General features: G+C 45.6%; 42 protein-coding genes (2 of these 42 only partly in view). 5 read left to right on the top strand and 37 right to left on the bottom strand.

Annotation, left to right across the window (positions count from 1 at the left end; all coding sequences use genetic code 11):
• From GJU87_RS14885 to GJU87_RS14795, 19 genes are all read right to left on the bottom strand, one after another.
• Positions 1–729, bottom strand: partial view of a glycoside hydrolase family 3 N-terminal domain-containing protein gene (locus tag GJU87_RS14885; RefSeq protein ID WP_153640219.1) — the 5' end (the start) only. It extends 1,593 nt beyond the left edge of the window; only the first 729 of its 2,322 coding nucleotides appear in the window; its start codon is at positions 727–729; its stop codon lies off the left edge, out of view.
• Between the two features lie 28 nt (positions 730–757).
• Positions 758–1,705 carry a sugar phosphate isomerase/epimerase gene (locus GJU87_RS14880; protein ID WP_153640218.1) on the bottom strand — a complete coding sequence of 316 codons (948 nt, stop codon included), beginning with the start codon at positions 1,703–1,705 and terminating at the stop codon, positions 758–760.
• A 213-nt stretch (positions 1,706–1,918) separates the two neighbouring features.
• On the bottom strand, positions 1,919–3,589 hold the full coding sequence (locus GJU87_RS14875; RefSeq protein WP_153640217.1) for a carboxylesterase/lipase family protein: 1,671 nt from the start codon (positions 3,587–3,589) through the stop codon (positions 1,919–1,921).
• A gap of 123 nt (positions 3,590–3,712) precedes the next feature.
• The gene (locus GJU87_RS14870; protein ID WP_194831546.1) at positions 3,713–5,866 is read right to left on the bottom strand and encodes a glycoside hydrolase family 3 C-terminal domain-containing protein; all 2,154 of its coding nucleotides are present in this window, start codon (positions 5,864–5,866) and stop codon (positions 3,713–3,715) included.
• A gap of 148 nt (positions 5,867–6,014) precedes the next feature.
• A complete protein-coding gene (locus GJU87_RS14865) occupies positions 6,015–7,688 on the bottom strand; it encodes a carboxylesterase/lipase family protein (RefSeq protein WP_153640215.1) in 1,674 nt (557 codons plus the stop codon).
• Between the two features lie 165 nt (positions 7,689–7,853).
• The gene (locus GJU87_RS14860) at positions 7,854–9,026 is read right to left on the bottom strand and encodes an esterase (RefSeq protein WP_153640214.1); all 1,173 of its coding nucleotides are present in this window, start codon (positions 9,024–9,026) and stop codon (positions 7,854–7,856) included.
• A gap of 365 nt (positions 9,027–9,391) precedes the next feature.
• Complete coding sequence (locus GJU87_RS14855) at positions 9,392–11,158, bottom strand: alpha-glucosidase (protein WP_228492007.1); 1,767 nt, start codon at positions 11,156–11,158, stop codon at positions 9,392–9,394.
• Positions 11,159–11,202: 44 nt separating this feature from the next.
• Entirely contained in the window at positions 11,203–13,257 is a 2,055-nt protein-coding gene (locus GJU87_RS14850) for a glycoside hydrolase family 65 protein (RefSeq protein ID WP_153640213.1), read from the bottom strand.
• A gap of 143 nt (positions 13,258–13,400) precedes the next feature.
• Entirely contained in the window at positions 13,401–14,945 is a 1,545-nt protein-coding gene (locus tag GJU87_RS14845) for a RagB/SusD family nutrient uptake outer membrane protein (RefSeq protein WP_153640212.1), read from the bottom strand.
• A gap of 18 nt (positions 14,946–14,963) precedes the next feature.
• The gene (locus tag GJU87_RS14840) at positions 14,964–18,218 is read right to left on the bottom strand and encodes a TonB-dependent receptor (protein ID WP_228492006.1); all 3,255 of its coding nucleotides are present in this window, start codon (positions 18,216–18,218) and stop codon (positions 14,964–14,966) included.
• Positions 18,219–18,364: 146 nt separating this feature from the next.
• Entirely contained in the window at positions 18,365–19,603 is a 1,239-nt protein-coding gene (locus GJU87_RS14835) for a FecR family protein (RefSeq protein ID WP_153640210.1), read from the bottom strand.
• A gap of 90 nt (positions 19,604–19,693) precedes the next feature.
• The gene (locus GJU87_RS14830) at positions 19,694–20,281 is read right to left on the bottom strand and encodes an RNA polymerase sigma factor (RefSeq protein WP_153640209.1); all 588 of its coding nucleotides are present in this window, start codon (positions 20,279–20,281) and stop codon (positions 19,694–19,696) included.
• A 192-nt stretch (positions 20,282–20,473) separates the two neighbouring features.
• Positions 20,474–21,235 (bottom strand): NYN domain-containing protein, encoded by a 762-nt coding sequence (locus GJU87_RS14825; RefSeq protein WP_106540297.1) that lies wholly within the window; start codon positions 21,233–21,235, stop codon positions 20,474–20,476.
• A gap of 43 nt (positions 21,236–21,278) precedes the next feature.
• Positions 21,279–21,854 (bottom strand): nitroreductase, encoded by a 576-nt coding sequence (locus GJU87_RS14820; protein ID WP_153640208.1) that lies wholly within the window; start codon positions 21,852–21,854, stop codon positions 21,279–21,281.
• 85 nt (positions 21,855–21,939) lie between these two features.
• The gene (locus tag GJU87_RS14815; RefSeq protein ID WP_153640207.1) at positions 21,940–23,250 is read right to left on the bottom strand and encodes an APC family permease; all 1,311 of its coding nucleotides are present in this window, start codon (positions 23,248–23,250) and stop codon (positions 21,940–21,942) included.
• A gap of 60 nt (positions 23,251–23,310) precedes the next feature.
• A complete protein-coding gene (locus GJU87_RS14810; protein WP_153640206.1) occupies positions 23,311–24,510 on the bottom strand; it encodes an MFS transporter in 1,200 nt (399 codons plus the stop codon).
• Positions 24,511–24,662: 152 nt separating this feature from the next.
• The gene (locus GJU87_RS14805) at positions 24,663–25,913 is read right to left on the bottom strand and encodes an ammonium transporter (RefSeq protein WP_153640205.1); all 1,251 of its coding nucleotides are present in this window, start codon (positions 25,911–25,913) and stop codon (positions 24,663–24,665) included.
• 32 nt (positions 25,914–25,945) lie between these two features.
• The gene (locus GJU87_RS14800; protein WP_153640204.1) at positions 25,946–26,302 is read right to left on the bottom strand and encodes a P-II family nitrogen regulator; all 357 of its coding nucleotides are present in this window, start codon (positions 26,300–26,302) and stop codon (positions 25,946–25,948) included.
• 29 nt (positions 26,303–26,331) lie between these two features.
• Entirely contained in the window at positions 26,332–26,994 is a 663-nt protein-coding gene (locus GJU87_RS14795) for a hypothetical protein (protein ID WP_153640203.1), read from the bottom strand.
• A gap of 536 nt (positions 26,995–27,530) precedes the next feature.
• Between GJU87_RS14795 and argH the strand changes: the two genes are divergently transcribed.
• The 3 genes from argH to GJU87_RS14780 all read left to right on the top strand — a co-directional run bounded on the left by argH (position 27,531) and on the right by GJU87_RS14780 (position 35,251).
• Entirely contained in the window at positions 27,531–28,865 is a 1,335-nt protein-coding gene (gene argH, locus GJU87_RS14790) for an argininosuccinate lyase (RefSeq protein WP_153640202.1), read from the top strand.
• Positions 28,866–29,254: 389 nt separating this feature from the next.
• Complete coding sequence (gltB, locus tag GJU87_RS14785) at positions 29,255–33,775, top strand: glutamate synthase large subunit (protein WP_194831545.1); 4,521 nt, start codon at positions 29,255–29,257, stop codon at positions 33,773–33,775.
• A gap of 57 nt (positions 33,776–33,832) precedes the next feature.
• Positions 33,833–35,251, top strand: coding sequence for a glutamate synthase subunit beta (locus GJU87_RS14780; protein WP_153640201.1), 1,419 nt, complete (start codon positions 33,833–33,835; stop codon positions 35,249–35,251).
• Between the two features lie 552 nt (positions 35,252–35,803).
• Here GJU87_RS14780 and GJU87_RS14775 read toward each other — a convergent pair.
• The 17 genes from GJU87_RS14775 to GJU87_RS14695 all read right to left on the bottom strand — a co-directional run bounded on the left by GJU87_RS14775 (position 35,804) and on the right by GJU87_RS14695 (position 53,281).
• Positions 35,804–36,697, bottom strand: coding sequence for an N-acetylmuramoyl-L-alanine amidase-like domain-containing protein (locus GJU87_RS14775; protein WP_194831544.1), 894 nt, complete (start codon positions 36,695–36,697; stop codon positions 35,804–35,806).
• Positions 36,698–36,906: 209 nt separating this feature from the next.
• The gene (gene hisIE / locus GJU87_RS14770) at positions 36,907–37,506 is read right to left on the bottom strand and encodes a bifunctional phosphoribosyl-AMP cyclohydrolase/phosphoribosyl-ATP diphosphatase HisIE (RefSeq protein ID WP_153640199.1); all 600 of its coding nucleotides are present in this window, start codon (positions 37,504–37,506) and stop codon (positions 36,907–36,909) included.
• A 50-nt stretch (positions 37,507–37,556) separates the two neighbouring features.
• Positions 37,557–38,309 carry an imidazole glycerol phosphate synthase subunit HisF gene (gene hisF / locus GJU87_RS14765; RefSeq protein ID WP_153640198.1) on the bottom strand — a complete coding sequence of 251 codons (753 nt, stop codon included), beginning with the start codon at positions 38,307–38,309 and terminating at the stop codon, positions 37,557–37,559.
• 3 nt (positions 38,310–38,312) lie between these two features.
• Entirely contained in the window at positions 38,313–39,044 is a 732-nt protein-coding gene (gene hisA, locus GJU87_RS14760; protein ID WP_153640197.1) for a 1-(5-phosphoribosyl)-5-[(5-phosphoribosylamino)methylideneamino]imidazole-4-carboxamide isomerase, read from the bottom strand.
• 12 nt (positions 39,045–39,056) lie between these two features.
• Positions 39,057–39,665, bottom strand: coding sequence for an imidazole glycerol phosphate synthase subunit HisH (gene hisH, locus GJU87_RS14755; RefSeq protein WP_153640196.1), 609 nt, complete (start codon positions 39,663–39,665; stop codon positions 39,057–39,059).
• Between the two features lie 32 nt (positions 39,666–39,697).
• Entirely contained in the window at positions 39,698–40,264 is a 567-nt protein-coding gene (locus GJU87_RS14750; protein WP_153640195.1) for a TlpA disulfide reductase family protein, read from the bottom strand.
• A 20-nt stretch (positions 40,265–40,284) separates the two neighbouring features.
• Positions 40,285–41,169 carry a formyltetrahydrofolate deformylase gene (purU, locus tag GJU87_RS14745; protein ID WP_228492005.1) on the bottom strand — a complete coding sequence of 295 codons (885 nt, stop codon included), beginning with the start codon at positions 41,167–41,169 and terminating at the stop codon, positions 40,285–40,287.
• A 502-nt stretch (positions 41,170–41,671) separates the two neighbouring features.
• Positions 41,672–42,790 (bottom strand): bifunctional histidinol-phosphatase/imidazoleglycerol-phosphate dehydratase HisB, encoded by a 1,119-nt coding sequence (gene hisB, locus GJU87_RS14740; protein WP_153640194.1) that lies wholly within the window; start codon positions 42,788–42,790, stop codon positions 41,672–41,674.
• A gap of 23 nt (positions 42,791–42,813) precedes the next feature.
• A complete protein-coding gene (gene hisC / locus GJU87_RS14735) occupies positions 42,814–43,851 on the bottom strand; it encodes a histidinol-phosphate transaminase (protein ID WP_153640193.1) in 1,038 nt (345 codons plus the stop codon).
• 3 nt (positions 43,852–43,854) lie between these two features.
• The gene (hisD, locus tag GJU87_RS14730; RefSeq protein WP_153640192.1) at positions 43,855–45,141 is read right to left on the bottom strand and encodes a histidinol dehydrogenase; all 1,287 of its coding nucleotides are present in this window, start codon (positions 45,139–45,141) and stop codon (positions 43,855–43,857) included.
• Between the two features lie 11 nt (positions 45,142–45,152).
• Complete coding sequence (gene hisG, locus GJU87_RS14725; RefSeq protein ID WP_153640191.1) at positions 45,153–46,019, bottom strand: ATP phosphoribosyltransferase; 867 nt, start codon at positions 46,017–46,019, stop codon at positions 45,153–45,155.
• Positions 46,020–46,294: 275 nt separating this feature from the next.
• Positions 46,295–47,446, bottom strand: a complete 1,152-nt coding sequence (gene dnaJ / locus GJU87_RS14720) for a molecular chaperone DnaJ (protein WP_153640190.1) — start codon at positions 47,444–47,446, stop codon at positions 46,295–46,297.
• Between the two features lie 36 nt (positions 47,447–47,482).
• The gene (locus GJU87_RS14715) at positions 47,483–48,121 is read right to left on the bottom strand and encodes a nucleotide exchange factor GrpE (protein ID WP_153640189.1); all 639 of its coding nucleotides are present in this window, start codon (positions 48,119–48,121) and stop codon (positions 47,483–47,485) included.
• 163 nt (positions 48,122–48,284) lie between these two features.
• Positions 48,285–48,836 (bottom strand): TlpA disulfide reductase family protein, encoded by a 552-nt coding sequence (locus GJU87_RS14710; RefSeq protein ID WP_228492004.1) that lies wholly within the window; start codon positions 48,834–48,836, stop codon positions 48,285–48,287.
• A gap of 39 nt (positions 48,837–48,875) precedes the next feature.
• Entirely contained in the window at positions 48,876–50,183 is a 1,308-nt protein-coding gene (gene murA, locus GJU87_RS14705) for a UDP-N-acetylglucosamine 1-carboxyvinyltransferase (protein ID WP_153640187.1), read from the bottom strand.
• A 12-nt stretch (positions 50,184–50,195) separates the two neighbouring features.
• Complete coding sequence (locus tag GJU87_RS14700; protein ID WP_153640186.1) at positions 50,196–50,807, bottom strand: DUF4290 domain-containing protein; 612 nt, start codon at positions 50,805–50,807, stop codon at positions 50,196–50,198.
• Between the two features lie 155 nt (positions 50,808–50,962).
• A complete protein-coding gene (locus GJU87_RS14695) occupies positions 50,963–53,281 on the bottom strand; it encodes an ATP-dependent helicase (protein ID WP_153640185.1) in 2,319 nt (772 codons plus the stop codon).
• Positions 53,282–53,449: 168 nt separating this feature from the next.
• Between GJU87_RS14695 and GJU87_RS14690 the strand changes: the two genes are divergently transcribed.
• Entirely contained in the window at positions 53,450–54,757 is a 1,308-nt protein-coding gene (locus tag GJU87_RS14690) for a gliding motility-associated C-terminal domain-containing protein (protein WP_153640184.1), read from the top strand.
• Positions 54,758–55,043: 286 nt separating this feature from the next.
• On the opposite strand, the gene GJU87_RS14685 is transcribed toward GJU87_RS14690, so the two are convergent.
• Positions 55,044–57,200, bottom strand: a complete 2,157-nt coding sequence (locus GJU87_RS14685) for a translation factor GTPase family protein (RefSeq protein ID WP_153640183.1) — start codon at positions 57,198–57,200, stop codon at positions 55,044–55,046.
• Positions 57,201–57,593: 393 nt separating this feature from the next.
• Between GJU87_RS14685 and GJU87_RS14680 the strand changes: the two genes are divergently transcribed.
• Positions 57,594–57,671 carry the 5' portion of a peptidase domain-containing ABC transporter gene (locus GJU87_RS14680; protein ID WP_153640182.1) on the top strand. It continues 2,112 nt past the right edge of the window, so the window shows 78 of its 2,190 coding nt (coding positions 1–78); the start codon lies at positions 57,594–57,596; the stop codon falls past the right edge of the window.

The raw sequence follows: 57,671 nt of genomic DNA, 5'->3' as shown, positions 1-57,671 counted from the left end.
TGCAATTCCCAGGGCCCGGTATTCCGCGGAAGCGATTTCACCGAACTGTTTCATCAAACCTGGGTCGAACGAAGCTGCAATGCCGACAGTTCCCGGCCACATGGAGATTTTTCCTCCGGCGCTCGCATTGTATTCGGCGTTTGAAACACTGGTATGACGCGGATCGGAACTGTTATTTATGGGAATTCCCATGCCAATACCTTCGACCAGCGCCTGGGCATTATTGTTCCATTGGGCTGCAACCCCCGGACTTTCCACGGTAGTAATAAGAACATGCCGCAGGTTATCTTCGGTTAGAAATTTTTTCTGTTCATCCGATAAATCGCTGGGGTTGGCACCACTTTCGTCGAATGATTTTCCGTTGTAAGTCGATGTGAAAAAGCCTCCCGGTCGTCCGGGAATGGCTTGATGAGCGCTATAAAGCATCAGCCCTGCGATTTGTTCTATTGACAATTTTCCCGCCAGATCTTTGGCCCGCTCGTCAACCGGAAGTCGCCAGTCTTCATATTTGTCGAGCTGACCGTTTTTATTGAGATCCTTGAAACCCAATCGATCGACAGTGAGTAGTTGAACGCCGGAACTGGGAGAATAACCAATGGTGGCTCCATCCTGATTATGGACGAGCACAAAATCACCTTTGTCTTCAGTGGTGTATTTTGGGCTACATCCTGAGATACCGATAGTGAGTACAAACAGGGAAAGCGAGACTATTTTCGTGAAAGATTTCATAATGTTAAAGTTGATTGCTTACGGGCTGTTAACTGTTTCTAACAAATGAAGCATTGGCCAGGTAGTCGAAGCATTGTTTTACTCCTTCAAACTGGGTGATTCCTTTTTTCACTTTCTCCAGTTCTACGTAATATGAATTCAAACCGTTTTCGTAAGCCTTGTTGAAGATATTTTCGAAGTTCATCATCCCCGACTGGCCCAGGACTTCCCGATCTTTGATATGTAATACCGGGAAACGGTCCGGATATTTTTCGAAATATTCCAACGGATCGTTTTGTCCCATTACGGTCCAGTATACATCCATCTCGAAGAACACCAAATCCGGATTGGTCCCGTTCAGCATCAGGTCATAAATGACGTCGCCGACCGGCATCCACCACGGAGCATTCTTCTTTTTGTCTTCTTCCGTAAGAATACGTTTGAACTCCATGTTGTGGTTGTGATAGCCCCATTTAATGCCGGCATCCTTGGCAATCTCACCTGCCTGGTTAAAAACGTCACAAACCAGAGCGGCATCGGCATGGGTTTCGATTTTGGGCATACCGGGTTGAACCAGCGTCGTAGCTCCCAGTTTGACGTGGTCTTCAACGGTTTTCTTCCAGTAATCGGCAATCTGATTGACGTTCCCTTTGTTGTATTCTCGGGTTGTTGGATTAACATGCGAACTACGGATTTCCAAACCGGCATCTTCCACAATCTTGCGGTACTCATCCATGCCATACTGTCCCATTTTTCTGTCGCGGTAGCCGGCCAGCTCAATGTAGCTGTAACCCATATCGGCTATTTTTTTCATTCCCTTAGGAACATCATCGGTCAGCTCTTTTCCCAGCGAATAGATCTGCAAGCCAACTTTCTTGGACGGGCCGGCCATTTTGTTCAGTGTTTTGGATGCGAATGCGGGAGCAGCACTTCCGCCCAACATTCCTCCAACGGTAATCAGCGAAAGCTTTTTTAGGAACTCGCGTTTTGTTGTCATAGTATTTTTAGTTTAGGTTAGTTGAAAAACAAGTTATTGTTGTGTTTGCAAATGGTGTTGGTTAGCAATTTACCATGCATTAAACATTAATGCGTCTAAGAGACGCAATAATAATGTAACATTCTGGAAAATAAAAGAAAAATGACCGGAAAATGCCTGAGTTTAACTGGAACTAATCAAAATGAAAAAGTGGCTTCCGGTCATTTTATATTGCTAGATTAGATTTCGGGCTTCCCGGTCCGGATCGTTTTTCACTTCGGAACGGTCGTTCAAAATCATGGTTTCGCCCTTTTCGACCGTATAGCGTGGCCATTCGGGCAGGCCTCCACCATTGGGATTTCCGGTTTTCATGAACTGAAGCAATGTTCCGGACATGTTATCCGACAACATTCTCGGGCGTTTTCCACCTCCGCTGTGCGTTAGCATGAGGTCGGTGTTCGCGAACCAGAACGAGATATCGAGACAATGGAAAGCCCGCATGCGGTTATCGAACAGTGGCGGTTGCCAACCAAACCAGGCTACGTAAACCGGCGATTTTTGATTGGCTTTGGCATTGGCCGTTTCAACAACGCCTTTTCGGTTACTGCTAATCATAATGGCCAATTCAACGGGTTTAGCATCCGGGAACGCTTTGGCATATGCAGCGTAAACTTCGGGCGCTTTATCACCCAATCCACCGCCAAAGCCGGCCCATTTCTTCAACATCTCGATGGCTTTATCAGCTGTCATTTTTTCCAGCTCCGGATTGGTCCGGCTCATGGCCCACTCATGAAACGTACTGCTAATAAGCATCGGCACATCCGAAGACAGGCCATTTGGTTCGTTGTAAAATTTCCCTTTCGGAATATTTCTTCCATCAGCTACAGGTGCGAAGCCGCCTCTGAATCCTCTGTTTTCACCCGTATCTTCCCTCATTTTTTGGAGGGCATTGTTGGCGAGAAGAATGTAATCCTTCCAGGGCATCTCCTGCAATTTGTCTATTTCGGAAGATGTCAGATTGGCTTCTTTCAAAACGTATTCTCCCAGTTTCCTGGAATAGTTTTGGTTCATTGCTTCGGTGGTCGAGCCACTCAGGGGAACTGCTTTGTGGAACGTACCTTTTGCATCGGGCATCGCCGTGAGAATACAAACTTTAGCACCTCCGCCGGATTGTCCCATGATCGTTACATTACGAGGATCTCCGCCAAAATTGGCGATGTTATTTTGTACCCATTTCAGTGCAGCGACCATATCGAGCGCCCCCACGTTACCCGAATCGGCATATTTTTCTCCGCCTACACCAGACAAATCAGAGAAACCGATGGGACCAAGGCGATGATTTATCGATACAAAAACAGTATCGCCTTTACGACTAAAATTTTCGCCGTCGTAGCCATCCTGCTCAATACCGTTACCGTTGGTATAGCCTCCTCCGTGTAACCAAACTAATACAGGTCTCTTCTTTTTATCGATGGCTGGTGTCCAGACATTCAACTTGAGGCAATCTTCACTCACATCATCGTAATTCCAGTGGTCGACAAACGAAGCATAAGCGTTCGCATACCGGCCATCCATGATTTGCGGAGCCGTATTTCCCCACCAAACGGCAGGCAGAATTTCTTTCCATGGTTCCGGTTTCTGCGGAGGCATAAAGCGGTTCTTTCCACCTGTATCGGCTCCGTACGGAATTCCACGAAATTGGTGTATTCCGCGAAGAATAAAGCCTCTAACCTTACCGTATTCTGTTTCTGCTATCGCGATATCGTCGCCAATGAAGAGTTGCTGGTCATCGTTGTTCACCGGAGGTTGTTCGGTTGCCATTCCTGAAAAAGGAAGAGACGCCAAGCTGGCACCGGCTGCTCCGGCACCTAATGTTTTGAAAAAACTACGTCGGTTTGTTTTCATGAACTGGTTAGTTTTAATGTTTTTCAGGTTCATTTTGTAAACCATTAATAATCAATACCACTTCTTCTAATACAATTAGGGTTCAGTATATGGTTGATTATTAATGGTCCGGAGTATATAGGTTTACATTAAGGCAATCTTTTTTTGAAGTTTAATATCGGACACATTGGCGCCAACCTGTAATTCGATATTACAAAGGTCGTCGGTCCAGGACTGTGTTGCTTCATTCCAATATTGAAGGCTTTTTACCGGAATATTCAGTTTAACTGTTTTACTTTCACCCGGTTTTAAAGTTACTCTCGAGAATGCTTTAAGTTCTTTATTCGGCCATTCGACGGATGGATTGATGCGATGGACATATGCCTGAGCAATTTCGTCGGCTGCTACCGGGCCGGTATTCTTCAGTTTGAATGAAACAGTGATAACATCATCCTTTCCGTAGGTATCCTTGTCGGTTTTCAAATCGGTGTAGTCAAAATTGGTATAGGTAAGACCGTAGCCAAAAGGATACATTACAGGAATATTCTTTGTGTCGAACCAGCGGTAACCGACCAGCGATTCTTCGGAATAGATGGCCGTATTCGGGTCATTTTTTAATTCTTTCTCCGATGCATCGTCTTTCGATTTCTCCACTTTCTCCGTTTGCGAAACCAGATCGGCAAAGACATCGGCACCTTTCTTTCCCTGCGGATAATTACCTAAGGCATAAGCCGGCGAATCTTCGAGCTTCATGGGAAGGGTGAATGGCAAACGACCACTCGGCGAAATATTTCCTACCAGTACATCGGCCAACGCATTTCCACCTTCGGTGCCGTTAAACCATGAAATAAGCAATGCTTTAGAAACGGGTTTTACAACATTGAGGTCGTTCGGTGCACCACTTGTAAGTATGGTAATAATATTGGGGTTTACCCTGACAATTGCCTGAATTAAATTATCCTGTCCTGACGGAAGTTTAATGTCTTTCCTGTCTCTTCCTTCACTTTCCACGGCCCTGTTGTCCCCACCGATGAATAACACAATATCAGCTTTTGATGCTACATCTACGGCTTCAGCGGCTAATTTTTTGGCTGTGATTTCTTTTTCGCGGGCTTCTTTTTCAAGTTCCTCAGGTGTTTTTTTCTTGAAAAAATCAGCGAAATTGAAAACAATCGGTTCGTATCCTTTTGCATAAACCAATTCGGCTTTATCTCCAATTTTGTTTTGCAGGCCCTCAAACGGTGTAACCTCATACAAGGTTTTAACACCTGCTCCCATTCCGCCAAGTCCCATGGTTTGTTTGGCGTTGGCTCCAATAACTGCAATTACAGGTTTTTTGCTAAGATCTAACGGAAGTGAACCGTCATTCTTCAACAATACAATTGATTTGCAGGCTACATCGTAAGCAATTTTCTGCTGTGCCGGTTGAGAAGTCATTTCCTGGTTGGCTTTTTCTTTCGGGATTGGCTTAATGGCCAGTCTGACCCTGAGTATTTCGCGAACACGCTGATCAATTATGTCCTCCGATACCAATCCTGCCTTTACAGAATCAAGCAGGGCTTTTCCAAGGTATTTTTGAGTGGGCATTTCAACATTGAGACCGTTGCTAATGGCATCAACAGTGCTGTGTGTACCGTTCCAGTCGGAAATCACCATGCCGGCGAAGCCCCATTGGTCACGTAAAATCTTATTCAGTAATATATCATTTTCGGCACACCACCAGCCGTTCACTTTGTTGTAAGCGGCCATAACGCCATATGCATCGGCCTCTTCAACTGCCGCTTTAAACGGAGGCAGGTAGATTTCGCGCATGGCACGTTCACCGACAATTACATTTACGGTTCCCCGGTTGTTTTCCTGGTTGTTCAGCGCATAGTGTTTTAGGCAGGTTGCTACGCCGTTATCCTGAACTCCTTCGGTATAACCAACCGATAGTCTTGAGCTTAAAAAAGGGTCTTCACTCAAATATTCATAAGTGCGCCCTCCGGTTGGGATACGTTGAATATTGATGGCCGGTCCAAGAATCATATCTTTTCCGCGCAAGCGTGCTTCCCTGGCCATTCCGGTACCATAAGCATAAGCTAGTTCCGGGCTCCAGGTCGCGGCCAACGCCGATCCGGTTGGGAAAAAAGTGGCTTTGTCCTTTTCACATCCTAAGGGCATCCAACCATCGGGCTGCATTTCTTCGCGGATACCAAACGGTCCGTCGGCATAAATCATGTCAGCTATTCCCAAACGCTCTACACCAGCCGAAACAAACATGTGCTTGGCATGCAGCATGTTTATTTTTTCTTCCAACGTCATTTGTTTGATAATGCCGTCAATCTGCTTATCGTATTTTAATAAAGCTGATTGATGAACGCTTTTGCCTAAACAATTTACCGACCATATTGCAATAAGGATTGCAACACATAAAACATTTTTGACATTCATTTTCATCATTATTTTAGTTTAGAATTTCTCTCCACATTTTAAGCACCGTTTTGTAGCGGTCGTTTATTACTGAACATTGGGTATCGATTCTCATGAGCGGGCGGGTGCTCAGATTATACGCAGGCCAGGCTGGTTGTTCTTTTGCTGAAGGGACACTCGTCCGGGCGAAGGAAGTCCACAGTTGGCACATGTTGTCCGAAGCTGCAAAGCGCTCAGGCCGATTGCCGGCCATACCGGAACTTCGGTGACCCGATTTATCCAGCACATTATTGATGTTGTGAAACTTAAAAGGAATGTCCATCGCGTGCATCGAGCCAAATTCATAATCCGTACCCGGAACCTTCAAGTCCGATTTGTACCCGAAGTTGTAGAGGTACGCAAGAGCACCTTCCTGTTGTGTTTTCCTTTCGGCGATGGTAATGGAACCCAATCCCATAACCAGGATGGAGCGAATGGCAATGAAAAGCTGGGTTGGTGTGGCTTTGGGGTAAGCTTTCCGGTAGGTGTCGACAACCAATCGCGCTTTATCTCCCAGAATAGACTCAATTCGTTGATGCAATTTTTCCTCCGTTAGTTGGAAGGCTTCTGTATCGCCTGAGAACATGGCAAAAAAGATAAATTCATCTTCGTTCCAACCGACCAACAACGGTTTTTCTTTCGAAAGGGAAGGGGCTACCGGATCAAACGGATGAGTAGGTAGGACCACTCCGTCCACCACCGGACCGAACCCACCTTTGCCGGCTGCACCAATGCCATGGAAACCGGCTATTTGAGAGAGGTCTCCCATCTTTCGCAGTTGCTCTTGCGCATCGAGAAGTACCGAAGGAGGAAGTTTTAAGAGTTTCCTCCAGTCGTTACGTGCTATTCCCAGTTGTTTCAGTAACAACTCGGTGGTTTCAGCTGCGACATCAGCTGTTTTCATCATTACACCCGGTCCGCTTTCGATGGAGGCTTTATGAAAATAGGGAGCCGCTTCGGGCATGGCATACAGGCAGGAAGTTTTCAATCCGCCACCTGATTCACCGAAGATCATGACATTGTTCGGATCGCCTCCAAACGCAGAAATATTCTCATTCACCCATTTCAGCGCGATAGCGATATCCTGAACACCGCGATTTCCTGAACCGGCGTATTCATCACCGGCAATTTCATCGAGATAAAGATATCCGAGTAAACCCAACCGGTGATTAGTGGCAACCACCACGACATCGTACATTCTGGCGAGGTTAGAACCATCCTGAGCCACACTTCCGGCGGAGCCGTGTGTATAACCCCCACCATGACTGTACACCATTACCGGCCGCTTTTTATTATCGTTGGCGGGAGTCCAGATATTGAGTGTCAGGCAATCCTCTGCAGGATTCGGTTCATCGATACCGTATGTTTGATTGGGACCCTGAATAGAAGGAGGTCCCAGTCGTTTAGCTTCTCTCACTCCGGTCCATGCTTTTAACGGGGCTGGCGTTAAAAAACGCCGTTCTCTGGAGACACTTCCTGCGTAAGGGACGCCTTTGAAAATATTTACGCCTTCCGTTCTGCTTCCGAGAAGTTTTCCAAAGGCAGTCTCCACTTTTATATCGGTAGAGGTGAATGGGAACGAAGCATAAATAAGGCGAGGTAAGGCCAGAGCCGGAAGAATTCCAAATGCTGTCCGACGGAAAAATTCTCTTCTGGTAAGGTCGTCCATCTTAAGTTCAGTTAGTTTGGGTTTAGGTGTCACTGGTAAATCAATGCTTCTTTGCCAGAATGCTGATCGATTTCAGCACAGGCAAAGAAGCATGGGTTGAGAGACTATATTGGTAAACTATAATTGCTTATGCTTTTCACAATAATGAGATTGCGAATTACGTGTTTAATTGAATAGTTTGGGAGCAAACTCCGAGAGATAAATGCGCCAGTTTTTCCAGATGTGGCCTCCATCGCTTTCGCGGTAGACGTACGGCATTCCCATTGCATCCAGTTTTTCTCTGTATTCCTTCACATATTTGTACAGGAAGTCTTCTTTCCCGATTCCAATCCAGTAGAGTTTATAGCCGTTTTCCATCTGTTTTTTCAGCGTGGCATCAAAATCGGCATAAACTTTAGACTGAACTTTCGGGTCAGGCATGATGGCCGGAGAGAAAAGTCCGATATAGTCGAAGGTGTTTGGATAATAACGGGAAATGTGTAGCGAATGAAAACCGCCCATAGAAAGTCCTGCAATAGCACGTCCGGCTTTGTTGGCCTGCACGCGGTAATTGCTTTCGACAAAATTGATAATGTCCTTGAAAGTTGCTTCGTATTGGCCGTCCATGGTGTGTGGCAACTGCATCGTTGGTTTGTAAAAGCCTTTAGGCGACTCGCCCGGAGCAGCTTGCTGGGCCACGTTCCCGTTAGGCATGACCACGAGCATCGGTTTGGCTTTTCCCTGGGCAATCAGGTTATCCATGATTTGGGCGGTTCTTCCCAGTGCAATCCAGGCTTCCTCATCGCCACCCATTCCATGAAGCAGGTATAAAACAGGGTATTTCTCTTTGCTATTTTCATAACCGGGAGGAGTGTAGATAGTCATCCGGCGAGTCATATTGTTTCCTGGCGAATCATACCAACATCTGGCTACCCTTCCGTGCGGGACATCATTGATTTTGTACAAATCGGCCTGACCGCCGTCAATCAGAAAAACATTGAATACCGATGCCACATCGCGAATCAGGTAAACATTATTTGGGTCGGTTGTTTTTACGCCGTCGATAACGACGTTGTAGCTATATAATTCAGGAGATAAAACATCCGTAGTGTATGTCCATATTCCGGCAGTGTCTTTGGTCATATCGGCCGAGCCCGGAATCCATCCCTGTCGGGGCATCCAGTCGCCTGATAATTTAACGTCTTTGGCATCGGGAGCCTGAATACGAAATGTAACGGTGTGGTCTTTATTGATTTCAGGAGATACGATGTTGGGGCCTCCCCACAACGCTTGTTGCGCCATGGATGAAAAACTCATCAGGAGCAAAGTAATCAGGAATAGAAAAAGTTGGTTTCTCATTTGTTTCATGATTAGGTTGAGTATTTATTTAGGAATTAGATTTATTTGATAAAGGGACAAATACAGGGGTGAGGACAATTATGTCCGGAGTGACGAAATCGGAGAGATCGCTTATCAAAAACTGATAATAAATGGTTTGGTTAGTCTCGTTAGTAATCATGTGTCTCAGATAATTTTCTGTTAGACTATGATATTCTCATTGTGTTTAATTAACACAATAAAAATATTTAAAAAAATTACTGCTGGATTATATCAATTTAAGTTAATTGAATTTTGGAATCATTATAAACAAAAAAGGGCTCCAAATGCAGGAGCCCTTGTGGTGGAAAACATGTCAGCTTTGGTGTCGAGGTAAAATCCTCAAATCAGAGTTGGTAAACTTTGGCTTCGTAAGGTCTCAACGATAATGGATTTTCATTTTCAGCTGTTCCCGAGTAGTTGCCAATTAGTTGTTTGGCATTCTTCATGTTTACCGGAAGATGAGCTTCTGCCTGATGATTGGTGAAGTTGAGCAGGATGAGCATTTTGCGACCGTTGAGTTCCCGGGTATATGCATACACGTTGGGATTGTCTTTATCGAGCAATTCATATTTCCCGTAAACCATTATGAGGTTGTTTTTCCGGAACTGAACCATTTTGCGGAAATAGTTGAGGGTAGAATTGGGATCTTTTTCTTCCACCGCTTCATTTACCGTTTTGTAATTTGGGTTTACTTTTATCCACGGTGTCCCGGAAGTAAAACCAGCATTGGCTGTGGTATCCCATTGAAAAGGTGTTCGGCCATTATCGCGCGCAATCATTTTCTCGTTATTCAGGAAGCGCTGCAAGTCACCACCGGTTTCCTTGATGTGCTCATAAATATGCAGGGTTTCGATGTCCCGGTAATCGCTGATGCTGTCGAATTTGATGTTGTCCATTCCCAGTTCATCACCAAAATAGTAGTAAGGAGTTCCGTGCATTGTCAACAGAAAAGTTGTCAGCATTTTTGAAGAGAGCTCGCGGTATTCCGGTGAATCATTTCCCCAGCGGGTAACCATTCTGGGCATATCGTGATTACCCAGGAAAATGGTGCCCCAGCCTCTTTCACCGTAAAAGCTATCCCATTTGGTGTAAATCTTTTTGAACTGTACCAGGCTGACTCCGTTGGAATCCAGGTCGCGGTACTCTCCACCTTTTAAACCAAGTCCCATGACTTCAAAGTTGTATAGCATGTTCAGCTCCTGACGCTTCGGATCGACGAAATTCATGGCTTCGTCGCTGGTGACGCCAGCACCTTCGGCTACCGTCATGATATCGTAGTGACTCAGGACTTTCTGGTTCATTTCATGCAAATACTGGTGCAGATGTGGTCCGTTAGCGTAGTAATGCAGGAAGTTACCGTGGTATTTTTTCGGAAGTGGAGGGAAGGTCGTATCCTTTGAAATAAACGGAATCACATCCATGCGGAAACCGTCGATGCCTTTGTCGAACCAATAGCGCATCATGCTGTAGATTTTCTTACGCACCTCAGGATTTTCCCAATTCAAATCGGGTTGTGAACGAGCAAAGTAGTGCAGATAATAAGCATTGGTAGTTGAATCGTATTTCCATGCATTGTTATCAACATCGAAATAGCTGTACCGTTTGGCTGGTTTGCCTTTCTCTGCCGGCCACCAGTGGTAGAAATTCCGGTAAGGATTGGTGCGCGAACTGCGTGATTGTTTGAACCATTCGTGTTCGCTACTGGTATGATTGACAACCAGGTCGAGTACGAGTTTCAGGCCACGACGGTGCATGCCGTTCAGCAGGCTGTCGAAATCGGCCATCGTCCCGAATTCTTTCATAATTTTCCGGTAATCGCTGATGTCGTATCCGTTGTCGTTGTTGGGAGAGGCATAGATTGGATTCAGCCAGATAACATCAACGCCCAGGCTTTTGATGTAATCAAGCTTCGAAATAATACCCTTCAGGTCGCCAACGCCATCTCCGTTACTATCCTTGAAACTTCGCGGATAAATCTGGTAAACGACCGCTTCTTTCCACCATTTGCGGTTTGGAATGGATTGGTCATCCTTTTTTGTGGGTGACTGGCATGCTGCCATGGCTGTTAAAATGGCCACCGTCAGCAGAGCAAAATATTTTCTGACTTTCATAACAAAAATGATTTAAATTAACATAAGAACAAGTGCTAGCTAAACTATTTGCGATGAACGATGGTAAAGGTTTTCTTCTCGGGACCAACACCTGTAATGGTCAGTTTTTTCCATTGTGCAGGCAGGCACGGAGTATTTTGGACAATGCCCTGACTGGTGATTTCCAATCCGGCAAAGCCGAAAATGACAGCCTGAAGCATTCCTCCGGCACCCGTAGCAAAATAGGGGTTGTCGCTGGTCGCTGATTCAGCCAGGGCGCCAAACGGAGGTCGCTTGTTGGGAACACAGGCCTTCTTGAACATCCGGAAAGCCTCTTTGGCATTTCCCAGGCGGGAATAGAGAATCGACACGATTGAATGTCCCATGGCCGGTCCCTCTTTGGCCATTTTCGGTTCGTAGTAAGCCAGGTCACGGCGAATGGCTGCTGTGTCGGTTTCAATCTGAAGCGGATAAGCGAGCAAATTGACATCGGCCTGTTTGATGATCTCCCCTTTGTAAGTTTTGTGTTCTTTGGTGACACCATCCGGGAAATAGTAAAAACGTAGGTTGGAAGCCACTTTTTCCCATTTGGGATTGGGCTTTTTGTTGAGCAACTCAGCCGCTTTCTCTGCATAATGCATCACTGTCTGGGCCGAGCCATTGGTAAAGGCGTTGTCATCCACGTTGGGCGCGAATTCATCTGCTCCCACCACGTTGTTGATAGAGTAGGAGCCATCAGAGTTTTTAACCGCACGACTGGCCCAGAAATCGGCTGTCGCTTTGATAACCGGGTAGCCGGTATCTTTTAGCCATTCTTTATTTCCGGTGACCCGGAAATAGTTCCAAAAGGCAATTCCCACATCAGCTGTGATGTGTTGCTCGAAAGCCCCGGTTAAAGCAAAAGTTGGTGTGGCCTCTTCTCCGGTATCATCCGATTCCCAGGGGAACATTGCGCCTTTGTATCCATAGTCAGATGCTTTTTGTTTGGCTTTGTCCAGACGAGCAGCCCGGTAGTTCAGGAGGGAACGGGCAATTCCCTGATTGAATACCAGTAACGGCGGATACATCCATATTTCGGTGTCCCAGAAAACGTGACCGTTGTAACCTTGCGATGAAAGTCCCATCGGTGATAAACTGAGATTGGAATCATCACGTGAAAAGGCATACAGATGGTAAAGAGCCAGGCGAATATCGCGTTGCGATTCCAAATCGCCTTCCACTTGAATATCTCCCTGCCAGAGTTGATGCCAGAGGCGGGTGTGCTGATCAATCACAGCCTGTTTATTGCCCCGCATGATATAAATGGCCATTCGTTCCGATTCACTTTGCGGATCACTGAAATCCTTCGAGGTGCAGACAGCTCCGGCCCAGGCAAAATTGAAATCTTCGTCACTTTTCACTTCTCTTGAAAAAGTAAGAACGTGCTCGTATGGAGATTCAACCGATTCTTTCAACTTCGGTTCTTCATTGTTGTTGAAAACGAATGTGGCTGTGGTGGCCAGTTTTTGTTTCCCGGTAGGACTTAAAGCCACCGTTTGTAGTAAAGGCATCCGGATTTCATTGTCCTGAGGTGTTTTAAAAACTTGTACCACATGATTATAATCCTTCGGACAAGTGATTTGTCCGGATACCGAGATTTTGATGTCTTTTTTCAGTGCCTGTACGTCGACGTCCATCATACCGGCGTATGGCATTCCGCGTAAAGCGTAAATGGTGTATGAAATGGTTGCTTTGTCCTTGAATTGAAAAGAGGTGGTCAGCTTTGCATCTTTCATATTCAGGACCTGTTTCCAATGAGAGATGTTTTTTGCAGTGACTGTATCGCCGTCAATCACCATCTTTAAGTTGGCAAAGTTGATTCCCAGCAATACCCGGCTGGTGATAAGGCGCTCCTTTTTGTTGTACATGTACTCGTCGAACACATTGTTCAGGACGATGGATTTTACGTTGAATGGTGCAGCAGATGGAACAAGTCCGATTCGGCCGTTGGCCAAGGATATGCCGACATAGTTGGAGGTATCGGTCGCTGTAATTTCCCAACCTTCCTGCTGTTCGTTTGATGCTCTAGATACATTGTTTCCGATTACCAGAATGAGAAGTGACAGAAGGACATATTTCATGATGGAAGTAAGATTTCTATGTGATGTTCGATCGATGATGTTTGGATGCTCACAGGATGCCTGTTGAGGCTCAGTTTAAAACAAGAGCTGCCCCATTCCGGGGCAGCATCTTTCTATTAATCCACTTATGAAATTGTCCCGGATTAATAACCAGGATTTTGAGTCAGATTTGGATTGATATCCACTTCCGATTGTGGAATTGGGTAGATTTCTTTCGATGCATCTGTTACAGGTTTTTCCTGCCATGCATCAGTGAATTTGCCAAAGCGGATCAGGTCCTGACGACGTAAGCCTTCCCAATACAGCTCGTAACCACGTTCTTTTAGAATGTCATCAAGCGTGAGTGATGTATACTGCGGTAAGGTTTTGCCCTGGGCGCTTCTTTTTGAACGGAGATAATTCACATCGGCCAAAGCTGAAGCTTCGTCACCCATTCTCAATTCTACTTCAGCTCTCATGAGATAGATGTCCGAGATACGCATGATCGGAACATCGTTTGGCGAAGAAAATTGATTCTGGGTATCCGGATTCGGAGCAAATTTTACCACCCGAATACCTGCGTTTTCAGGCGAACTTTGCAGGTTGATTTCCGGAACGAAGACCAACGGGTCACCATTACGCTGCTTTAAAGCAGTTCCGTCCAGTCCGTACTGTTGTCCAACCAAAAATCCCTGATTGAAACCGGTTTCACTTTTGATCCTGTCATCGTAAAAACGAGCATCATTTTGTTTATCCCAGGTATCGAAGAAAGTTGAAGTTGTAGATGGGCCGTTCCATGTACTGGTAATGTTGCCAAAGGTCTGGCTGTAGTGCAGGGTGAAGTTAACCCAAACACTACCACTTCCCATGTCAACATTGTCATCCATCGGGACGCGAAGAATGAATTCAGGATTCTCTGTAACATCCTTTTGGAACATGGTCCAGTAGTCATCTGCTACGGCATAATCCGGATTATTAATCAGTTGGTCGCAATAGTACTTGCAGCTATCCCATTTTGCCTCACCGGTATAAACTTCGTAGTTCAGATACACTTTGGCCAGAAGTGCCTCTGCCGCACCCTGGGTAACTCTGGCAGATCCAACGTCTGATTTGGTTTTCAGATTGGGCAATATTGCTTTCAGTTCCGAGACGATATAATTAACTGCTTGTTTACGGTTGAGTACTTCAGGAACAGCCGAAAAATCAAGGTCATCGGCCTGACGGAACGGAACTTGTCCGTAAAGGTCATTAATCAGGTACATATAGTAAGCACGCAAGAATCTTGCTTCATTGATATCCAGCTTCGTAGTCTCATCCTGAGGAAACTGACCGATGTAATAAATTGCCGTATTGGCACGGGAAACACCCTGGGTTAAAGCATTCCAAACATTACTAACACGGATATGATCAGGCGTCCAGGTTTGCAGGTGTAGTTGCTGCCACGCTCCGTTATCATACCAGTCGGAACCACGGGTAGGGACAATAACTTCGTCCGTTGACATTTCCTGAAGAGCCCAGTAGTCAAACCATTCGATTGTATGTCTTAAGCTTGCATATGGAGGATTGATTAATGCCTGGACGTTGGAAGGATCGTTTACCAGGTTGGTACCCAATTGTTCATCCAGCACGTTTTCCTGGAGGTTGGTACAGGCCATCGTTCCCAACAAGAAAAGCACTGCACTATATTTAATTAATTTAAGCTTTTTCATTTGTCTCATTTTTAAGCATTAAAACTTGAGGTTTACACCAAAGGTAAATGTACGTGGTTTCGGGTACTGGGTGTAATCGATTCCCAGAGAAGGTATTCCGTTTGACTGTGCATCCACGTTTACTTCCGGGTCGAAACCAGAGTAGTTGGTAAAAAGCGCCAGATTATTTCCGGTTACGTATACCCGTGCATTTCCTAACCAGCTGATCTTTTTGGTATCGAACGTATATCCCAATGTTACATTTGAAAATCTCAGGAATGATGCGTCCTCTATGAATCGAGAAGAGTATGCATTGGAGTTGGACGGACTTTCATTTGAGTTGAACACTTCCTGAGTTACGTTGTAGCCTTTGTCGAGTGAACCTTTGGTGAAAAGCGCGTTCGCGGTATTGTTGTAGACCTTGTTTCCATGTGATCCATACCAGAACATGCTAAAGTCAAATCCTTTATATTGAATCTTAGTGGTCATGCTGTAAGTGAAGTCGGGTAGCGCTGAGCCCAAGTATTCTTTTACCGGATTGCCGTCAGCATCGGTTTTATAGGTACTGATTCCGTTTGCATCGAATCCCTGGAATACCATACCGTAGAACGTTCCGATAGGCTCACCATTGGTAATAACCTGTACCAGTGTACCACTCAGTCCTTGTCCGCTGGCAACTCCTGTTGTTATTCTTTGAACCGGAAGGTTTTTTACCTCATTTTTAATGTAGGAGAAATTACCTCCTAATTCAAAGGAGAAATCTTTCTTCTGAACGAGCAGGCCATTCAATGAAAGCTCAATACCATCGTTTAAAATATTCAGATTGGGTACGTTCTGCCATTGTGTACCTGTTGCTGCAGGTTTCAAAGAGTTAAGCTCCAATAAAACATTATAGGTTTTCTTATGGAAATAATCGATAGAACCCGACAGGCGGTTGTCCCAGAAGCCAAAGTCGAGACCCAGGTCAGTCTGCTCGGTTGTTTCCCATTGGATGTCAGGATTCGGAGTCCTGATGAAAGTAATCCCGGGAGACAGTGCACCATTTATATACCCATTGGCGTCGGCAGTCGTACCGACAGCCATCAACGAAATTTTATCCGGAATTTCCTGGTTACCCGTGCGTCCCCAACCTAAGCGGAGCTTCAGGTTACTGATGGTTGTCGAATTACTCAGAAAATCTTCCTGTGAAATTCTCCACGCCAAAGCAGCAGAAGGGAAGAAACCATATTTTTTATTCTTACCGAATTTGGATGAACCGTCATAACGTCCGGTAAAGGTGAACAGGTATTTCTGTTTGTAGTTATAGTTTACCCTTCCAAAGAACGACTGAAGTTCCCGTTCGTAGGCTGACGAGGAAACATCGGCATTGGAGAAATCACCGTAGCCCAGGTTGTTGGTATACTTGATGTCTTCTACTTGAAAGCCGTTTACATTGGTATTGTGTCGGGTGGCTTTCACATATTGGTATTCCTGACCTAACAGGAAGTTGAAGGAATGATCATCGCCGATTTTCGTCAGGTAAGTCAAATAGTTATTGACCATCCGGTTATTGGCAGTGATGTTGTTAATGTCAGCTTCACCTTTATTCGACAGGTAAGTCAGCTTTTTATTCTGGTTAACCCGACGCTCGGCATTGGTGCGGTCGAAACCAACATTGATTTTGTATTTCAAATTCTTGATGATTTCGTATTCCGCAGACATGTTGGCCAGGATGCGATCGGTTTGTGTTCGGTCGTCAACCAGGTTGAGCATCGCTACCGGGTTACGTTGGTCGATGGAATGCTGATAGTAACTTCCGTCCTGATTGTAGATCGGATAAGTGGGATTCAGTTTTAGAGAAGTAAGAATCAAGTCACCCTCAAAACCACCTGTTTCCGAAATGGGAGCACGCATATCTTCGATGTGAGAAACAGTGAGGTTTCCATCCAGTTTCAGTTTCCCGTTGAAGGCTTTTTGCGATACTTTAATGCTACCGTTTATTTTCTTCATTCCGGTACCATTAACAATACCTTCCTGATCAAGATAACCGAATGACGAACGGTAGGTAAAGTTTTCGGTACCACCCCCATAGCTAAGGTTATGACTTTGTGTAATGGCCGTCGTGAAGATTTCATCCTGCCAGTCCGTACTTGCTCCCAAATCGAGCAGTTTACTGCCGTCAGCTTTGGTGTAGCTGCGGAATTGGCTGGCGCTTAGGATATCCATCTTTTGGCGGATTTGTGAAACTCCCATGTAGCCGTCATATGAAATGCTACCTTTTCCTTGTTTTCCTTTTTTGGTGGTGATGATGATAACACCATTGGCACCTCGTGCACCATAAATTGCGGTTGAGGACGCATCCTTCAGAATGTCGATTGATTCGATATCGTCAGGATTAAGGAAGCTGATAGGATTAAGTTTGGAACTTTGGTTGATACCGGCCGCTGTTCCACCGTCAGGAGTAATATTGGCATTGTCCAACGGTACGCCATCGACAACATACAAAGGTGTCTGACCTGAACGGATCGAGTTGGAACCACGGATACGTACCGTCATTCCGGTTCCCGGCTCACCACTGTTTTGGGTAATGTTCACACCGGAAACACGTCCCTGCATCATTTCGACCGGAGAAGTGGCCACACTTTTATTCATATTTTCCGCGGTTAAGCGGTCGGTTGCGCCTGTCAGGTCGCTTTTGCGCTGAACACCGTAACCAACAGCCACCACTTCACCCAGCTGAGTTGTTTCGGGCTTCAGGGTGATATTGAACGTAGTTAGTTCTCCAATCGGCACCACCTGTGTGGAATAGCCAATGAAAGAAAACGAAAGATTTTTAGCATCCGCCGGAATGTCGAGTGAAAATTTACCATCGATATCGGTTACGGTACCGGTTGTCGTACCCGGAATAACCACCGTTACTCCCGGTAGCGGTGTCCCGTCTTCATCGGTTACCGCACCCGAAATGGTTTTCTGCTGTTGACCGGAAGTTGAGACTTTCGGCATTTTGGGAGATTCTACCGGAGCTTTGACCACGATCTGGCGATCATAAATTTTATACGTATTTCCGGTATTCCTGAAAACCTGGTCGAGGACATCCTGAACAGATTCGTTCCTTGCACGAACGGAAACTGTCCGGTTCAAATCAACAGCATTTTCGTTGTAAATCAGGATAAAGTCACTGTTGTTTTCGATTTGGTCAAATACTTGTTTAACAGTGACCGATCGTAGGTTGAAGTTAAACATCACTTCCTGTGAGTAACTTGTTGCCGCGTAGGTTGAAAAAGCGGCGAAAACGAAGACAAATAATAGCTTCATTTTAAGCAAGAGATTAGATGTACCCCCGGATGAAGGATACAATTTCCTACAAATTTTTTTCATACATTTGGACTGTTAATGTGAAACTTATGTTACATTGATTTTCAGAAGGCTGGGAGTTGGCAGACTCCCGGCCTTCATTGTTTTCAATTTCTCGGATTTAATTCATTTATTCTTTGATTTACGATTACCTGATTGCCCGAAATCCGGTAGTCTATTGGAACAATATCTGACAAGGTTGTTAACACCTTTTTTAATGAATCTTTCAAATCAAGTTTACCGGCGATTAATTCCGACGACGGGAAGGGACGGCGGTATATAAACTGCACATTGTAATATCTTTCCAGCCGTTTGAATACATCGTCGATTCGTTGTCCTGAGAATTGGTACCACCCGTTTATCCACGTGATGTACTGGTCGGCATTGGGTTCCGAAACCACTTTGAAAACCTTTTCCGATTTATTGAACGACGCTTTGTGGTCAGGCTTCATCACAATCTCTTTGTTCAGCAGACCAAATCCACCGGCTTCTTTCAATTCAACTTCTCCATCCAGCAATACGGTTTCGATGTTTTTATCGGACTCGTAAGCAGAGATATTGAATCGGGTTCCAATGTCCTTGACAATGATTCCCTGGACACTCACCTCGAACGGCTGCTTGTCATTGTGTTTTACTTCAAAGTAGGCTTCCCCGGTTAAGTAAACAATGCGTTTTTTTCCTGTAAAGCGGGTAGGAAAAGCGAATTTACTCCCGGCATTCAGCCATACTTTGGTTCCGTCAGTCAGTTCGATATAACTATTTTTCCCGTAAGGAATTGTAACCTCATTCAATCCCTGGCCATTATTATGTGCGTCAAGTTGAGCCATATTGATGACACTGTCGTTATCGATCTTAATTGCGTCGTCTGTATTGTCGACCCGAATAGAAGATTTGTTTTTGCGAAGCGCAATGTGCTGTCCATTCGAAAGAACCAGTCGTGCATCATTGTTGCCCTGGGCTGCCGGATTCTGTGAAAACTGATAAGGGCCTTCGTTGTTCCGTATCACCCGGTATCCGACGCCCGCAATCAGCAGAGCGAAGACAACGATGGCAGCATATTTCAGATATCCTCCGAAACGAATAAACTGCTTGCGCCGATTTATCTTCTTGTCAAATTCCTGAATCTCGTTCCAAAGTTCATGTACCGTAGCGGATTGCGAACTTGTTCCGTTTTCGTGTAAAAAGAGGATGATTTTCCGGGCTGCCTGCGCTTTCTCCTCAAATTCCGGAAACAGATTGATAAACTCACTCCACTGTTTATTCTTTTTGCCGTGTAATATCCAGGCCCTGAAGTTTTTGTTATCAATCAGCTCCTCTGTCGTGTATTTTAGGTACTTAACTTTCAATTGCTGGTGTCTTTACAGTTATGCTTTTAAGTAGTAAAGACACGAGGGGGCAGTTTGTGGACAGAAAATTTTAGAAAAAATTAAAATAAATTAACATTGAATTGATTTTTGCAGGAAAAACAGCATGATATCGCTTGAGCTGATTACCTTCCTGAGTGCATTCAATGCTCTGAAAACCATTTTTCTCGCTGAATCATACCTGATAGACATGATGTCGCAAATTTCGGAATAGTCAAGTTCACAGGTAAAACGGTAAAAAAGAATTTCACGTTGCCTCGGAGAGAGTTCATTTAGTCCTCTTAAAAGTAACTGTTCATTTCGTTCCCTGTTTTCACGTTCAATTAGGTCTTCTTCGTACGAATAGACAGATGAAAATTCCGGCTCGTTTTTTTCTGTCTCTTGATGAATGTATTTCTGATCTTTTTGTAGTATCCTGATTAGCTTGTTTTTTAATGACTTGAGCAGATAGAACCGGATATTATCAGTATCACCCAAATTTTCTCTGCTCCTGATTAAATCAAAAAAAAGTTCCTGGATAGCATCCTTAATCAGATCGTCATCCTTGGTAAACTTTCTACCATAACGAAAGAGCAAATCAATGTGGTGATGATAAATATGGGAAAGAGCATAGTCTTTATTCGATTTGAAATCATTCCATATTTTCTGATCATCTGTCATTGAGAGAAATACATGGTTCGTAGGGGTAAATATATGACTTTTATTAATAAAACAATAAAAAACCGTGTATTCACCGTGTGCGAAAACAGTTCGTTAGATCACTGTATTTCAGCTTTATATTGCCTTGTGGTTATATGGAGAATAGATATTAAAAGTGGATTCGCTCTAGCATTTTAATCACTTTTACAAGTATTATTCCTTGTTTCGAACATAAATAAGGTTAGATTTTCCTCGCTGGCTGGCTCTTGGTTCAATTTCAAATTTATCAATCGAATCGATGAGAGGAGTCAGTTTGGGATATCCGAAATTTCGAGGGTCAAAGTTTGGCTGTTTTTTCAATAACAGCGTCCCTACGTCACCCATAAATGCCCAGCCATCTTCGTCTGCCGTGTCATTAATGGTTGATTCTATTAAGCGAATTACTTTTCCGGTAATTCTGTCAAACGTCTTTTTCCGTTTGGCCTTTCCTTTTGTGCCGGATGCTCCTTCGGTTTTGGAATCGGTATCCGAATCTTCCTGAAGGATTTCGATATAGATGAATTTATCGCAGGAGGCAATGAACGGATCGGGCGTTTTCTTCTCACCTAAACCGTACACTTTCATACCTGCTTCCCGCAGACGAGTTGCCAGCCTGGTGAAATCGCTGTCGCTGGAAACAAGAAAAAAACCATCTACTTTTTTGGAATAGAGAATGTCCATGGCATCGATGATCATTGCCGAGTCGGTGGCATTTTTTCCGGTTGTATAACTGTACTGCTGCACAGGTGTAATGGCATTCTCAAGCAGAACATTCTTCCAACTGTTGAGGTTGGGGCGGGTCCAGTCGCCATAAATTCTTTTGATGGTTGCATTACCATACTTGGCAATTTCGAGCATCATCTCTTTGACCATTTTGCCCGGAACGTTATCTCCGTCAATCAATATAGCCAGCTTTGTTTCTTCAGAAGAGGTCATACTTGTGGTTTTTGTTTGGATACTTTAAATACGGGTACGCGACTTATTCTTTCCAGGTAATCTTATCTTCAACAGGTTCTCTTCCATTGGCTGGGAATGGTCGGTTCGCGTAGCCTAGGAACAGAAATCCCATCGACTTCTGGTTGGGCTTCAAATCGAGACAGCTATCTAGTTGACTAATAAACGGAGGCGTTGCCCAGAAAGTACTCAATCCTGCAGCGGTAGCTGACAGCCAGATGTTTTGCACTGCCATGGAAACGGCAGCCATTTCCTCCCATTCGGGAAGGCGGTGTTCTTCATCGAGATTGGCTATAATAGCAACGGCTACTGATGCCTTCCGGAAGTGCAGCGCAAACTTGTTGACCTTGTCGCCAGGAATGTCGGCTCCGTTTTTTTGTGCTTCTTCCAGTTCGGTTTTCACTTCCGAAACAAATTTCTCTCTGCCTTCGCCACTGATGACAACAAACCTCCACGGTTCCGTTTTCTTTTGATTAGGGGCCCAGTTGCCATTTTCAAGCAGCTGTTTGATGAGCTCTTTCGGAACTTCCTTGTCGTTAAAAAAACGAGTCGGGTGTGTTCTTCTTTCTTTGATTAATTGGGTAATATCTTCCAGGTTCATTTTGATTTGTTTTTAGGGTATTCTTTCCATAAAACAGTCGAAACGGGCGGAGGTTTGACTTGTCTGAAATGCGAATCTATTTTCTTCAGTCTTTGGAATAAACCGATTCGGTTTTTTTCTTCTTCTCGGTAGCTTTGTAAATATACTCCATGGCAAACGAGGCCGCAATAATTCCCAGTGAAATTATCATTCCCCAGAAATTGTTCGTCAGTTGGTTCTTTAGCAGGAAGAGAAAAGCTACAGAGCACATCACAAAGCCGGCAATTGAAATGTACCGTTTGGAAGCGGTTTCTTTGTACAGTCGGACGTTGGCCAGGTTGACAATCGCAAAAATGATGAGAAAGCCTGCACTACCCGATGTGGAGATGCTTTCCAGGTCAAGCGTATTCGCAATAAGCAGTGTAAAAGCCGAAGTAAAAAGAAGTCCCACCGGCTGGTTCCAGAAATGCTTGGTGAACTCGTGTGGCAGTTCGTCGTCGATTCCCAGTTCGTAATTTACGCGGCTTCCGCCGAAAAGCGTTGAATTGATGGCCGTGAACGTAGAAATCATGGCTGCCAGCGTAATGATGGTAAAACCAATGTGTCCCAGCTCCGGTTTGGCGGCTTCGGCCAGTACATATTCCTGGGCTTTCTGAATCTTATCGAACGAAAGGGATGCTACGGTCACGAACGAAATCAGTACATAAAGCAAAATCACAATGGAGATGGCGATAAAATAGGAGCGTGGAATATTTTTTTTGGGGTTGACGATATCCGATGAGGCATTGGCAATCAGCTCAAAACCTTCGTAAGCCACGAAAATAACCATTCCGCCGCTGAACAATTTAACCGGACCGGTCCAGTTACTGAATTCAAACTGGGTAAGATGATTAGCATGAAACAAGCCATAACCGCCAATAATAATAAACAGCGTCAGAATAGTCATCTTAATGTATACTGCAACTGATTCTGCTTCGGCCACAACGCGAACACTGAGGTAATTCAATATGGTTGAGAAAATGATAATCCCCGAAATGAATAAGTGCTTGTTGAGCGTCGGGTCACTAACGACATGGAAAAGGTTTCCGGCGTAGCTGCCAAAAGCTGAGGAATACAGCGAAAGCATAATGATGTAGCTAATCCATAGCAGGTTGTTGGTGCCTCCGCTGAAGATGGTTTTGCCAAATGCCTGGTTAATAAAGTTGACAGTTCCTCCCTTGCTTGGATATTTCAGCGAAAGCTTAGAGTAGGCATATGCCGTTAATAAAGTAATAATTCCGGCCAGCATAAAAGCTACTGGCGTCCCTCCTTTACTCAATGAAATAGCCAGTCCAAGGACGGCAAAAATTCCGCCTCCGACCATTCCGCCAATTCCCATGGAGACGGCTTCTCCCAGTTTGATATCGTCTTTGCGCATGTGTTGAGATAATTATTTCTTCTGTTAGTAATAATACAAATCAGGTTGATGAAAGGTTCCTTAGGTGGTCACGTCTGTAGTTGTTTTTAGCTGAATGAAAAAAACAGCCAGCAATATCATTGTGAGGGCGACGCCGGCTCCCGCAATGAAGGCGATGGAAATTCCTCCCAGACCGTAGAAGAAACCGATGAAAATGGGACCAATTGTTTGTCCCAGACGCAACACCATACTATTGATTGACATAAAAGCGGCTCGTTCTTTCATCGGAGCAAAACCGACCAGAAGATTTTGAATTCCTGGAATCGCCACGCCGTGGCCCAGTCCGAAGGTGATGAGTGGAATGAAAAGTACAACCCATGAAGAAGCGAACGACATAATGGCCATCGTAACCAAGTAAAAGCTGAAGCTGAAAATCAGTTGGGTTCGGGGCTTCAACCAGCGATTGATATTTTTTAGTTGTGAGGAGGTGATGGCGGTGACAGCAGAGAAACCGGACATCATAAGGCCTATTTGCAGCGAGTTGGCATGTAGTCGGTTTTCAAGCAACAGCGGGAAATAGGAGAGATAAGCACCATAAAGGATAACGAAGATGAGGATGTTTATCACGAATAATCCCCACACATCGCGTTGGTTAATGTTATTCCACGCTCGTTTTAGGTAAGTTTTTAAATCGGGTTGTTCGTCCGGTTCAGGATTATTCAGGCGGGTTAAAGCCCAAATGGCAACTGGAACTGCAAGAATGGGCAGAATGAAAGGATATTGCCATCCGTACATGGCGAGCATACCGCCAACAGCCGGATAGGAAGCGGTTCCGATACTGAGCACGCTGGCATTGTATCCCATGGCAGCCGCCCGGCGTTGTCCCGAGAAAAAGTCGCCGATTAAGGTGATGTTCAGGCTTCCCAGTGATGCTGCTCCGATTCCCTGCAGGAGGCGGAAGACCAACAGAATATGAAACGAGCGGGTGAACATGCAGGCCAGTCCTGCCGCTCCGAAAATGAGCAGGGAGGGAATCAGGATGTTTTTGCGTCCCAGTCGGTCGCCTAAAATTCCTGCAACAGGTGTAAGTAATACTCCGGGCAAGGTAAAAGCGGTGATAAGATATCCGACTTCAACCGGCGTGATTTTGAAATAATGCATCACATCGGGGAAGGCCGGCGTGATACTGGCTACGCCCATTACAGCAATCAGGGTAATTGAAAAAATGATGTGAAGGTTGTGGTTTTTTAACAGAGGGACTTGCTGAGGATATTTTACCATTATGTTTGCTTTACAATTCAGGTTTCCTAAAGTTAGGGAAATCTGAAAAAGGAGCAAGCTGCGTAGAATTGGAAAAGCAAACGAAATGTAAGAACGCAAAAAGGGGAGTTGAATGAACAACTCCCCCTCGTCTTATAACTAACCTATGGCTGTTAGTTGTAAGCTGATTCTCCGTGTTCGTAAACATCCAGACCTTCCTCTTCGATCCGGCGGGAAACACGCAGGCCAATAGTTGATTTCAAAATCTTAAACAGGATAAAGCCAGTGCCAATCGCCCAGGCCATAACAGCCAGTACACCGATTGCCTGAACACCCAGGAGTTTTGCTCCACCGCCATAGAACAAACCTCCATTAGTAGAGAATAAACCAACCATCAAGGTTCCGGCGGCTCCACCCAATCCGTGAACCGATACTGCACCCACTGGGTCGTCTATACGCAGTTTCTGGTCGATAAATTCAACACCAAATACCAGGATGATTCCGGCAATAGCTCCAATGGCAATCGCACCACCGGGAGTAACCGTGTCACAACCGGCTGTAATGGCTACCAATCCTGCTAAAGCACCGTTCAGTGTCAGTGACAGCGACGGGAATTTATAACGTCCCCACGATACAAGCATGGAGCTTAAAGCACCCGCAGCAGCTGCCAGGTTAGTTGTAATAAATATTAATGAAATGGCATGAGAATTATCCGCTCCGGCAGCCGCAAGCTGCGAACCGGGATTAAAACCAAACCATCCAAACCACAAAATAAACACGCCAAGAGCGCCAAAGGTGAGGTTATGGCCCGGAATGGCCTTTGACTTGCCGTTGTATTTCCCGATACGGGGTCCAACCATGATGGCACCTACCAGACCTAACCAGGCACCTACAGAGTGAACTACGGTCGAGCCGGCAAAATCATGAAAGCCAAGTTCCGAAAGCCAACCTCCGCCCCAGACCCAATGGCCTGAAACTGGATAAATAAAAAGGGTTATAACGACACTGAAAATTAGGTACGAACTAAATTTAGTCCGTTCAGCAACGGCACCGGAAACAATTGTAGCCGCAGTAGCTGCAAATACGGTTTGGAAAAACAGGATGGCTAAATCCGGAACGTCATTCCCGTAACTTGCAGTGAAGAAGAGATTCGGTTTACCTATAAAACTGCCGATGTCGCTGCCAAACATCAGACTAAATCCAACCAGCCAAAATGCCAATGAACCGACACTGAAATCCATCAGGTTTTTCATCAGGATGTTGGCCGTATTTTTTGCCCGGGTAAAGCCAGCTTCCACCATTGCGAAGCCAGGCTGCATGAACATCACCAAAACGGCTGCTACAAGTACCCAGACGGTATCTAGTGAGGTTGCGTTGGAACTAACCGCCGACGCAATATCTGTTAATTTCGAAGTATCTTGCATAATTTAATATTTTGAATGTTTTGGTTTCTGATTTACTCCTCCAAACCTTTAATAAACAAGGCTTCATCACCTGACTCGCCGGTCCTGATACGGTAGGACTGCTGGATATCAACAACGAAGATTTTTCCGTCACCGATCTCGCCCGTCTGAGCTGTGTCCAAAATGGCTTTCACTGTTTTGTCCACGTTTTTGTCGCGCACTATGATAGATAGTTTGGTACGCTCAATAGAACTCGTGTCGTAAACCACTCCACGATAGACTCTTTCCTGGCGGGCTTGCCCGATACCCCGGACATCCCAGTACGAGAAGAAATCAATCCCTACTTCTTTGAGAGCTTCTTTCACCTCATCGAATTTTGTTTTTCGGATAATCGCTTCAATTTTTTTCATGTGTATGTGATTTTTTTCTTGATGATGGACTAGAGAGAAATACCTACGACGAAGAATATTTGATCTTTGTCGGGGTTGACAATAACACTACCGGTAACGGGCAGCGAGAATTTTTCGGTGATCGGAATTTCTTTTGTCGTCGAAAGGCCAATGTTGACTACATTGAAGTTGGTGTCGGTGGTGTAACTTTCATTTCCGGCTCCTACAAACAGATCTACCTTTTTGAAAGAATAGCCAGCTTCGAAGTACAGGTCGTTGTTTTGATTCAGGTAATAATATCCCGAAAGGGAGAAATTACCCAACGCTTGAGACGCACCAATTTCGTATGTGTGGTACGTGTTGCTGAAGTCAAAATAATTGCCGGTGCTTCCTGGTTCAACCGGGAAATAGTAGTTGGTAAACGTGAAGCTTAATCCTGAATCGAAAGCATAACTCATGTAGAGGTCAGCTTCGGTGCCGGCCGTGTTGGCACTCAGCGAGTAACTTCCCCAGGCGCCGATAGCAAAACCGCCAACCGAGTATTCAATGGTAGGCTGAACAACAGGTGAGTTACCAAAGTCAGTTCCCCTCCATACATAACGGTTGTAGAGGTCTGCTCCAACATTCCAGGAGCCTTTTGAATCCTGAGCCATGGTTACAGTTGCAGAGAGCAACAGTAAGGATGAGAAGAGTACAATAACAAGTTTTTTCATTTTGAGCAATTTTTAGGGTTAAACATGCATTTTAAGTTTTCTTCCTGAGTTGTCTTTTATTTTTGAATAGGTGCTAACATTATAGGGTATAAACAATAAAAACAATAAAAAATGAACTTTGACCCTGTATTGTAATGGGGTGACATCTTCAAAAGTATATTTAATTTTTATTTTCACCTCATAAAAATAGGGGGTGGTGTCGTCAATTAACAAAAATTTAAAAGATAATTCCAAATTGGTAGGTAAATAGGGGTATTAATGACAAAATGATTGCAAAATAAATTCTGTTTGGAGTAAATGTTAATTTATTGGTTGTTTGAATAGAATGAAGTCTGTTTTGGTAAGAGTAGTATTTTACGACAAGTGTGGTGGCTTTAGAGGGGGTATGATGAAATTTTATACATAATGACTAAATCAGAGGGGAATAATTAAGGGATTATCAAATTTTTCTTGTTTACGGCTCAATATGCAGTCATAAATAGTCCTTTGTGCAAACTTCAATTAACTTTGTTTGGCAAATCCTAATAATAAATATCATGAAACTCTGGGACAAGGGATATAAAGTAGATTCGCTAATCGAGAGATTTACAGTCGGTAAAGATGTGGAAATGGATTATTCGCTTGCTGAATTTGATGTGCTCGGTTCGTTGGCACATATTCATATGCTTGAATCTATTCATCTGCTTGAGAAAGATGAGCTCACGATTTTGACTAATGAACTAAGTAAAATATATAAGGAGATCAAAAACGGTGATTTCGTTATCGAAGATGGTGTCGAAGATGTGCATTCCCAGGTTGAGATGTTGTTGACTCAAAGGCTCGGTGATGTTGGGAAGAAGATCCACAGTGGTCGCTCCAGGAATGACCAGGTTCTTGTCGATTTGAAACTATTTACTCGTCATGAATTAAAAGTATTAGTAGAGAAGGTTGAGTCACTGTATCGCACGCTTGTTGCCCAAAGCGAAAAATACAAAGAGGTACTGATGCCCGGATATACACATCTTCAGGTGGCAATGCCTTCGTCGTTTGGTTTGTGGTTTGGCGCTTACGCGGAGAGTTTGATTGACGATCTGTTGCTGGTTCAGGCTGCATATCGGGTAGCCGACCAGAATCCGCTGGGATCGGCTGCGGGCTATGGTTCGTCCTTCCCGCTGAACCGGCAAATGACAACGGATCTTCTTGGATTCGACACCATGAATTACAACGTGGTATATGCGCAGATGGGGAGAGGCAAGACGGAAAAAGTGGTAGCCTTTGCGTTGTCGTCGGTGGCGGCTACGCTGGCAAAGCTGGCCATGGATGTATGTTTATATATGAGCCAGAATTTCAACTTTGTGTCGTTGCCGAAGGAGTTGACGACAGGTTCCAGTATTATGCCGCACAAGAAAAACCCGGATGTTTTCGAGCTGTTACGTTCGCACTGCAATAAGATACAGGCATTGCCGAATCAGATTACGATGATGGTGAATAACCTGCCCAGTGGTTATTTCAGGGATTTGCAGCTGGTGAAAGAGGTATTTATTCCGGCTTTCGCCGAGTTGAATGACTGTTTGGACATTGCCGGTTTTGCAATTGCCAACCTGGAGGTGAACCAGTCCATTTTGGATGATGAACGTTATAAATATATGTATAGCGTGGAAGAGGTAAACCGCCGGGTGCTTTCCGGAGTACCCTTCCGTGATGCCTACCGGGAAGTGGGAGAGGAAATAAACAGAGGTGAATTTCAGCCCGATATGGCGGTAAACCATACACATGAAGGAAGTATCGGAAATTTGTGCCTAAAGGAGATCGATCAAAAAATGGAAGAAGTACTGAAGGGCTTTTCTTTTGAGAGAGTCGAATTAGCCTTTCAGAAGCTGTTGGGGCAGTAATGATGATTGGTTTGAACAAATTGCTCTTAAAAAAGCCTTTTCGATAACGTAAAGGCTTTTTTTATGCACTTAATCCTTCATATTATAATAATATTGGGTGTTTCTATTAACGAAAACTTAATACGTTCGATTATGCGCTTAAAAATCACCCTGTTGCATCTTTGCAGTGGCGCTAACAACCCCCAATTCAGGGTATTCCGCACCCCCGGGTGTCATCTTCATTATTGGAATTATAAGATTTAAAAGCTATTTTTGCTTTCAGTCTAAAAAAATAGACTGTTTTTTACTTACAGTTTTCCACCTGGTAGCTTTTTTTTGTGAAAGATTTACGGAAGTATTAGTTGTCACTTCCTGACTTTCCTGAGTTTAGTCTATTAAAATTTTCAGATATGGTGCAGAAAAGATTTCCACAACCGCAGGGGATGTACGACCCTGCAAACGAGCACGATGCCTGTGGTATTGGGTTTGTTGCGCACATCAAAGGACAGCAGTCGCATGATATAGTAGAGCGAGGACTGACTGTTTTGCGGAACATGGACCACCGGGGTGCGACCAGCGCCGACAATCAAACCGGTGACGGGGCAGGCATATTGCTACAGATTCCGCACGACTTTTTCATCTCACAGAAAATAGATTTGCCTTCAGCAGGTCATTACGGAACAGGCCTTGTTTTTCTTCCGGTAGACGAAGAAGAGGCCGCCGTGTGTCAGGAGGTAATGAATCGTTATATCGAACTGGAAGGATTGCGTTTAATTGCATGGAGAGATGTTCCGGTTGACAGCTCTGTCGTAGGTGAGATTGCACGACGGACCGAACCCAACGTGAAACAGGTTTTCGTTACAGCTCACATGGAACAGGATGCGCTGGAGCGGAAGTTGTATTTGGTTCGAAAGCAGGCTGAGAGAGAGATTCGCGAATCTCATCTGAATGAGAAAGAATCGTTTTACCTGCCCAGTTTCTCAACGAAGGTAATTATCTATAAAGGTATGCTTACGCCCGATCAGTTGCGTAGCTACTATAAAGATTTAACTCATCCGGAGATGAAGAGTGCGATTGCGCTGGTTCATTCCCGTTTTAGTACCAATACTTTTCCAACCTGGGATCTGGCGCAGCCGTTTCGCATGGTGGCACACAACGGTGAAATTAATACGGTTAAAGGAAACCGCCTGTGGATGCATGCCCGCGAAGCGCTGCTTCAGTCCGATTTATTCGGCGATGAGTTGGAAAAACTCTTCCCGGTGGTCGAACCCGGAAAGTCAGACTCGTCTTCGTTTGACAACGTACTCGAGTTCCTGCACATGACAGGCCGCGACATGCCGCACTCATTGTGTATGATGATTCCGGAATCGTTCAATGAAAAGAACCCGATTCCGGAAAGCCTGAAAGCATTTTACGAATACAACTCCACCTTGATGGAGCCATGGGACGGACCCGCATCGATGGTTTTCTCCGATGGCCGTTATATCGGTGGAACACTCGATAGGAATGGTTTGCGTCCGTCACGTTACGTGATTACCAACAACGATTTGATTGTGATGGGATCGGAAGTCGGAGTGCAGACTTTTCCGGCAGATGAAATTAAAGAAAAAGGTCGTTTACGTCCGGGAAAACTGTTGCTGGTCGATACCAAATTAGGTATCCTGATTCCTGATAAGGAAGTAAAGGCCCAGCTTTCGCGCAGAAACCCTTATATCAACTGGCTGAAAGAAAATCGCCTGTTGATGGAAGACATTGTTGTAAAGCAGCGTGTTTCTTCGAACATGGGAGAGGACTTCCCGGCGTACGCGAAAGTATTTGGTTACTCGAAAGAAGACATCAACATGTTGTTGAAGCCGATGGCTGAAACCGGTGCCGAGCCCACCAGTTCCATGGGTAACGACACACCGATAGCGGTTTTCTCTGAAAAACCAAAGCGGTTCTTCAGTTACTTCCGTCAGATGTTTGCCCAGGTAACCAACCCGGCGATCGACCCCATCAGGGAAGGACTGGTGATGTCACTCACCAACTACATCGGTTCCCTTTCGGGGAATATGTTGGAAGAGAGCCCGGAGCACTGTAAGTTGATCAAATTCGACAGTCCGATTATCACCAACACCGATTTGGGGAAAATCAAGGATTTGAAGCACGAGGCATTCAATCATGCCACCATTCCCATGCTTTTCCCGGTGAAAGATGGTGTGGAAGGATTTAAGAAATCGTTCAATAATATGTTGGCTCAGGCCGAAAAGGCCGTTGACGACAAAAAGAACTTAATCATATTAACCGACCGCGGTATTTCTGCAGAACAGGCTCCGATTCCTTCGTTGCTTTGTGTTTCCGCGGTTCATCACCATCTCATCCAGAAGAAAAAGCGGATGCAGATTGGTATCATCGTCGAGTCAGCCGAACCACGCGAAGTAATGCACTTTGCGCTGTTACTGGGATTCGGTGCCAGCGTTGTGAATCCATATCTGGCTTTTGCCGCTTTGGATAAAAAAGTGCGTGAAGGCGAAATTACAATGGAATACAAAGATGCCCGGAAGAACTACATCAAGGCCATCGATAAAGGCCTGCTGAAGATTCTGTCGAAAATGGGTATTTCCACGTTACGTTCGTACCACGGCGCCCAGATTTTTGAAGCCATCGGCGTAAGCCAGGAACTGATTGAGAAATATTTCAAAGGAACAGCGTCGCGTATTAGCGGTATCGGTCTCGAAGAGATTTACCGTGAAACGATGATGTTCCATGCTCAGGCATTTGCTCCCAACGGTCAACATAAGTTTATGCTGAAGAATACCGGTGAATATCATTACCGGCAAGATGGTGAGCATCACGCCTGGAACCCGGAAACCATCGGGTTGTTGCAATGGGCAACCAAAACCAACGATTACGATGTGTACAAGAAGTTCAGCCAGCTGGTTGACAAGGAAAATCAGAAGCCGGCTTTCATTCGCGGTGCTTTGCAGTGGAAGAAGAATCCGATTCCGGTCGATGAGGTAGAGTCGGAAGAAAATATCATGAAGCGTTTCGTGACCGGAGCCATGTCTTACGGTTCCATTTCGAAAGAAGCACACGAAGCATTGGCAATTGCTATGAACGCCATTGGCGGACGAAGCAATACCGGTGAAGGAGGAGAAGATCCGGACCGGTTCGGCACTGACAGAAACTCCAAAATCAAGCAGATCGCATCGGGGCGTTTTGGCGTGACCAATAACTACCTGATGAATGCTCAGGAGATACAGATTAAAATTGCGCAGGGGGCAAAACCCGGAGAAGGTGGACAGCTTCCGGGATATAAGGTGAACAAAATCATCGCAAAAACCCGTAAATCGACACCGGGGATTACGCTGATTTCACCACCTCCGCACCACGATATTTATTCGATTGAGGACCTGGCACAGTTGATTTACGACCTGAAAAATGTAAATCCCGCCGCTAAAGTTTCTGTGAAGCTGGTTTCTGAAACCGGTGTAGGAACGGTAGCTGCTGGTGTAGCCAAGGGATTCTCCGATATCATTATTATTAGTGGAACCGAAGGAGGGACAGGAGCTTCTCCGGCCAGTTCGATCAAGCATGCCGGACTGCCGGCCGAACTCGGAATCTCGGAGGCACAGCAAACGTTGGTTATGAATAACCTGCGTGGTCGCGTTAAGCTGCAGACCGACGGGCAGCTGAAAAATGGTCGCGATGTCGTTATCATGGGACTGTTGGGAGCTGAGGAATTTGGTATCGCTACAGCGTCACTGATTGTGATGGGATGTGTGATGATGCGTAAGTGTCACCTGAATACCTGTCCGGCAGGAATTGCAACTCAGAATAAGAAGTTACGGAAGCGTTTCATTGGACGCTCAGAATATGTTATCAACTATTTCCAATTCATTGCCCGGGAAATTCGCGAATACATGGCCGAGATTGGTGTCCGCACCTTCGATGAACTCGTCGGGCGTGCCGATCTGCTGGAGTCGAATCCTGACGTGATGAACTGGAAGATGAAGACGGTTGACTTCTCGAAGTTGCTGTATGTACCGAAGGAAGCTGCTCAGTATCCGCTCCACAACGTTCAGCCCAACACCAAGAATCTGGACGATGTGATTGACCGGACCCTCATCCGTGAGGCTAATAAAGCCATTAAAAGCGGAGAAAAAGTTTGGATTGCGCATGATATCAACAATGTGATGCGGACTGTCGGAGCCATGCTTTCGGGTGAAGTTTCCAAGCGATACGGGGAAGAAGGTCTTCCGGAAGATACCATCAACTGTACTTTTAGAGGTTCGGCCGGCCAGAGTTTCGGTGCATTCCTGACCAAAGGTAGCACTTTCCGCCTGGAAGGCGATTCAAACGACTACCTCGGAAAAGGACTTTCCGGAGGTAAGATAACGGTTGTTCCGCCACAGGGAGCTAATTTCGTCCCGGAAGAAAACATTATTGTGGGTAACACAACGTTATATGGTGCAACCAGTGGCGAAGTGTATATCCGGGGAGTTGCCGGTGAGCGTTTCTGCGTTCGTAACTCCGGTGCGATAGCTGTTGTGGAAGGAACCGGAGACCATTGCTGCGAGTACATGACCGGCGGACGGACCGTCGTTCTGGGTACAACCGGACGGAACTTTGCAGCGGGTATGAGTGGGGGAATCGCCTACGTGCTTGATGAGAAGGGCGACTTCGATTACTACTGTAACAAAGGGTTGGTTGAACTGACACCTGTGGAGGACAGATCCGATATTCAGGAACTGCAGGAGATGATTAGTAACCACTTGCTGCATACACAGAGTTCCCTGGCCCAGCGAATTCTGACTAACTGGGATGAGTACCTTCCCAAATTTGTTAAGGTGATCCCATTCGAATATAAGAAAGTGCTTGAAGAGCTTAAGTTGAAGGAATTGAAGAAGAAACTTGAGTTGACGGAAGATGATCCGGCCCGACACGAATAGGCCGGAATAGAAGAGAGAGAAAGTAATTCAGCACGTTTAACAAAAAAAATCTTCATCATGGGAAATCCAAAAGGTTTTATCGAGATACCGAAAAAAGAGAGCGGGTACCGTCCCGTCAAGGAAAGAATATATGATTTTGGCGAGGTTGAACAGACCCTGAACGAAAAGGACCGGAAAGATCAGGCCTCCCGTTGTATGGATTGTGGCATTCCGTTTTGCCACTGGGCTTGCCCGGTAACCAGTAAAATTCCTGAGTGGCAGGATGCCATCTACCTGGGGAACTGGGAAGAGGCTTACGATATCCTCTCATCAACCAACAGCTTCCCCGAGTTTACCGGTCGCGTATGTCCGGCACCCTGCGAGAAATCGTGTGTGTTGGCCATTCATGAAGAATCGGTTACCATTCGGGAAAACGAGGCTTCGGTAGTAGAACAGGCGTTCGATCGCGGATATGTGCAGGCGCGTGTTCCGGAAGTACGTACCGGCAAGAAAGTAGCCGTGATTGGTTCTGGCCCGGCCGGTATGTCAGCTGCCGATGTGTTGAACCAGGCAGGTCATTCAGTGACGGTGTTTGAGCAGGACGATGCTATCGGAGGATTACTTCGTTATGGCATTCCCGATTTCAAGCTGAACAAGAACGTCATCGATCGGCGGTTGGAGCTTTTCGTTACCGAAGGAATCGACTTCAAAACCAACACAACAGTTGGTAAAGATATTACTCCGGAGCAGCTGTTGAAGGACTACGATGCCGTTTGTCTGGCAGTGGGAGCTATGCAGCCCCGCGATTTGGTTGTAGAGGGACGCGATTTGGAAGGTGTTCACTTTGCTATGGACTTTCTGAAGCAGCAGAATAAAGTCAATCGTGGCGAAGTATTCACTGAAGACGAACGCATTTCCGCGAAGGAAAAGAAAGTGCTCGTTATCGGAGGTGGTGATACCGGTTCCGACTGTGTGGGAACTTCCATTCGCCAAAAGGCTGAGTCGGTAACACAAATCGAGATATTGCCAAAGCCGCCTGAAAAACGTGCCGACACCAACCCGTGGCCTTACTGGCCGAATACACTTCGTACGTCGAGTTCGCACCTCGAAGGTTGCGAGCGGCGCTGGGCATTGGCCACCAAACGTTTGATTGGCAAAGACGGGAAGGTGACCGGAGCAGAAGTGGTGGAAGTAGTTTGGGAAAAAATCGACGGCCGTTTCCAGATGAAAGAAATTCCGGGTACGGAAGAATTGATTGAAGTCGATTTGGTGCTGCTTTCCATGGGATTTGTTTCCCCGGTACACGAAGGTTTGCTTGACGGATTGGGTGTTGAATATGACGAACGTGGTAACGTAAAAGCTGTGACCAACACGACAACAGTTGATAAGGTATTTGCTGCAGGAGATGTGGCACGCGGAGCGAGCCTGGTTGTTCACGCCATTCGTTCGGGCCGCGATGCTGCAGAGAAGATTCACGAATACCTGATGCAGGATTAAGCACCATAACGCAAAAAGAATATATGTGTTTTAATCAGATTTATTGATTGACTTGTTGAATTTTGAATTAGTAAAAAACGAGGCTGTCTCTTTTGAGGCGGCCTCAGTTTTTTTGTATGAAATAACTTGTTCTTAGGAAAGTCCGGGTCTCGTTTTAAACAGGTCCGTATCTTTTTGTAATAAAGTCCCGATCTTTTTCCAACCATGTCCGGACATTATTGAAAGAAAGTCCCGATCTGATGGAAAGAAGGTCCTTATCTTTTTTAAAAAAGTCCGGACTTTATTTAAAAAAATACGGACCTCCTAAAATTATGTCTTGATCTTTTCAAATAATGTCTTGACATTTTTGCAGAAATGCTTAGATCTTTTGTCAGAAATGTCTTGACGTTTTTGAAAAATATTTTGATGTATTAAAATAAAGTCTTGACGATTTTTTGGAATGTTCTGATGTTCTTGGTACCGATGGCTTGGGTGAGTGAAAAAAAGAAGAACGGTGGTCATCAAAAAATCCCGGAAGTTTTTCCCGGGATTTCCTGTTGCTTCTCAATATTGTCAATCTTTTGGCGACAGCGGCCTGACCACCATAATGCCCGAAGCACTTTTTCGGGGGGCCAGATAGTCGGCCAGCGGTGTCGGGTCGATGATTACTTTTTTGGCGAGTGAAGAGGCCTGCAAAAGATGTACTCTTCCGTTTTCTTTCACCATGATGCCTACGTGCGAGATGTCGAGCCCTTTGATATTTGTGGTAAGAGCGGCAATATCACCATCCTGAATTCCCGACTCAACCTCTTCCAAATCCTGTTTTTTTATCAGATAAAACGAATGGGCTGAAATTTCTTTTTCCCGTTCGGCCATTTGCGGAACCCACTCCGGGTGTTTCTTTAGTTGAGGATAAAGGTCGGCGTGCGTGCTCATAAAATTGAGATTAAGCGGGTCGGGTATGCCGCCAAGTTGGTAGGTTACATCTTCTACCAGTCCTTTTTTCTCATTATTGGCAATCCAATCGCTGAAGTAGTGCAACCGGCTGAGATAGCCGTCCAGTTTGCCATTCCGGTAACGAACATTTTCCAGTTCGCGTGTAAACTTTCTGAATGTCGGTTTTCCACTTTTGATGGTCCGGGCAATTGCCAGGCAGTTTTCCACGAAAGTGGTACAATCGAGTTCCCGCAGGTTGATAATCAACTCTTCTTTATCACGGTTATCCAGTGTGTGGGCAACATACGGCGTGCCCAGAAATTCTTTACCGACCATTACCATTAATTGTCCCATCGAGGAATCTTTTTGGGGCTCCAGGTCATGAAAAATCCGGTCGAGAATCACTTTATCCTGGTCAGAATAAATCACGTCCGATGTGGGATTCGTCGTGTCTTTAGGGGAAGCTGCTTTGGTAACAAAAGGAACTGCCAGCACGGCAATTAGCAGCAAATACTTAAGAGACCGTTTCATACGTATTGTTTTAGCTTGAGGATTTTCAGTAAACGAAAACATTCGTTGAAGTTAGTGAACATGGCGATGAAAACAACCACTCTTTTGCGATTTGATAAAATACGAATGATTATTTCCGGTTAACGGAAAACAAAATACCATGAAAATTAAACACTTTCATGGTATATACTGACGGCAAACGCCTGTTTTATTTGGAGCAGCAACCTTCGTTATTTATGCCGCTTTTTCAATTCCCGGGCGATGTCTTCCAGACGGTAGCCTTTATAGGTTAACAAGACAATCAGGTGATACATCAGGTCCGCTGATTCGTACAACAGACGTTCATCGTTGTTCGCCATGGCTTCAATCACCGTTTCAACGGCTTCTTCGCCCACTTTTTGCGAAATTTTTGCAGTTCCTCTCCGGAAGAGAGAAGTAGTGTACGAACCTTCGGGCATTTCCTCTTTTCGCTTGTCGATGAAATCCTGCAACTCTTTCAGGAACATGAAGTCGTCGCTGCGGTTCACTTCGCCCCAGCAAGTGTCGGTTCCGGTGTGACAAACCGGTCCGGCCGGATTCACTTTAATGAGCAATGTATCGTCGTCGCAATCGGACTGGATGGAAACCACATGCAAAAAATTGCCTGATTCTTCCCCTTTGGTCCACAGTCGGTTTTTAGTACGGCTGAAAAAAGTGACTTTGTTTTCGGCTACTGTTTTGTCGTAGGCCTCTTTATTCATGAATCCCAACATCAAAACTTTGTTGGTCAGGTTATCCTGTATTATCGCCGGTATCAATCCGTTTCCGGCTTTGTCAAAATCAAGTTTCATTTTGTTGTTCCTTATTTTCGAAGTACAATTAATTCATCTATTTCCCGGTTTTACCGGACGACAATCCCTTGTTGGCGCAGGTAGCTTTTCAGGTCCGGAATGGCAATTTCGCGGAAGTGAAAAATGCTGGCTGCCAGTCCGGCATCGGCTTTTCCTTTGGTAAACACATCGACGAAATGCTCCATATTGCCGGCACCCCCCGATGCAATGATCGGAATGGACAGACTTTCGGACAAGTGAGCCAGCTCCTCGTTAGCAAATCCGTTTTTCGTACCGTCGTGGTCCATCGAGGTAAAGAGAATCTCTCCGGCTCCACGGCTTTCGGCTTCTTTAGCCCAGCTAAAAAGCTCTTTGTCGGTTTCAATCCGGCCGCCGTTTACCGTTACCGCCCAATGGTCCGGTTTTTTCCTGGCGTCGATAGCAACAACAACGAACTGGCTTCCAAAGTTCCTGGCCAGGTCATCAATTAGCTGTGGATTTCGTACAGCTGAGGAATTGATGGAAATCTTGTCGGCACCTGCTGCCAGCAGTTTGTCGGCGTCTTCCAGTTCACTGATTCCACCACCTACCGTGAAGGGAATATTGATTTCGCGGGCAATCCGTTTCACCAGGTCGACAAAGGTCTTTCGCCCTTCGTGCGTTGCGGTGATGTCGAGGAAAACCAATTCGTCGGCACCCTGCTCGGCATACAAAGCACCCAGTTCAACCGGGTCGCCTACGTTGCGGATGTTGACAAAATTGACACCTTTAACGGTTTGTCCGTCTTTGATATCGAGGCATGGTATAATTCGTTTTGCAAGCATGCATTAGCTGTTTTTCGCATAATATTGCCCGATTTCCTTCAGCGAAATCCGGTTTTCATAAATCGCTTTCCCGGTGATGACGGCGGGAATTCCGGCTTCGTCTAAATCCAGAACATCCTGCATGGAGCTGATGCCTCCACTGGCAATCAGGTACAATTCCGGCATCCGGTTCAAAATATCGCGGTAAAGTTCCGTTGCGGGTCCGGAAAGCATGCCATCGCGGCTAATGTCTGTACTGATGACCTGAGTTACTCCTTTTTCCTGCCAAAGGGCGATGAAATCCAGAATATTGGCATCGGTGGTTTCCTGCCAGCCCGAGACTGCAATTTTCCGATCGTGCGCATCGGCACCCAGAATAATTCGTTCGTTGCCGTATTTTTCCAGCCACGACTGGAATAGGTCGGGCGACTTAATGGCAATGCTGCCACCGGTCACCATCGCGGCGCCTGACTCGAAAGCAATCCGCAAGTCTTCGTCCGATTTGAGCCCACCGCCGAAGTCAATGGTCAGCGATGTATTTGTGGCTATGCTCTCCAGTATTTGATGGTTGACAATGTGACTGGCTTTGGCGCCGTCGAGGTCAACGAGGTGAAGTCGTTTTAGCCCGGCATCTTCAAACGAACGCGCTACTTCAAGCGGATTTTCGTTATACACCTTCTTCTGTGCGTAATCGCCCTGGTTCAGGCGAACACATTTCCCATCGATAATATCGATTGCCGGAATAATTTCAATCATGGTACTATCTCCTTAGCGGGCTTTGAGGTTGATAAAATTTTCCAAAATCCTGGCACCAATTGGTCCGCTTTTCTCCGGGTGAAACTGGGTAGCGTAGAAATTGTCGCGCTGCAAAGCTGCACTGAAGGGTGTAATATAATTGCAGGTTGCCGCTGTATCGTCACCGGCGGCTGCATAATACGAATGGACAAAGTAGACATATTGATTCTCCAACGAAGCATCGAACAAGTCACTTTTTAAGTTACTGATGCTGTTCCATCCCATATGAGGAACTTTGGTGACATATTCTTGTCCGGGAGCTGGAATAAACTTTTTCACCTTTTCGGGAAAAATACCGAGACACTCCACATCGCCTTCCTCACTGTGCGAACACATGAGCTGAAGGCCGAGGCAGATGCCCAGTACAGGCTGTTTCAGGCTGGTGATGAGGCTATCCAGCTTATGTTCCCGTAAATAGGCCATGGTGGTCGACGCTTCGCCAACCCCGGGAAAAATAACCCGATCGGCTTTGCGGATGAAATCCGGGTCGGCCGTAATAGTTGCATTTACGCCCAAGCGCTTCAGCGCCAGCTCAACCGACATAATGTTTCCGGCATTGTATTTTATAATGGCTACTTCCATTTAAAGAGTATACGTTTTGTCAAATAACAGACTTATTGTTTTAGTAACGAGTCGATGACTTCTTTCATCTGATTAAATTCATCCATTTTGAAAAGGCGGGTCATGTAAGCGATTTTTCCATCTTTTCCAATGATGACATTCCGGGTGACACCCGCATCTTTGTCTGCGAATAATCCGAAAATATCAGCACCGGGATCCAGTCCTAAAGGATAGGTGATTTTCATGTCGGAAGCATACCTTTTGACAACATTCAGCGGTTCGTCTCTATCCACTCCGATAAGGATAAAATCGGGATTGTCTTTGTGCTTTTCCCAGATTTCCTTCTCAATGTGGGGCATTTCTCGGCGGCAAACACCGCACCAACTAGCTGTAAACTGGAGCATCACGACTTTGCCTTTCCAGTCGTTTGTGGAAACTTCGGTACCATCGGTCAGTTTCATCGAAAACTCAGGAACATTTTCTCCGGGTTGCAGAATATAGCCATAACTGGCGGGGACTTTCTGCTTTCGACTTTGGTTATTGGCCGATTGAGCACAGGCAGAGATGGCCATCAGCAGGAACAAAGATGTTAATCTGATTAAGTTGCCATAGTTTTTCATGATGTGGGAGGATTTTGATTTTAGTTGAAAACAACTGTTCGGTTATTGTAAACAAGAATTTTTCTTTCCAGATGTTTGTAGACAGCTTCACTCAGAATAATTTTTTCCAAATCACGTCCTTTTCTCATCAGGCTGTTTACTGTGTCGATGTGTGAAATACGCGCCACGTCCTGAGCTATTATTGGGCCTGCATCCAGTTCCGGGGTTACATAATGACTGGTCGCTCCAATAATTTTGACACCGCGGGCGTGGGCCGCGTGATACGGTTTCGCGCCTGCAAATGCAGGCAAAAACGAGTGGTGAATGTTGATGATTTTGTTGGGGTAGTGTTTGACAAATTCATCAGACAACACTTGCATATACCTGGCCAGCACAACAAAGTCAATGTCGTAATCTTTCAGTAGTTGCAACTCTCTCTGTTCCTGCTCGGCTTTATTTTCTTTCGTAATCGGAAGACATTCGAAATCAATTCCAAATCGTTGTGCAACCGGGGCCAGCTTTTCATGGTTGCTGATGATGAGTGGAATTTCAACGTCCCATTCACCGGCAGTATACCGGGCGAGGATATCGAACAAACAGTGAGAAAGCTTCGACACAAAAACAGCCATTCTCGGTGGTTTGTCCGAGAAGTGTAGCCAAAAAGTGATATCAAAACGGCCTGCTACCAGCGTTCCAAAGTATTCGGCAATCTTCTCACGGGGAATCACAAATCCGTCGAGTTCCCACTCAACCCGCATGTAGAATAACTTCTCCTGTCTGTCGACATGCTGATCGAGGTAGATAATATTACCCTTATTCCGATTTAGAAATTCGGTAACCGCAGCCAAAATGCCTTGCTGGTCAGGGCAATGGATGAGAAGAATTGCGGTGTTTTTCTCGGTGTGTATTGATTTGATACTTTCCACGAAAGCTAAGTTTGTTTTGTACCTATTAAAATAAAGAAAAACCAGGGGCAGGAAGAAATTTTAAGAGTTTTACATCCAAAATTTAACCCCAATTTAAAACGAAACGGGCACAGCAAAAGGCTTCCTGTCTTTCAGGAAGCTTTTGTAAAATGGTGGAAAAGGATATATTAAATGCGAATCTGAGTGTTTGTATCGTAAACAACCAGCTATTGTGGTGGTGTCAGAACCTTTTTTAGCATCCGAATGGTAGAACCGCCGGCTAGTTGGGCGGTAGCTACCATGAATGGATGTTTTTGTTACGGATTGTGTCGACGAGCTTATTACTTTCTGCGCGAAAGCGAACTCATTAACTCCGTTATCTTAACTGGTTTTGGTTCTGAGACCGAATTAAGTGATCCTTTTCCTTTTGAACAAATTTTTTTGATGAACGACCGTTTTTATGTGGTGAATGTACCTTTCTTTGGGATGAAGTATTTTTATGTTAATAGAAAAAAGCGAAAATCTAAAGCATCCCTTTTGTCGATGGCAATGAATTTTTCATCGGATCTTTTCGTATGGCCATCCGGATTGATTTGGCAAATGCTTTAAAAATTCCTTCTATTTTATGATGTTCATTTGTTCCTTCGGCTTTTATATTCAAATTGCACAGGGCAGCATCGGAAAATGATTTAAAAAAGTGGAAGAACATCTCTGTCGGAACATCACCAATCATCTCCCGCTTGAATTCAGCATCCCATACGAGCCACGACCGGCCACCAAAGTCAAGTGCAACCTGGGCAAGGCAATCGTCCATCGGAAGGCAAAAACCGTAACGTTCAATACCTCGTTTATCTCCCAGTGCTTGCCGGAAGGCATTTCCCAAAGCAATGCCGGTATCTTCGATGGTATGATGTTCGTCTACTTCGAGATCACCGTTCACATGTATTGTCAAATTGCAACCGGAATGGCGGGCAATCTGGTCGAGCATGTGGTCGAAAAATCCCAGCCCGGTTGAGATATTTCCTTTGCCGGAGCCGTCTAAGTTAACAGTAATGCTGATTTTCGTTTCGGCGGTTTCCCGTTCAATGGTAGCTGTTCGTTCGCCTGTTGCCAGGAACTGGAAAACTTTCTCCCAGCTATTGGTGGTCAATGCACAGTGAGCTTTCAACGCTTCATCATCGATTTCCTTTTCGGAGAAGAAAATCGCTTTAGCACCCAGATTCTTGGCGAGTTCTACATCGGTCAGCCGGTCTCCGATAACAAAAGAGCCGGGCAGATCATATTCTTCGCTGAAATATTTCTGCAGCAGGGCTGTTCCCGGCTTTCGTGTAGGCGCATTTTCTTCAGGGAAGGTCTTGTCGATATGAATTTCGTCGAATGTGATGCCTTCGTTTTCAAACGCCTTCAACATTTTATCATGAGCCGGATGGAATGTATCTTCCGGAAATGAATCGGTTCCCAGACCGTCCTGATTGGTGACCATCACCAATTCGAAATCGAGCAGGTTCCGGATACTGTACAGGTTGCGAAAAACGCCCGGTATGAATTCCAGCTTTTCCAGCGAATCCAACTGGTAATCCTCCGGTGGTTCAACTACCAGTGTTCCATCCCTGTCTATGAAGAGTACTTTTTTCTTTTTCATTTTCAGATGATATTGAAAGCTTTTCAAACTAACGCTTCCAGTGCTTCAATCAGTCGTTGGTTTTCCATTTCAGAACCTACGCTGATGCGCAGACTGCCTTCGCAAAGCGCCACTCCGGAGCGATCGCGCACAATGATTTTCTCTTCAACGAGGTAATCATAAATTCCGCGTGGATCGTGTGTTTTTATCAATAGAAAATTGGCGTCGCTGGGATAAACCTTCACCACAAACGGGAACTCCCGTAGCTTTTCAGCCAGCTTTTCCCTTTCGGAAACCAGGATTTTAACCCAATCCGATTTTTCTTTCTCCAGCTCAATCAGCTCGATCGCTTTCAACTGGGTCAGAATGTTGATGTTGTACGGATATTTAATGCGATTGAGTACGTCGATGATTTCCTGGCTGGCGAATGCCATTCCCAACCGGATACCTGCCATTCCCCAAGCTTTGGAGAAGGTTTGCAATACAACCAGGTTAGGATGTTCCGGCAACTCGGGAAGCAGCGATCTTTCCGGACAAAAATCAATGTACGCTTCGTCGACAATAACCAGCCCCGTGAAGTTATTCATGATTTCCAGCATAGCCTCTTTTCCCAGAGCATTCCCGGTGGGATTGTTGGGTGAGCAGAGGAAAACCATTTTAGTATTGGGTGTGACCGTGTCCAACACCGTCTTCGGTGAAAGCGTATAATCGGCATTCAGTGGCGCTTCGATAACTTTCACATCGTTTACATCGGCAGCCACGCGATACATGCCGTAAGTGGGAGCGATGGCAACAATATTGTCTTTCCCGGGAGTACAAAACGCCCGAATCAGCAAGTCGATGGGTTCGTCGCTTCCATTACCAAGGAAGATGTTTTCCGGCGGCACCTTTTTTACCGGTGCAATTTTGCTTTTCAGTTCCGTTTGCCGGGGATCGGGGTACCGGTTGTAAGGAGCATTGAACGGATTCTCGTTGGCATCGAGAAATACCGCTGCCTCGCCCGAGAATTCGTCGCGAGCGGATGAATATGGCTTTAATTTCCGGATGTTGTCCCGCAACAGATTTTGTATATCGAATGTCATTTTTTATGATTCACTGGAGTTGATACGCAAGGTTGCTGCATTCTTATGGGCATAAAGCAATTCCCCTTCGGCCATCGCTTCGATGATAGGTCCCAGCTGTTGGATGCCGTCTCTCGATATTTCCTGGAAAGTAATCTTCTTACAGAAACTTTCAAGGTTCAATCCGCTGAATGAGCGTGCCCATCCTTGTGTTGGGAGCGTGTGATTTGTCCCGGAAGCATAATCGCCGGCACTTTCGGGAGTGAAATTCCCCAGAAATACGGAACCGGCATTCGTTATCCGGTCAGCGTGGTTCGTGGTATTCCGGGTCGCAATGATTAAGTGTTCCGGTGCGTAGAAGTTGATTAGCTCAATCATCTGCTCTTCATCGTTCACCAAAATGGCCCGGCTATTTTCCAATGCTTTGCTGGCGATAGCCGCTCGTGGCAGTTCCGAAAGTTGCCGGTCGATGGCTTGCATGACCTTCGCGATAAGCGGTTCTTCGGTGGTAACCAGAACAACTTGGCTGTCCGGGCCGTGTTCAGCCTGTGATAGCAAATCGGCAGCAATGAATTCTGGTTCCGCTGACTCATCGGCCATTACAGCCAGTTCGGACGGACCTGCCGGCATATCGATGGCACAGTCGTTTACAGAGACAATCTGTTTGGCGGCCGTCACCCAGGAGTTTCCCGGTCCAAATATTTTGAAGACACGGGGAACCGTTTCTGTTCCGTATGCCATCGCACCGATAGCCTGTACACCGCCGATTTTATAAATTCTGGAAACCTCCACTAAACCGGCAGCGAACAGGATGGCCGGGTGAATTTCACCTTTTTCGTTGGGAGGTGTGCAAAGAACGATTTCCTTGCAGCCGGCAATCTGGGCCGGAATTCCGAGCATCAGAACAGTTGAGAACAGTGGCGCTGAGCCGCCGGGAATATAGAGTCCAACCTTGTCAATCGGTACAGATTTCTGCCAGCACTTCACGCCGGGTGCTGTTTCAATCATCCGCATAGGCGGCTTTTGTATCTCGTGGAAAGCGAGAATATTCTTTGCCGCTTTCTGAATGGCCTCTTTCAGTTCGGGCTCAATCAAATTTGCAGCCTTCTCCATTTCATCTTTGCTCACCCTGAATTCTTCCAGGTCGGCTCCGTCGAAACGTCTTGTATAATCACGAACAGCAGCATCACCTTTCTTTTTCACATTGTCAAGAATCATCCTGACCGTGCTGTTGATCGAAGAATAATTGTTAGCCGGGCGCGAGAGAATTTTGGGCCACGTATTAAAAAGAGGATAATTGTAAATCTGCATCGAACGAATTTTTATAATATCATTTTCTCAATAGGTACTACCAGGATGCCTTCCGCCCCGTTTTTCTTCAGGTTGCCGATGACCTCCCAAAACTCGTTGTCATCGATTACCGAGTGCAGTGAACTCCAGCCTTCAATAGCCAGGGGCATTACCGTTGGTGAAGTTGTTCCGGGCAGTACTTCAACAATCTTATCTATTTTGTGGTTCGGGGCATTTAGCAGGATATATTTTTTCCCTTTACCCATTTCCACCGACTCGATTCTGAAAATCAACTCATCGAGTATACCTTGTTTCTCTTTGGAAAGTTTTGGGTTAGCCACCAAAACAGCTTCGGATTTCATCACCGCTTCCACCTCTTTCAGGCGGTTGCTAACCAACGTACTTCCGGAACTGACAATGTCGAAAATGGCGTCGGCCAGGCCAATGCCGGGCGCTATTTCCACAGAACCCGTAATGACATGAATCTCAGCATCAATTTTCTTCTCAGCCAAAAAATCCTTGAGGATTTCCGGATAGGAAGTTGCAATTTTCTTTCCGTTGAACCATTCCGGACCTTCGTACTCGTTCACCTGTGACTGCGGAATTGCCAGTGAAAGGCGGCACTTACTGAACCCCAAATGTTTGATGACATCCACCTGCTGCTTCTTTTCAGCTACTTCGTTGAATCCGACAATTCCGATGTCAGCCACGCCGTCAGCAACTGACTGAGGGATATCATCATCCCGAAGGTACAAAACTTCCATGGGAAAATTTTTTGCTGCCGAGATGAGTCTTCTCTTGCCGGAAATCAGATCAATACCAGTTTCTTTAATCAGACCGACTGAGTCTTCGTTTAAGCGGCCTTTGGTCTGAATCGCGATGCGTAATGTTGAGTCCATGTCGATTTTTTAGATATAAAAAAAGGCTTACCTCATTCAAGGTAAGCCTGTTAATTTTAATGAATATTTTTTGACATTCCAATTAGGGCCTACCTTTTAGCAGGAGATGATGATGGCCGTAATGGAAAATTGCGTTGTTCATATTCTTATTGTTGCTGCAATGATACGTATTTTATAAAAACGGCACAACAGCAAACGAAAATATTGGAAGTATTTTAATGTTTAATTAATGCGAAAAAATAATGGCGGAGCATTAATCATAAACATTACTCTTATCAGAACATATCTTTTACCTTGTCAAAGAAATTCCGGTCCTCCGAAGCGGCATTTTTTGCACTGAAATTCTCCGATTCCTGGAGTTTTTCCAGTTGTTTCTTTTCGTCGTTGCTCAGTTTTTTCGGAACCCAAACGTGAATGCGAACCAGCAAATCGCCCTTGCCATAGCCGTTCAGATCGGGTAATCCTTTTCCGCGTAAGCGAAGTATTTTTTCCGGTTGTGTTCCGGCGTCAACTTTCACCTTCACCTTGTTATCAACCGTTGGTATTTCGGATGTTGTTCCCAAAGCCAAATCGGGGAATGACAGATACAAGTTGTAAATCAAATCATTTTCATCCCGAATCAGTTCCGGATGTTTCACTTCGTTGATAAGTACCAGCAAATCACCGGGAACACCACCACGACGAGCCGCGTTTCCTTTTCCGCTAACGGAAAGCTGCATGCCTTCAGCCACGCCTGCCGGTATTTTAATGTTAATAACCTCTTCACCTCTAACGATTCCCTCGCCGTGGCATTTATCACATTTATGCGTAATAATCTGACCTTCGCCACCACAAGTCGGGCAAGTGGAAGTGGTTTGCATTTGTCCGAGGAAGGTGTTGCTGATACGGGTCACCTGGCCTGAACCGTGACAGGTAGAGCATGTGCTGTAGCCATCGCTGCCCTTGGCCCCACTACCGTGACAACTGTCACAAGTGACGTATTTCTTGACCTTGATTTTTTTCTCTGTACCGTGTGCAATTTCTTTCAGTGTCAGGCTGGCTTTTACCCGTAGGTTGGAACCGCGGTTCGTGCGACGGTGTGTCCGTCCTCCACCGGATCCGAATCCGCCAAAACCGCCAAATCCACCACCAAAAATATCACCAAACATGGAGAAGATATCGTCCATGGACATGTCGTGGCCACTGAATCCGCCCTGACCACCGCCAAGTCCGGAGTGTCCAAATTGGTCATATCTCTGACGTTTTTCGGGATTGCTTAGTACCTCGTAAGCCTCGGCAGCCTCTTTAAAGTTCTCTTCAGCCGTTTTGTCACCCGGGTTTTTGTCGGGGTGGAACTGAATCGCCTTTTTTCGGTAGGCTTTTTTTATCTCTTCCGGGCTGGCACTTTTGCTAACCCCCAAAACTTCATAATAATCTCTTTTTGCCATTATCCGATTTCTTTCCTGTCAGTTAATATTTCCGTTTTACTCTCCAACTACCACTTTGGCAAATCGAATCACTTTATCATTCAATACGTATCCTTTCTGGATTACATCAACTACTTTGCCTTTCAGATCGTCGGATGGTGCCGGAATTTTTGTCAGGGCTTCATGCAGATCGGTATCGAACTCTGTTCCGTTGGCTTCAATTTCTTTTACACCATTTTGGTTCAGAAATTCTTTAAACTTGCCGTAGATCAGCTCAACACCGTCTTTCACGGCGGCTGATTCAAGTCCCTGTTCCATTGAACTAATGGCGCGTTCAAAATCATCGATAACCGGCAGAATATTGACCAGAATGCTCTCTCCAGCTGTTTTGGTCAGTTCCATTTTCTCCTTCAATGTTCTTCTGCGGTAATTATCGAATTCAGCAGAAAGGCGCAGATATTTGTCATTCATTGCTTCGACCTGCTTTTCCAATTCTGCTACTTTGTCCGCGTCCTTGTCCTTTTTCGACTTTTTCTTGTCTTTCTTATCGTCGTGTTTCTCTTCTGATTGTTTTTCTTTATCCGCTGTTGAAACTTCGTTATTGTCGGAGGAGCTGTCAATTGGTACTTCTTTTTCTTCCATTTCGTTGGTATTCATTTCTTTTTGTTCCTCCTGTTGTTTTTTTTCTTTGCTCATACGATTGAAGTTTTCTAATCGATTTCGTCACTGTTCAACAAAACTTTTGCCAATTGCCTAATTCGGACAAATTGACATTTTTCGCCCCTACCGACTGTCAAAGCGGTTGAGCCGAAAAGTAATTGTCCGCAAAAGTAAGGATTCCTACGGGACTGTTCGCAAATTATTTCTGTAATGTCGAAAGGGTCTCTATAAGTTGATTGCCACGAAGATTGCGGGCAACAATGACTCCTTTTCCGTTGATAAGAAAGTTGGAAGGAATTCCGCGCACGCCGTAAACTCCGGCGTATTTCGACATCCAGCCTTTCAAATCGCTGACGTGCCAGGGCCATGACAGGTTATCCATTTTGACTGCATGTTCCCATGCTGTATGGCTTTGGTCGAGCGAAACACTAAATACGGAAAAGCCTTTTCCTTCCTGAAAATTTTTATCCTTAAACTCATCGTAAGCTTTTACCACGTTGGGATTTTCGCGGCGGCATGGTCCGCACCACGATGCCCAGAAATCGATTAACACCATTTTCCCGCGCAAAGCGGAAAGTTTGAGGGTGTCACCATTGATGCCGGTTTCGACAATGTTGGGCGCTGTTTTTCCAACCGATGTTCCCACCGGCGGACCTGTGCTTTTGTTTTTGTGGTTCTTGGCAAGGCTTGCATTTGCCGTAAACGCAATAAAAGCTATAGTAAGCAGTGAGGTGAGGATGCGATATTTCATGATCATGTTTTTAAGTTCGACATTCAGAGATTGAATCTGTTATGATTCTCTTACAATCTTCGCGCCAAGACTGTTTAACCGAACGTCGATTGCTTCGTATCCCCGGTCGATTTGCTCGATATGATCGATGGTAGAGGTGCCGGAAGCGGAGAGGGCAGCGATAAGCAAAGCAACTCCTGCCCGGATGTCGGGTGAGGTCATATGTGTTCCCCGTAACTGAAGGGCCCGGTCGAGACCGATAACCGTTGCGCGGTGCGGATCGCAAAGGATGATTTTAGCTCCCATGTCAATCAGTCGGTCGACAAAGAACAAACGGCTCTCGAACATCTTCTGGTGAATCAGGACACTGCCGCGGGCTTGCGTTGCTACGACCAGGAAAACACTAAGTAAGTCAGGTGTTAGTCCCGGCCAGGGCGCATCGGCAATAGACATAATGGAACCATCGATGAACGATTCCACTTCGTAGTGTTCCTGGGAAGGAATAAAGAGATCGTCACCCCGGTTTTCGAGTTGTATGCCTAACCTGCGAAAAGCATCGGGGATGATACCCAGATTCTGTAACGAAACATTCTTAATCGTGAGGGCAGACGAAGTCATCGCTGCGAGGCCAATGAAACTTCCTACCTCTATCATGTCGGGCAGGAGCGTATGTTTGCATCCGCTTAGCGATGTGACACCATCGATGGTGAGCAGGTTGGAGCCAATTCCACTGATGTTGGCCCCCATCAAATTAAGCATTCTGCACAGTTGCTGTACATAGGGCTCACACGCTGCGTTATAAATGGTTGTGGTTCCTTTGGCGAGCGTGGCAGCCATCACCAGGTTGGCGGTACCGGTAACCGAGGCCTCGTCGAGGAGCATGTAGGTGCCGGAAAGTCGGTTGGCTTTTATTTGGTATTGGCCGTTATCTGCATCGTAATGAAAATCGGCCCCCATTTTTTCAAGACCGATAAAGTGGGTGTCCAGTCTGCGGCGCCCTATTTTATCGCCTCCGGGTTGTGGAATTATTCCTCTTCCAAAGCGGGCCAGCAGCGGACCGATGATCATAATAGAACCGCGCAAGCCACTTGCCAGCTTCCGGAATTCTTCGGTATTAAGATAATCGATGTCAACATGGTTGGCCTGAAAGCTATAATCGCCTTTTGCTTTGCGGTTTACTTTTACCCCAAACCCTTTCAGCATTTCGATGAGTTTTAGCACATCGCTGATTTCGGGGATGTTGGCGATATTTACCTCTTCGTCGGTGAGTAAGACTGCACAAATTACCTGTAAAGCTTCGTTTTTGGCTCCCTGTGGAATCAGTTCTCCGGTGAGTGAGCGTCCACCTTCTATGATAAACCGTGCCATATAAGTGGCTAATTACTTATGTTTCCGGTTAGCTCCTTTGCTTTTCTTTTTATTGCTGCTTCCGCCACTTTTGAGAATATCGCGGGTATCGGCAAGTCTTGAAATTTCTTCGGTTTTCAGGTCACCTTCCGATAATTCCTCCAGATCTTTTAAAATTTTATCGTCGTTTACCGTTTCCTTGTTCCAAACGACAAACGATTTCTTCATCTGGTTGGCCAGCATTTGGGTCAGTTGTTTTTTCTCCGGACTGTCATCGTCGTATTGAGCGGCTTGCTCGATCATCTTTTCGATGAGTTTTCCGTAGTGCCGATATTTGATCGGAGCATTAGTGTATGGTACCGGCTTGGGTTTTTCGAGGAAGGTTTCCGGACGGGGAGGATCATAAGGGTAGTCAATGTCCAGTTTGAAATCGGACATAATGGCGATATGATCCCATAATTTGTGTCGGAAATCGCTGACATCACGAAGATAGGGATACATGTTCCCCATGATTTCGATGATTTGATTGGCCGCACGGTTTCTCTCTTCGCGGTCTTCGATAGAAACCACGTAGTCAACCATTTTGTGAATATTCCTTCCGTACTCAGGAAGTTTCAGTTTTTTTCGATTCGAGTTATAATCCATTGAAAAGTATCTTCGGTTAAGTGGCATTTTGCATAATGCGGGAGTATCAGGCAAAAGCACGAGGGATTTCGATCACAAATCTAATCCTTTTGCCGCATAATACAAAAAGTTAAGGTTCTCGGGGTATCGAAAATGAATTTCGCAGCTGCCTTATCTTATTCCACGATTTTTAGTTTGGCAAATTTCAACAGCAGGTGTTTTTCTCCGGCATTGGGAAAAAATACCTTGGCTTTCCGGTCGGGCATTGTTCCTTCAATGGCTACTACCTTTCCCCGGCCAAAACGTTGATGTTCCACAAACATGCCGGCCTGTATTTCTTCCGGATCGCTTCCCGTAAATGCTGTGGCATTTTGTCTGCTGGCTTCATTCAGACGGGTAAGGCGTTTCCCGAGTTGTTCATTGCCCTGTTGACTGCGAATACCCATTGGGCTTCGCTTGGCACTTCTCGTTTCCTCCTTGGCAGTGGGTACTGATTCCCGTCTGGGAATATGAGCTTGCAGTCCTCCGGATTTGAAATAGAGGAATTGCTCGTCAATCTCGCCGATGAAACGGCTGGGATTACAAAATTCGAGATTTCCCCAGCGATAGCGTTGTTTGGCAAACGAGAGCCATGCATTTTGCTCTGCCCGGGTAAGCGCTACGTAAAACAGGCGCCGTTCCTCTTCCAGTTCCGGCGCGGTCAACGTACCCGAAAATCCCGAGGGAAAGAGGTTCTCTTCCAGGCCAACGATAAATACATTTTTAAATTCCAGTCCTTTGGATGAGTGAACCGTCATCAGGGTCACCTTATCAAAATCTTCTTCTTTATCTGTATCCTGGTCTGTCAGCAGGGCGACTTCTTCCATGAAGTGGTTGAGCTGGTTGGGGCGACCTTCCTCTTTCGCGTTGAGCGAGAAATCCTGGATGGCATTCAGCAACTCCTGCACGTTTTCGTAACGGCTTAAATTTTCCGGAGTTTTATCCTTGTAAAATTCTTTCAGCATGCCGCTGTCGGAAGCAATCTGCATGGCCAGCTCATAGGATTCTGTCGAAGCGAGCTGACCGGCAAAACCTTCGATCATATGGATGAACTCAGCCACTTTACGCTGTGTTCCGGCATTCAGCCCGGCCATTTGGCACTCATCCGGATTCGAAGCAATTTCCCAGATGCTTTGATTGTTCTGGACCGCATAAGTCTCCAGGCGTGTCATGGTCGTGTTACCGATGCCACGTGCCGGATAATTGATGATCCGCTTGAACGCTTCGTCGTCCTTCACGTTGATGGTCAACCGGTAATAGGCCAGCAGATCTTTAATTTCCTTACGCTGGTAGAACGAAAGTCCCCCGTAGATTTTGTACGGAATATTTCTTTTTCGCAGCGCTTCCTCGAAAATACGCGATTGGGCATTGGTCCGATAGAGGATGGCAAAATCGGCATACCGGTGCTGGTGATTCATCCGCATGTCGATGATTTCGTTCGCCACCAGGTATCCCTCTTCGTTGTCTGTCAGTGCACCGATTACCTGAATCTTTTCTCCTGTGGCGTTTTCGCTGAATACCCGTTTGGGTAGCTGTCGTTTGTTTTTTTCGATGAGGCTGTTGGCTGCATCGACAATGGTTTGTGTCGAACGGTAATTCTGCTCCAGTTTATAGGTGTTGAATTCGGGATAATCTTTACGGAAGTTCAGAATATTTTCAATTTTCGCTCCCCGGAACGAATAAATACTTTGGGCATCGTCGCCCACCACGCAGATGTTTTCGTGGTTCTGCGCCAGTTTTTTCACAATCAGGTATTGCGAGAAGTTGGTATCCTGGTACTCATCGACCAGAATGTATTTGAAACGCTCCTGGTATTTCTTCAGAATATCTTCGTGGTTCTTGAACAGCAGGTTCGTTTGGAGCAGCAAATCGTCAAAATCCATTGCTCCTGCATTTTTACAACGTCGTGCGTATTCTTTATACACTTCGGCCAGGCGGGGAAGGCGAGCGGCCTGGTCTGCTTCTCGAATTTGTGTGTTCTGCTGGTAAGCAACCGGCGTAATCAGGTTATTCTTGGCTGCCGAAATCCGATTGTAAACCAAGCCCGGCTTGTACGTTTTATCGTCGAGCTTCATGCTCTTAATGATGGTCTTCAACAAACTTTTGGTGTCCTGCGTGTCGTAAATCGTGAAGTTGGACGGGTAACCGATAATCTCTGCTTCGCTTCGCAGGATACGGGCAAAGATGGAGTGAAATGTTCCCATCCAGAGGTAGCGCGCTGTCTGGGAGCCAACAATCTTCGCGATCCGCTCTTTCATTTCACGTGCAGCCTTGTTGGTGAAGGTGAGCGCCAGCACAGATGAAGGTGGAACGCCATTCTTCAGCAGGTGGGCAATTCGGTAGGTAAGTACGCGTGTTTTCCCGGAACCGGCACCGGCAATCACCAGCGAAGGTCCTTCGGTATTGATAACGGCATCGCGTTGGGCTTCATTTAATTCCTCGAGGTAGTTGTTCACGCCGGGAGTGGATTAATCGGTTAAAAAATAGTAGTTTCTTTTCAGCAACCAATTGCAAATATAACTGCCTGACAGGAAAAATTTCAATGGTCTGTCAACGAATTCAAATTAATTCCCGTCGATTATTTTTATACTTGTATTCAGGTTTAACCGCAAAGAATTACCTGCATGCAAATTAACCCACTGGTTGCTAAAGTCTGGCTTGTTGTTTTTCTCGTATCCGGAATAACTCTTCATTCGAATGCGCAGCAACTTACTGCGCCGGCATCTGATTTTTCGGAAAGTACGAGTTATCCGGTTACCCCGAATAACGATATGATTTACTATTTCTGCACGCAGCAGGGGCAGCAGATTGCCGAACTGCAGGCAGAGTCGGCTGGTGGTGTAGTAACATTCAACTGGACAAAATACAACAGCTCCACCGGCACTTTCGACGCGTATACAACCGAAAGCGGAGCGTCATCTGTTATACAGAATCTGGCAGATGGCTGTTACCAGGTTTCGTTCACCGATGGTGGCACCAATTATTCATTTCGGGCGTGGGTTTTTAACAGTTGGTTGCAGGCAACGGCTGCAGTATCTGCATCAACCTGTACATCATTTCAACTTGAATCGACGGTAACGGGTTCGACTTTTGCCTATTACGATATTACTTCGAATCAGCAGGTAACGGTGGCATCCAATGACACGTATGCCTGGTACGGTGGTGACGTGCGTTTGTCGACTCAGCCGGCCTTTACCATGTACGATGTTCCGGCGCAAAATACGGATTACCGGCTGGAAGTAACCAATCGGGCGGGCTGCTTAGCAACTGCCACGGTGACGTACCAATCGGTAGTACCCGAAGCCAAATTTTCGTGGACAACCACCCAGAAAAGTGATCCGCAGTACTCGAATTACCAGGCACCGTTGGAAGTGCAGTTTAATAACGAGTCGGTTAATGCGGACGACGATAAATACGAATGGTTTCTGTTCAAAGATATTACAGCTATCAGGGAAGAAGCTTCCACGGCAACGCAACCGGTCGATTCGATTATGGAAACACTGATCGGTGTGAATCCCGTTTATACTTACGAAAACTCGGGACGCTATATGGTGAAGCTGGTAGCAGCCAAGGAAAATCCGAATTTCACCTGTCGTGACACATTTTACCTGGGTGATTATATTGTGGCCGATACCGCCCTGGTATTGGTTCCGCCTGTATTTACGCCCAATGGTGACGGAATGAACGATGTGTTAAAAATCAAAACACGTTCGCTGGAATCGCTCGATTTTCAGATTTTGAATCGATGGGGAAGGACGGTGCACCATTACAAAAAGAGCGGCTATATCCCTGCAGACTCCGAATTGGCAGCATGGGATGGTAAGATAGGCGGGAAACCGGCTTCAGCGGGCGTTTATTTTTATGTGGTGGACGCGAAGGGCCGCGATGGAACACGACGACGACGAAAAGGATTTATACATCTCATCCGGTAAGTCTGCCGGACAAGCCGGTTCGTGAAATTGTTACAAATAATTCGGTAAGGGTAGGCCGCCAGTCTTCCGGAGAAGGTAAATCGGGGGCCTGATGAAAAAATATTTCGATCCCGATGGAGAATTTTTTTCTTCCCGATGGAAATTTTTTTCGATCGGGATGACGCTATGCATCTGCCGGGAAGAGAATATTGCAGAAGCGAAGGAATTACAAAATAAAATGAAAGGCTGTCCGGAATGTAGACAGCCTTTCTGTATTAAGAGTTAATCATAGGTTGGAAAAGACAGTTTATTCTTCATTTTGTTCCGCTTCGTAAGCAGCAAGCAGTTCTTCCTGAATTTCTCCCGGAACTTTCTCGTAACCGGCAAATTTCATGGTGAACATAGCGCGTCCTTGCGTCAGCGAACTTAAAGCAGTTGAATAACGATCCATCTCTTTCAATGGAACTTTAGCCACAATTTTCTCAAATCCTTTTTCAGAACTCATTCCCATGATGAGCGCACGGCGTCCCTGCAGATCACTCATCACATCACCCATGCGGTCGGATGGTACGAGTACTTCCACATCGTAGATGGGCTCGAGGATTTTTGCTCCGGCTTTCTTAAACGCCTGGCTGAAGGCATTACGTCCGGCCAGCTTAAACGAAATTTCGTTGGAGTCAACCGGGTGCATTTTACCATCGTAAATACAAACGCGGATGTCGCGGGCGTATGAACCGGTCAACGGACCTTCTTCCATTTTTTCCATAATTCCTTTCAGGATGGCCGGATGGAAGCGGGCGTCGATGGAACCTCCGACGATACAGTTGCAGAATACCAGTTTACCACCCCACGAAAGTTTGTGTTCTTCGGTACCGCGAAGGCTGACCTTCCATTCTTTGCCATCAATTTTGTAGACAGATGGGGCAGGCATTCCTTCTTCGAATGGCTCGATAATCATATGTACCTCGCCAAATTGTCCGGCGCCACCACTCTGCTTTTTATGACGGTAGTCGGCCTGAGCTGCTTTTGTAATGGTTTCCCGGTAAGGAATTTTCGGTTTGAGATATTCAATATCAATTTTAAAGATATTGTTAAAGTACCACTTCAGCGTGTTGAGGTGATATTCTCCCTGGCCGTGCACAATTACCTGTTTCAATTCCTTCGAGTACTCGACCACGTAAGTCGGGTCCTCTTCGGACATCCGGTGCAGGTATTCGCCCATCTTTTCTTCATCGGCTTCGTTTACCGCTTTAATGGCTGTCCGGTATCGTGGTTCAGGATATTGCAGCGGCGGGAATTTATAGTTGGCATCCTTGTCGGACAGGGTATGATTGTGTTTGGTTTCTTTCAGTTTTACGGTAGCACCAATGTCGCCAGCGACCATTTCGGTGACTTTGGTCCGGTTCTTTCCGGCTACGGCATAAATTTGCGAAATACGTTCTTTGGCGTCGCGGGTCGTGTTTATCAGGTCCATACCTTCTTTTACGGTTCCCGACATCACTTTGAAATAAGTGATTTCACCAACATGTTGTTCTACGGAAGTTTTGAAAACGAAGAGTGAAGTCGGGCCGTTGGTATCGGCTTTGACTTCTCTGTCATCGACCGTTTTTCTCGGTGCCAGTTCGCCCGGGTGCGGTGCCACATTGATGATGAATTCCATCAAACGGCGGCTTCCCATATCGCAGGAGGCACAGGTACAGAATACCGGGAAAACACTGCGGTCGAGCATTCCTAATTTCAAACCGGTGCGCATTTCATCCTCGGTGAGCTCGCCTTTTTCGAAGAAGAGTTCCATCAGGTCCTCGTCATTCTCAGCGGCCATCTCGACAAGTTCGTTGTGCATTTGCTCAGCTTTTTCCTTTTCCTCTTCCGGAATATCAACAATCTGAGCTTTTCCACCATTAGCAGGCCATTCGTACATTTTCATTTTCAGTACGTCGATCACTTTATTGAATTCAACACCAGGATTGACGGGATACTGTACGATGGCCAGTTTGTTTCCGAAAGCGGCTTTCGCCGAATCGATGGACATATCCCAATTGGTGTTTTCGTGATTCAGGTGGTTCATCACGAAAATAAGCGGAGTGTGGAATTTTTCAGCGTTACGGTTGGCAATTTCGGTTCCGACTTCCACGCCGTTCACGGTATTGAAAACCATGAGTCCGGTAGCGGCTACGCTGAGGGCGGGAATGACACCACCGACAAAATCGTCCATTCCGGGAGTATCGATGATGTTCAGCTTGCAACCGTTGTATTCGGTATAGAGAACGGTTGGATGAACGGAGTTTCCGTACTCCTGTTCAACCTGGTGATAGTCAGAAGCGGTGTTTTTGTTTTCTACTTCACCCATGCGGTTGACAACACCACCCTCGTAGAGCATCGTCTCCGCGAGGGTGGTTTTCCCGGCGCCGGCATTACCCAGTAACGTCAGATTCCTAATTTCATTGGTTTGGTATACTTTCATGTGCAGTCAAAGTTTTTAGGATGGAAAAAAATGTTTAAAGGTTTTGAATAGTAAAACGGCACCTGTTTTTTTCAGACAGGTGCCAAACGAGTCTATCAAAATTAAAAATTATTTAACAAGACACAACCCTTTTATGGTAATAGATTGATGGCTTTTTTCGGGTGGAAGTATCGGTTTTTCAGGGTAAATAACTTGTTAATCAGATTTATCAGAATTTTTTCCGAAGAAATGGAGGGTGGAATGACCAGAAATCAGGGTTTGGAAATATGTTTTAGAATATATTTTATCGAATATGGCCTTCTGAACTATACATAAAAAACCATTTTGTTTTGAATATAATTGAATCCCGCTATATTTGTTCTTGAACATTTCCAGGGACTAAACTATCTGTACATGCAGCGATTTCCCTTCTTTAAGCAATTGGATGCCATGGACTGTGGTCCGTCGTGCCTCCGGATGATTGCCAAACAT

The sequence above is a fragment of the Prolixibacter sp. NT017 genome, assembly GCF_009617875.1.
GTDB lineage: Bacteria > Bacteroidota > Bacteroidia > Bacteroidales > Prolixibacteraceae > Prolixibacter.
The sequence above is the reverse complement of the archived record's forward strand: the minus strand, read 5'-3'. Positions and strand labels throughout refer to the sequence as shown.

Excerpts from the sequence above, each read along its gene's own strand:
- GJU87_RS14880 (WP_153640218.1), bottom strand. The coding sequence starts at position 1,705 with ATGACAACAAAACGCGAGTTCCTAAAAAAGCTTTCGCTGATTACCGTT.
- GJU87_RS14875 (WP_153640217.1), bottom strand. The coding sequence starts at position 3,589 with ATGAAAACAAACCGACGTAGTTTTTTCAAAACATTAGGTGCCGGAGCA.
- GJU87_RS14865 (WP_153640215.1), bottom strand. The coding sequence starts at position 7,688 with ATGGACGACCTTACCAGAAGAGAATTTTTCCGTCGGACAGCATTTGGA.
- GJU87_RS14860 (WP_153640214.1), bottom strand. The coding sequence starts at position 9,026 with ATGAGAAACCAACTTTTTCTATTCCTGATTACTTTGCTCCTGATGAGT.
- GJU87_RS14855 (WP_228492007.1), bottom strand. The coding sequence starts at position 11,158 with ATGAAAGTCAGAAAATATTTTGCTCTGCTGACGGTGGCCATTTTAACA.
- GJU87_RS14850 (WP_153640213.1), bottom strand. The coding sequence starts at position 13,257 with ATGAAATATGTCCTTCTGTCACTTCTCATTCTGGTAATCGGAAACAAT.
- GJU87_RS14845 (WP_153640212.1), bottom strand. The coding sequence starts at position 14,945 with ATGAAAAAGCTTAAATTAATTAAATATAGTGCAGTGCTTTTCTTGTTG.
- GJU87_RS14840 (WP_228492006.1), bottom strand. The coding sequence starts at position 18,218 with ATGAAGCTATTATTTGTCTTCGTTTTCGCCGCTTTTTCAACCTACGCG.
- GJU87_RS14830 (WP_153640209.1), bottom strand. The coding sequence starts at position 20,281 with ATGACAGATGATCAGAAAATATGGAATGATTTCAAATCGAATAAAGAC.
- GJU87_RS14825 (WP_106540297.1), bottom strand. The coding sequence starts at position 21,235 with ATGACCTCTTCTGAAGAAACAAAGCTGGCTATATTGATTGACGGAGAT.
- GJU87_RS14820 (WP_153640208.1), bottom strand. The coding sequence starts at position 21,854 with ATGAACCTGGAAGATATTACCCAATTAATCAAAGAAAGAAGAACACAC.
- GJU87_RS14815 (WP_153640207.1), bottom strand. The coding sequence starts at position 23,250 with ATGCGCAAAGACGATATCAAACTGGGAGAAGCCGTCTCCATGGGAATT.
- GJU87_RS14810 (WP_153640206.1), bottom strand. The coding sequence starts at position 24,510 with ATGGTAAAATATCCTCAGCAAGTCCCTCTGTTAAAAAACCACAACCTT.
- GJU87_RS14805 (WP_153640205.1), bottom strand. The coding sequence starts at position 25,913 with ATGCAAGATACTTCGAAATTAACAGATATTGCGTCGGCGGTTAGTTCC.
- GJU87_RS14800 (WP_153640204.1), bottom strand. The coding sequence starts at position 26,302 with ATGAAAAAAATTGAAGCGATTATCCGAAAAACAAAATTCGATGAGGTG.
- GJU87_RS14795 (WP_153640203.1), bottom strand. The coding sequence starts at position 26,994 with ATGAAAAAACTTGTTATTGTACTCTTCTCATCCTTACTGTTGCTCTCT.
- argH (WP_153640202.1), top strand. The coding sequence starts at position 27,531 with ATGAAACTCTGGGACAAGGGATATAAAGTAGATTCGCTAATCGAGAGA.
- gltB (WP_194831545.1), top strand. The coding sequence starts at position 29,255 with ATGGTGCAGAAAAGATTTCCACAACCGCAGGGGATGTACGACCCTGCA.
- GJU87_RS14780 (WP_153640201.1), top strand. The coding sequence starts at position 33,833 with ATGGGAAATCCAAAAGGTTTTATCGAGATACCGAAAAAAGAGAGCGGG.
- GJU87_RS14775 (WP_194831544.1), bottom strand. The coding sequence starts at position 36,697 with ATGAAACGGTCTCTTAAGTATTTGCTGCTAATTGCCGTGCTGGCAGTT.
- hisIE (WP_153640199.1), bottom strand. The coding sequence starts at position 37,506 with ATGAAACTTGATTTTGACAAAGCCGGAAACGGATTGATACCGGCGATA.
- hisF (WP_153640198.1), bottom strand. The coding sequence starts at position 38,309 with ATGCTTGCAAAACGAATTATACCATGCCTCGATATCAAAGACGGACAA.
- hisA (WP_153640197.1), bottom strand. The coding sequence starts at position 39,044 with ATGATTGAAATTATTCCGGCAATCGATATTATCGATGGGAAATGTGTT.
- hisH (WP_153640196.1), bottom strand. The coding sequence starts at position 39,665 with ATGGAAGTAGCCATTATAAAATACAATGCCGGAAACATTATGTCGGTT.
- GJU87_RS14750 (WP_153640195.1), bottom strand. The coding sequence starts at position 40,264 with ATGAAAAACTATGGCAACTTAATCAGATTAACATCTTTGTTCCTGCTG.
- hisB (WP_153640194.1), bottom strand. The coding sequence starts at position 42,790 with ATGAAAAAGAAAAAAGTACTCTTCATAGACAGGGATGGAACACTGGTA.
- hisC (WP_153640193.1), bottom strand. The coding sequence starts at position 43,851 with ATGACATTCGATATACAAAATCTGTTGCGGGACAACATCCGGAAATTA.
- hisD (WP_153640192.1), bottom strand. The coding sequence starts at position 45,141 with ATGCAGATTTACAATTATCCTCTTTTTAATACGTGGCCCAAAATTCTC.
- hisG (WP_153640191.1), bottom strand. The coding sequence starts at position 46,019 with ATGGACTCAACATTACGCATCGCGATTCAGACCAAAGGCCGCTTAAAC.
- dnaJ (WP_153640190.1), bottom strand. The coding sequence starts at position 47,446 with ATGGCAAAAAGAGATTATTATGAAGTTTTGGGGGTTAGCAAAAGTGCC.
- GJU87_RS14715 (WP_153640189.1), bottom strand. The coding sequence starts at position 48,121 with ATGAGCAAAGAAAAAAAACAACAGGAGGAACAAAAAGAAATGAATACC.
- GJU87_RS14710 (WP_228492004.1), bottom strand. The coding sequence starts at position 48,836 with ATGAAATATCGCATCCTCACCTCACTGCTTACTATAGCTTTTATTGCG.
- murA (WP_153640187.1), bottom strand. The coding sequence starts at position 50,183 with ATGGCACGGTTTATCATAGAAGGTGGACGCTCACTCACCGGAGAACTG.
- GJU87_RS14700 (WP_153640186.1), bottom strand. The coding sequence starts at position 50,807 with ATGGATTATAACTCGAATCGAAAAAAACTGAAACTTCCTGAGTACGGA.
- GJU87_RS14690 (WP_153640184.1), top strand. The coding sequence starts at position 53,450 with ATGCAAATTAACCCACTGGTTGCTAAAGTCTGGCTTGTTGTTTTTCTC.
- GJU87_RS14685 (WP_153640183.1), bottom strand. The coding sequence starts at position 57,200 with ATGAAAGTATACCAAACCAATGAAATTAGGAATCTGACGTTACTGGGT.